This is a genomic window from Sphingobium sp. BHU LFT2, from assembly GCF_018604485.1.
GTDB lineage: Bacteria > Pseudomonadota > Alphaproteobacteria > Sphingomonadales > Sphingomonadaceae > Sphingobium > Sphingobium yanoikuyae_A.
The window spans coordinates 1-57671 of the sequence record NZ_JAFCGW010000005.1; the positions used below are offsets into that span (position 1 = coordinate 1).

44 protein-coding genes, 1 tRNA gene and 1 pseudogene (1 of these 46 running past the window's edge) are annotated in these 57671 nt (G+C 64.2%); 27 read left to right on the plus strand and 19 right to left on the minus strand.

The features are described from left to right. Positions 1-75: 75 nt before the first annotated feature. The gene (locus JQK15_RS11540) at positions 76-312 is read right to left on the minus strand and encodes a conjugal transfer protein TraD (protein ID WP_214865632.1); all 237 of its coding nucleotides are present in this window, start codon (positions 310-312) and stop codon (positions 76-78) included. Positions 313-334: 22 nt separating this feature from the next. Beyond that, a complete protein-coding gene (locus JQK15_RS11545; RefSeq protein WP_214865980.1) occupies positions 335-640 on the minus strand; it encodes a conjugal transfer protein TraD in 306 nt (101 codons plus the stop codon). 173 nt (positions 641-813) lie between these two features. On the opposite strand from JQK15_RS11545, the gene traA reads away from it, so the two are divergent. Next, the gene (traA, locus tag JQK15_RS11550; protein ID WP_214865634.1) at positions 814-3768 is read left to right on the plus strand and encodes a Ti-type conjugative transfer relaxase TraA; all 2955 of its coding nucleotides are present in this window, start codon (positions 814-816) and stop codon (positions 3766-3768) included. 18 nt (positions 3769-3786) lie between these two features. Beyond that, positions 3787-4518 carry a DUF6118 family protein gene (locus JQK15_RS11555; RefSeq protein ID WP_214865636.1) on the plus strand — a complete coding sequence of 244 codons (732 nt, stop codon included), beginning with the start codon at positions 3787-3789 and terminating at the stop codon, positions 4516-4518. A 65-nt stretch (positions 4519-4583) separates the two neighbouring features. On the opposite strand, the pseudogene JQK15_RS11560 reads toward JQK15_RS11555, so the two are convergent. Next, positions 4584-4880, minus strand: a pseudogene (locus JQK15_RS11560) (integrase core domain-containing protein); the annotation flags it as partial. A 194-nt stretch (positions 4881-5074) separates the two neighbouring features. On the opposite strand from JQK15_RS11560, the gene JQK15_RS11565 reads away from it, so the two are divergent. The 5 genes from JQK15_RS11565 (at position 5075) to JQK15_RS11585 (ending at position 12865) form a co-directional block, all read left to right on the plus strand. Continuing rightward, positions 5075-5224, plus strand: coding sequence for a hypothetical protein (locus JQK15_RS11565; protein WP_214865638.1), 150 nt, complete (start codon positions 5075-5077; stop codon positions 5222-5224). A gap of 89 nt (positions 5225-5313) precedes the next feature. After that, positions 5314-6744: an asparagine synthase-related protein gene (locus JQK15_RS11570; RefSeq protein WP_214865640.1), complete on the plus strand. Its 1431-nt coding sequence runs from the start codon at positions 5314-5316 to the stop codon at positions 6742-6744. Between the two features lie 583 nt (positions 6745-7327). Continuing rightward, on the plus strand, positions 7328-9454 hold the full coding sequence (locus JQK15_RS11575; protein WP_214865642.1) for an alpha/beta hydrolase family protein: 2127 nt from the start codon (positions 7328-7330) through the stop codon (positions 9452-9454). Between the two features lie 30 nt (positions 9455-9484). Then, complete coding sequence (locus JQK15_RS27430; RefSeq protein ID WP_214865643.1) at positions 9485-10711, plus strand: beta-barrel domain-containing protein; 1227 nt, start codon at positions 9485-9487, stop codon at positions 10709-10711. Positions 10712-10723: 12 nt separating this feature from the next. Next, positions 10724-12865 (plus strand): peptidase domain-containing ABC transporter, encoded by a 2142-nt coding sequence (locus tag JQK15_RS11585; protein ID WP_214865645.1) that lies wholly within the window; start codon positions 10724-10726, stop codon positions 12863-12865. 709 nt (positions 12866-13574) lie between these two features. Here the strand turns inward: JQK15_RS11585 and JQK15_RS11590 are convergent. Both JQK15_RS11590 and recJ read right to left on the minus strand, forming a co-directional pair. Beyond that, positions 13575-13649, minus strand: a tRNA-Glu gene (locus JQK15_RS11590). 101 nt (positions 13650-13750) lie between these two features. Continuing rightward, positions 13751-15517 (minus strand): single-stranded-DNA-specific exonuclease RecJ, encoded by a 1767-nt coding sequence (gene recJ, locus JQK15_RS11595; RefSeq protein WP_214865647.1) that lies wholly within the window; start codon positions 15515-15517, stop codon positions 13751-13753. A 150-nt stretch (positions 15518-15667) separates the two neighbouring features. Between recJ and JQK15_RS11600 the strand changes: the two genes are divergently transcribed. The 5 genes from JQK15_RS11600 (at position 15668) to JQK15_RS11620 (ending at position 25345) form a co-directional block, all read left to right on the plus strand. Next, a complete protein-coding gene (locus JQK15_RS11600; RefSeq protein ID WP_214865649.1) occupies positions 15668-17827 on the plus strand; it encodes an autotransporter assembly complex protein TamA in 2160 nt (719 codons plus the stop codon). Next, on the plus strand, positions 17827-22047 hold the full coding sequence (locus tag JQK15_RS11605; protein ID WP_214865651.1) for a translocation/assembly module TamB domain-containing protein: 4221 nt from the start codon (positions 17827-17829) through the stop codon (positions 22045-22047). The genes JQK15_RS11600 and JQK15_RS11605 overlap by 1 nt, the downstream gene beginning before the upstream one ends. A 38-nt stretch (positions 22048-22085) precedes the next feature. After that, positions 22086-22781: a hypothetical protein gene (locus JQK15_RS11610; protein ID WP_026109532.1), complete on the plus strand. Its 696-nt coding sequence runs from the start codon at positions 22086-22088 to the stop codon at positions 22779-22781. Positions 22782-22844: 63 nt separating this feature from the next. Further along, positions 22845-23651, plus strand: coding sequence for a transglutaminase-like domain-containing protein (locus JQK15_RS11615; protein ID WP_214865653.1), 807 nt, complete (start codon positions 22845-22847; stop codon positions 23649-23651). A 56-nt stretch (positions 23652-23707) separates the two neighbouring features. Continuing rightward, positions 23708-25345: an alpha-N-arabinofuranosidase gene (locus tag JQK15_RS11620; RefSeq protein WP_214865654.1), complete on the plus strand. Its 1638-nt coding sequence runs from the start codon at positions 23708-23710 to the stop codon at positions 25343-25345. A 32-nt stretch (positions 25346-25377) separates the two neighbouring features. On the opposite strand, the gene JQK15_RS11625 is transcribed toward JQK15_RS11620, so the two are convergent. Continuing rightward, the gene (locus JQK15_RS11625; protein WP_214865657.1) at positions 25378-26130 is read right to left on the minus strand and encodes an isocitrate lyase/PEP mutase family protein; all 753 of its coding nucleotides are present in this window, start codon (positions 26128-26130) and stop codon (positions 25378-25380) included. A 90-nt stretch (positions 26131-26220) separates the two neighbouring features. Between JQK15_RS11625 and JQK15_RS11630 the strand changes: the two genes are divergently transcribed. Genes JQK15_RS11630 through JQK15_RS11640 form a run of 3 tightly spaced genes read left to right on the plus strand, consistent with a single transcriptional unit; the run spans position 26221 to position 32097 of the window. After that, positions 26221-27039 carry an ImuA family protein gene (locus tag JQK15_RS11630; protein ID WP_214865659.1) on the plus strand — a complete coding sequence of 273 codons (819 nt, stop codon included), beginning with the start codon at positions 26221-26223 and terminating at the stop codon, positions 27037-27039. Further along, on the plus strand, positions 26933-28528 hold the full coding sequence (locus tag JQK15_RS11635) for a Y-family DNA polymerase (protein ID WP_251007714.1): 1596 nt from the start codon (positions 26933-26935) through the stop codon (positions 28526-28528). Before JQK15_RS11630 ends, JQK15_RS11635 begins: the two co-directional genes overlap by 107 nt. Then, positions 28525-32097, plus strand: coding sequence for an error-prone DNA polymerase (locus JQK15_RS11640; RefSeq protein WP_214865661.1), 3573 nt, complete (start codon positions 28525-28527; stop codon positions 32095-32097). Before JQK15_RS11635 ends, JQK15_RS11640 begins: the two co-directional genes overlap by 4 nt. A 244-nt stretch (positions 32098-32341) precedes the next feature. On the opposite strand, the gene JQK15_RS11645 is transcribed toward JQK15_RS11640, so the two are convergent. Next, the gene (locus JQK15_RS11645; protein ID WP_214865662.1) at positions 32342-33301 is read right to left on the minus strand and encodes a 2-hydroxyacid dehydrogenase; all 960 of its coding nucleotides are present in this window, start codon (positions 33299-33301) and stop codon (positions 32342-32344) included. 75 nt (positions 33302-33376) lie between these two features. Between JQK15_RS11645 and metX the strand changes: the two genes are divergently transcribed. Both metX and metW read left to right on the plus strand, forming a co-directional pair. Beyond that, positions 33377-34507, plus strand: coding sequence for a homoserine O-acetyltransferase MetX (gene metX / locus JQK15_RS11650; RefSeq protein WP_214865664.1), 1131 nt, complete (start codon positions 33377-33379; stop codon positions 34505-34507). Next, positions 34504-35097, plus strand: a complete 594-nt coding sequence (gene metW, locus JQK15_RS11655) for a methionine biosynthesis protein MetW (protein WP_214865667.1) — start codon at positions 34504-34506, stop codon at positions 35095-35097. The genes metX and metW overlap by 4 nt, the downstream gene beginning before the upstream one ends. 7 nt (positions 35098-35104) lie before the next feature. On the opposite strand, the gene JQK15_RS11660 is transcribed toward metW, so the two are convergent. Continuing rightward, complete coding sequence (locus tag JQK15_RS11660) at positions 35105-35716, minus strand: DJ-1/PfpI family protein (protein WP_214865669.1); 612 nt, start codon at positions 35714-35716, stop codon at positions 35105-35107. Positions 35717-35880: 164 nt separating this feature from the next. On the opposite strand from JQK15_RS11660, the gene JQK15_RS11665 reads away from it, so the two are divergent. Beyond that, entirely contained in the window at positions 35881-37491 is a 1611-nt protein-coding gene (locus JQK15_RS11665) for a GMC family oxidoreductase (protein ID WP_214865671.1), read from the plus strand. A 43-nt stretch (positions 37492-37534) separates the two neighbouring features. Here JQK15_RS11665 and JQK15_RS11670 read toward each other — a convergent pair whose 3' ends face one another. Continuing rightward, positions 37535-38356: an SDR family oxidoreductase gene (locus JQK15_RS11670; RefSeq protein WP_214865673.1), complete on the minus strand. Its 822-nt coding sequence runs from the start codon at positions 38354-38356 to the stop codon at positions 37535-37537. 60 nt (positions 38357-38416) lie between these two features. Then, complete coding sequence (gene bla, locus JQK15_RS11675) at positions 38417-39343, minus strand: subclass B3 metallo-beta-lactamase (protein WP_214865676.1); 927 nt, start codon at positions 39341-39343, stop codon at positions 38417-38419. A 107-nt stretch (positions 39344-39450) separates the two neighbouring features. Between bla and JQK15_RS11680 the strand changes: the two genes are divergently transcribed. Further along, positions 39451-40323 carry a LysR family transcriptional regulator gene (locus JQK15_RS11680; RefSeq protein ID WP_214865678.1) on the plus strand — a complete coding sequence of 291 codons (873 nt, stop codon included), beginning with the start codon at positions 39451-39453 and terminating at the stop codon, positions 40321-40323. Positions 40324-40423: 100 nt separating this feature from the next. On the opposite strand, the gene greB is transcribed toward JQK15_RS11680, so the two are convergent. Further along, positions 40424-40909 (minus strand): transcription elongation factor GreB, encoded by a 486-nt coding sequence (gene greB, locus JQK15_RS11685; RefSeq protein WP_004208672.1) that lies wholly within the window; start codon positions 40907-40909, stop codon positions 40424-40426. A gap of 45 nt (positions 40910-40954) precedes the next feature. Beyond that, the gene (locus tag JQK15_RS11690) at positions 40955-43027 is read right to left on the minus strand and encodes a lytic transglycosylase domain-containing protein (RefSeq protein ID WP_214865680.1); all 2073 of its coding nucleotides are present in this window, start codon (positions 43025-43027) and stop codon (positions 40955-40957) included. A gap of 99 nt (positions 43028-43126) precedes the next feature. Between JQK15_RS11690 and dapA the strand changes: the two genes are divergently transcribed. From dapA to recA, 6 genes are all read left to right on the plus strand, one after another. After that, a complete protein-coding gene (gene dapA / locus JQK15_RS11695) occupies positions 43127-44005 on the plus strand; it encodes a 4-hydroxy-tetrahydrodipicolinate synthase (protein ID WP_004208674.1) in 879 nt (292 codons plus the stop codon). Positions 44006-44049: 44 nt separating this feature from the next. Then, a complete protein-coding gene (smpB, locus tag JQK15_RS11700; RefSeq protein ID WP_010337314.1) occupies positions 44050-44532 on the plus strand; it encodes an SsrA-binding protein SmpB in 483 nt (160 codons plus the stop codon). Between the two features lie 3 nt (positions 44533-44535). Then, positions 44536-45129 (plus strand): DUF2062 domain-containing protein, encoded by a 594-nt coding sequence (locus JQK15_RS11705; protein WP_017499609.1) that lies wholly within the window; start codon positions 44536-44538, stop codon positions 45127-45129. A gap of 47 nt (positions 45130-45176) precedes the next feature. Further along, entirely contained in the window at positions 45177-47597 is a 2421-nt protein-coding gene (locus JQK15_RS11710) for a hybrid sensor histidine kinase/response regulator (RefSeq protein WP_416341351.1), read from the plus strand. Positions 47598-47681: 84 nt separating this feature from the next. Then, a complete protein-coding gene (locus JQK15_RS11715) occupies positions 47682-48038 on the plus strand; it encodes a response regulator (RefSeq protein ID WP_004208678.1) in 357 nt (118 codons plus the stop codon). A 112-nt stretch (positions 48039-48150) separates the two neighbouring features. Further along, positions 48151-49221 (plus strand): recombinase RecA, encoded by a 1071-nt coding sequence (gene recA, locus JQK15_RS11720; RefSeq protein WP_004208679.1) that lies wholly within the window; start codon positions 48151-48153, stop codon positions 49219-49221. 170 nt (positions 49222-49391) lie between these two features. Here recA and JQK15_RS11725 read toward each other — a convergent pair whose 3' ends face one another. From JQK15_RS11725 to aspS, 5 genes are all read right to left on the minus strand, one after another. Continuing rightward, a complete protein-coding gene (locus tag JQK15_RS11725; protein WP_004208680.1) occupies positions 49392-49577 on the minus strand; it encodes a hypothetical protein in 186 nt (61 codons plus the stop codon). Positions 49578-49665: 88 nt separating this feature from the next. Further along, positions 49666-50994 carry a methyl-accepting chemotaxis protein gene (locus tag JQK15_RS11730; protein WP_214865682.1) on the minus strand — a complete coding sequence of 443 codons (1329 nt, stop codon included), beginning with the start codon at positions 50992-50994 and terminating at the stop codon, positions 49666-49668. A gap of 81 nt (positions 50995-51075) precedes the next feature. Then, positions 51076-51861 (minus strand): polyphosphate kinase 2 family protein, encoded by a 786-nt coding sequence (locus tag JQK15_RS11735; protein ID WP_214865684.1) that lies wholly within the window; start codon positions 51859-51861, stop codon positions 51076-51078. Between the two features lie 65 nt (positions 51862-51926). Beyond that, the gene (locus JQK15_RS11740; RefSeq protein WP_214865686.1) at positions 51927-53015 is read right to left on the minus strand and encodes a DUF5694 domain-containing protein; all 1089 of its coding nucleotides are present in this window, start codon (positions 53013-53015) and stop codon (positions 51927-51929) included. 118 nt (positions 53016-53133) lie between these two features. Then, positions 53134-54918 (minus strand): aspartate--tRNA ligase, encoded by a 1785-nt coding sequence (aspS, locus tag JQK15_RS11745; RefSeq protein ID WP_214865688.1) that lies wholly within the window; start codon positions 54916-54918, stop codon positions 53134-53136. A gap of 128 nt (positions 54919-55046) precedes the next feature. Here aspS and rnd point away from each other — a divergent pair, with 128 nt between their 5' ends. Both rnd and JQK15_RS11755 read left to right on the plus strand, forming a co-directional pair. Then, positions 55047-56213 carry a ribonuclease D gene (rnd, locus tag JQK15_RS11750; RefSeq protein ID WP_010337305.1) on the plus strand — a complete coding sequence of 389 codons (1167 nt, stop codon included), beginning with the start codon at positions 55047-55049 and terminating at the stop codon, positions 56211-56213. A gap of 11 nt (positions 56214-56224) precedes the next feature. Further along, entirely contained in the window at positions 56225-56542 is a 318-nt protein-coding gene (locus JQK15_RS11755) for an I78 family peptidase inhibitor (RefSeq protein WP_017499617.1), read from the plus strand. Between the two features lie 12 nt (positions 56543-56554). Here JQK15_RS11755 and JQK15_RS11760 read toward each other — a convergent pair whose 3' ends face one another. Next, the gene (locus tag JQK15_RS11760; RefSeq protein WP_017499618.1) at positions 56555-57490 is read right to left on the minus strand and encodes a PAS domain-containing protein; all 936 of its coding nucleotides are present in this window, start codon (positions 57488-57490) and stop codon (positions 56555-56557) included. A 173-nt stretch (positions 57491-57663) separates the two neighbouring features. Beyond that, a protein-coding gene (locus tag JQK15_RS11765) for a hypothetical protein (RefSeq protein ID WP_004208689.1) crosses the window boundary here: on the minus strand, positions 57664-57671 show its final stretch. It continues 406 nt past the right edge of the window; 8 of the gene's 414 nt are visible here — the last part of the coding sequence; its start codon lies off the right edge, out of view; its stop codon occupies positions 57664-57666.

A 57671-nucleotide genomic window follows, 5' to 3' on the forward strand; every position in this document is an offset into this window, starting at 1 on the left:
CGATCCATCCGGCCGTTTTGTCATCGCCAGCGCTGACGAAGTGATACAGCCGGTAGAGCAGGCAAGCACGACAATCTATCGCTCGCGCTGATCGCGTTCAGCCTCGAACGCACGCTTGCCCTTGCGCTGCCATAGGGCCAGCGCCTGTTGCCGATCCTCGCCGCGCAGCCTGTCCGCGACGGCGAGAAAGGCGCCATAGAGGGTGGCACGATCGTCATCGACGAGATCGACCAGGCCGGCCTTGATGACGAGGCCGCCCAGTTCGATCAGATGACGAGTTCTCCCCCGGCGTTTGACGGCCCAGTCCCGCATGTCGGTGCGTGCCTTCTGTGCCTCAAGCCGATGCCGAGCCGCCGTCGAGCGGGAGAGTACCGCTCTGGAGGCGATCAGGTCCGCCCGCAGGCTGGCGCTTGTCGCCGCGAAAGAAGGCGGCGCCCGCCTTGCGCCACGCCTCCTTGGCTGTCGCATCCTTGCTGCGCGCCGCATGAATGAGCGCCCCGGCCAGCATATCGGCGTCGAGCCCATCCGCGCCGGTTGCCGCGACCAGTTCGCCCAACTGGCGTACGCGCCGTTCTTTCAACTGCTTGGCCTTGTCAGCCAGCGCCTTCAGCTCCGAATCAAAATCGCGGGGTTTGCGCATGATCAAGTCTCCGTTGAATGATGATGCACTCATAATAGAAGAAGGACCTGTGGCACGCAGTAGAGTCGCCGGGACAGTCTGACACCGCCTAGTCCCTTCCAGGAAAATTTCGAGAAGGGCGCGCTTATACGTCGTTCCGACGTGCGGCTCAGCATAGTAAATGGACGATCGTTATGGCGATCTTCCATTTTTCCGTTCAGGTCATCAGTCTCGCAGCGGGCCGCTCTTCCGTGTCGGCGGCTGCCTATAGGGCAGGCGAGCGGCTGCATGATGAGCGCCTCGATCGCGACCATGATTTTCGCGCTCGGTCTGGTGTCGAGCATAGCGAAATCATGTTGCCCGAAGGCGCGCCGGAGCAATGGCGCGACCGCGAACGGCTCTGGAACGATGTCGAGGCGTTCGAGAGCCGCAAGGACGCGCAACTCGCGCGCGAAATCGAATTCGCCATCCCGCGCGAAATGACCAGGGCGCAGGGCATCGAGCTTGCCCGCGACTTTGTTGTCCAAGAGTTTGTCGATCGCGGCATGATCGCCGATCTTAATGTCCATTGGGACATTGCCGTTGACGGCCAGGCCAATCCCCATGCCCATGTCATGCTCACCATGCGCGAGGTGACGCCCGACGGCTTTGGCCAGAAGGTGCGTGAGTGGAACGATCATGCGAATGTCGAGCGCTGGCGCGAGAACTGGAGCGCCCATGTCAACGCAAGGCTGGCTGAACTCGACATCGATGCTCGGATCGATCATCGCAGCCTTGCCGAGCAGGGCATCGATCTGGAGCCGCAAAGCAAGATCGGCGGCCCCGCGCACCGCATGGGCGCGCAAGGCCTCGAAGCCGACCGTATCGAACTCCATCGCGAGATTGCGCGTGAGAATGGCGAACGCATCATCGCAGATCCCGGCGTTGCGCTCGATGCCATTACCCGTGGCCAGGCGACCTTCACCCATCGTGACCTCGCCATGTTCATCCACCGGCACAGCGATGGGCAGCAGCAGTTCAACGAGGCGATGCGCGCGGTGCGCGGCTCGCCAGACCTGATCGCGCTCGGCAAGGATGGATGCGGCGAGGATCGCTTCACCAGTCGTGAGATGATCGAGGTCGAGCAGCGGCTGGAACGCGCGGCGGACCGGCTTGCACTGCAGCAGGAGCCTGGTCTCCCGACAGCAACGAACTACGCCATTCGTGCCGCCGAGAGTAAAGGCCTTGCTCTGGGAGCAGAGCAAGACGCCGCGTTGCGACATGTAACAGGCGGCCGGGGATTGTCACTGATCCTCGGCTATGCCGGCACGGGCAAAAGCGCCATGTTGGGTGTGGCACGCGATGTATGGGAGCATGCCGGCCTAAACGTGCGCGGCGCGGCCCTTGCGGGCATAGCTGCCGAAGGACTGGAAAATGGCTCGGGCATTGCCTCTCGCACCATCGCCAGCATGGAGCATGGCTGGGCGCAGGGCCGCGATCTTCTGACCGCGCGCGACGTGCTGGTGATCGACGAGGCCGGCATGGTCGGTACGCGCCAGATGGAACGCGTTCTCTCCCATGCCGACGAGGTTGGCGCACGGGTCGTGCTCGTAGGCGATCCGCAGCAGTTGCAATCGATCGAGGCGGGCGCCGCGTTCCGGGCACTGCATGAGCGTCATGGTGGCGTCGAGATCACCGAGGTCCGCCGTCAACATGAAGGCTGGCAGCAGGATGCGACCCGGCATCTGGCGACCGGCCGCACCGGAGAAGCGATCGGCGTCTATGCCGACCAGAACATGGCCCATGCCGCCGATAGCCGCGAGCAGGCGCGCAGTGCATTGATCGACGGCTGGGATCGGGATCGACAGGCGAAGCCGGATGCCAGCCGGATCATATTGACCCATACCAATGCGGAAGTACGCGACCTCAATGAGGCGGCGCGGGAACGCATGCGCGAGGCCGGCGAACTGGGGCCGGACATTGCCGTAAAGACCGAACGCGGGGACCGGCAGTTCGCGGCCGGCGACCGCATCATGTTCCTGCGCAATGAGCGCAGCCTTGAGGTCAAGAACGGAACGCTCGGTACCATCGACAAGATCGGCAATGGCCATATGGCCGTGCGGATCGACGATGGGCGATCAGTGGCGTTCGACACCAAGGATTATCGCGATCTCGATCATGGCTATGCCGCCACGATCCACAAGGCGCAGGGCATGACCGTTGACTGGTCACATGTGCTGGCGACGCCGGGCATGGATCGGCATGGCGCCTATGTCGCGCTGTCGCGACACCGGGATGGAGTCGCCCTTCATTATGGGCGCGATGATTTTCGCGACCAGGCACGGTTGGTTCACACACTCTCGCGTGAACGCGCCAAGGATATGGCGACGGACTATGGGAAGGCCGGCTCCGGGCACGAACTGCCAACCGAGGACAAGCGGGCCTTTGCCGAGCGGCGGGGCATCAGCTTCCGTGAGCGGGTGGTGGAAAGTGCACGCGCAGGCGCCCAGAAGGAGCGCGGACTCTTTGACAATTTCCGGCCCAAGGCAACGCCTGCGCAGCAACAGCCCGCAGTCCAGCATGATCGAGGCAGTGATCCTCAACCAGTCCGGGCCGGTGGTCTGCGCGGTGCCGTGGAGCGCTATGCAAAGGCGGCGTATGAAATTCATCAGGTGCGGGTGCAGGGGGTGGAAGCCATGCCGCATCAGCATGTGGCACTGGAGAAGGCCCGGCGGGCGCTGGATGCGATCCGCCCCGAGGGCGCATCGGATCTCGATCGCGCATTCCGGCATAGCCCTGAACTGGTCAGGGATGCCGCAGAAGGACGAGGCCAGGCGGCTGTCCGCGCAATGCAGTTGGAAGCGGAAATCCGCGTCGATCCCTATGCCCGAGCGGATCGGTTCGTAGAGGGCTGGCAGCAACTTCAGCGGCAGCATGACGAGCTTGTTCGCGACGGCAATTTCCGGGGTGCCAGAACGGCTTCGCAGCACATGACCGACATGGCCAAGAGCCTGCAGCGCGACGCCCAATTGGAGTCTGTGCTGGGGCTACGCAGCTGCGAGCTTGGCCTTGAGATTGGCCAGCACGCGCAGCGCAGCCTTTCCCACCAACTCACCGCCTCAATCCCCTTCGACCATGGGCGCGACATTGGTCGCGGTCTTGGCCGCTAACTCTCAGGAGGAATGGATATGGATCAACAAGGAAGTGCGAGCGATCCCGAGCCCGATCTCGCGGCTGAAGCCTTTGCCCGGCTGGAAATGCGGATCTCCGAGATGGATGGTCGGATCGCGCTGATGACGCGGGCGCTCGAGCATGTTGCCATCGAAAAGCAGGGCATCGAAATACCCGATTACACGCCCACGCTCACCAAGATGAATAGCTATCTGGTGGAGCTGGCGGCGCAGGCTCAAAAGATGGCCAAGGCGCCGGCGCTGCAAATGACGCCTGAGAATATGGTGGATCGCATCGATCAGGTGGCTCGGCAGGCGCGGGAGGCGGATCGGGTCAATATCGAGCAGGCGCGTATGCTCCTCAATGATGCCCGTGAAAACCAGATGCGAGCGATCGGGCACCTTCGGACCAGGCGAGAGCAAATCTGGCATATGGCCTACAGCGCGATGGGCGCGACTGTGGCCGTCATGCTGCTCTGGCTGCTCTATCCTGGCTGGGCGGCGAGTATCGGGCCGCAAAGCTGGTTTTGGCCCGAAAGAGTGGCGAGCAGGGCGATGGGCGAGCCGACCTTATGGGACGCGGGCATCCGCTTAATGCGCACTGCTGATCCAAAAGTTTGGAAGGCGATCGTGAAAGATGTCGATCTGGCACGAGCCAATCGAGCTGCCATTGACGATTGCATGCAAAAAACTTCGAAGGCGGAGAAGCCAACAAAATGTGTCATTCTTGTCGGACCCGAAACATTATGATTGATTCACTGCACCTGCTGACTTGCCCCCCCGTCAGTCCCTCGATCATAAAGAGAGTCCATCCGTCAAATACGACGCCCCCTCCGCGCCTGCACAAGCGCGTCGGGCGTAATGGTTTCGTTTTGCTCGAACGCTCGACGCGCTTGTGGACGCGTCAGATTTCCCAAAGATGAGTGGGGCCGGACATTGCTGTAATCGTCGCGCCAGATGGCCAGCGTCCGGCGGGCATCGGCCAAGCTGTCGAACAGTTCCTCGTTGAACAACTCGTCGCGCAGCGAGCCATTGGAGCTCTCGATGAAGCCGTTCTGCTAGGACTTTCCCGGATCGATGTAGTACCATTCAACCTTGCTTTTGCCCGCCCATCCCGAGGGACAGGCCAATGCGAGTAACGTCGGAAATAAATTATACGTAATTTACGAAATAAATTACAAATTTACTGTATGTCACTGTGACAATAATCGTCACTGATATATTTTTTTCATATGCGCGGAAATTTGCATTGCAAATCGGTGGCCTATAGGATTGTTTTAGCCTCCCTTGAAAAGGAGATCAAAGAATGAAAAAGGAAACTGTATTTTCGCAGAAGGTCCGTAGCTGGACTGCCGAAGACCTCCTGAAGGTCGCCGGCGGCAACGGCACCCTGAAGGGCCCGAAGCAGGATTCTGGCCAGGATAACACCGGCAAGACCGGCTTCTATCAGAGTTGATCAGCCTTCAATAATAGAACATGCATTGAATTGGGTCGACTGCAGCGGCCCATTTTTGGATAATTGATTTGCTCATAGCGCGATTCAGGTTGGAACAGAGCGACAACTCTGTCGACGTCACCGAAACAGGCATCATTCGATACGGAAATAGTCAGGTTGAGAAATTCCAATCCGATTTTCTCCGGCAGCATGTTGAATATGATGAGGAAAATGGCGTTTGCCATATCGTCATTTGGGAGCTTGGGGCATTTTCTGCGCCCAGCGCAGGAGTTGATTACGATCGCCTGATCTCGAGCGCAGAGGCGCAAGCAATCTATGTGAGATTAGATTCGGCTTCTCGGTCCAAGGTTCAGATTTCACGAAGCCAAACAATTGGGGCTCCTCTCTATGTGGGAGTGGCTGATGGCTATCTCATCGCGACCTGGAAGTTTGAGGATATAGCCGGGAGCATCAAAAACCCCGTTCCCCATCGCGATTCCTGCAAGATTTACATCGAGAATGGTCCATCTGTTATCCGGGATCAGATCATAGATGGGATCAAGATGCTATGGCCAGGCGAGGCGGTTAGTTTAGTTGATGGTGAACTTGTCTTTCAGCTTTGTTCATCGAACAACATCGTCGTTCCATCGACAATATACAACGGCGCGCGAGTTACCGACGCGCTTCAGAGACGGATTGCGGACGTCATGCGCCCCGCATTGGAAGTGGCTAAGCGTCCGCTTATCGAATTGAGTGGAGGGATGGACTCGTCCTGTGTGGCTGTTGCTGCAAAATCGGTTCGATCGGATCTCTACTCATATGCCTTGATGCACAAAGGCGCCGTGGGTCGGCAGCAGATGGAGCGAAGAATGGAGCTAGTCGGACTTCTGCAGGTACAGGATCACCTCTATCCGTCTGACCAACCCAATCAATTTCAAGCGCTCGAGTGGGATGAAGCCGGACTAACGCCATTTGATGATAATCATCGGATGCCTTGTGTCTTGGCGGTCGATGAGCATCCAGCCGGACCCATAGACTTGATCTTGACCGGAATAGGGGGCGACGAACTCTCCTCAGGCCTGAACATCGGCCGCGATCCATGGGAGCTTCCAGGTGTTCACTGCATCTCAACTCTCATGGCTGCGACCGCGAGGGCTGACATGTTTATGCGACGCGGAATCTGGACACTGAATCCCCTCGCACATGAGCATGTCGTCAATTTCTGCCGGGCTCTGCCTGACAAGTTGCGAGACAATAGAATGATTAACCTGCTCATGCTCGCTCGGGCAGGCTTAAGCGATGGCTTCCTCTTTCCTCGCTACGTGGAGGGCTATGGCCATGGAATGCAGAGAGAGGCGGCCCTGATTGACTTCGATGAGCTATTTTCTGTGTCAATCATCGCGGACTACCGTGTCTACAACTTCTCACATCTATTGAAGGCGGCCCGAGAGGCGAGCAACGGTGGCCTCTCCTATGAACTGATACTGAGGCTTTTCTGGCTAGCTAAGCTGGAATGCATCCTCAAAAAATATGTTCGGTGAGAGTGCCCGTAACGCACGATACTCAAGGGTGAAAATGATGATTTGGTGTTTGCCTGGAGGCGCGAGACAATGTTTGAAAGGTCTCATTCAAAGCGGGACTGCCCGCGCCTCCCTGAGCCTATCCATTCTTGCCATTTCTGGCCATGCGAGTGCGACAATGGTGGCTGAAACCCAACATAAAATCACAATTGATGACGTCCTTAACACAGTAAGCTTGGATACCGCCGCTTTATCACCGGATGGACGGGATCTCGCCGTCGTAATCCAGCGCCCCGCGCAGGCTGGGGAGGTTTTTGGCAGGACCGCCTATGAGGTCGATCCGTCGCGAAGTGATGTCTGGCTCATTTCTCGAAATGGAGAGAACAAGCAGAATTTGACAGATGGAAAGTCCGACGCCGCTGGTTTCTGGTGTGCCGCTTGGTCGCCAAATGGACAGAAATTGGCGATGCTGTCTACGAAGCCGGAAGGTGCAGAGCCCCATGGCGGAAACAGCGTCCGGCTATACGTCTGGGAGCGATCTACAGGAGCGACGAGACGGATAAGTGCATCACCGATGCTTACTCAGACACGTTACGGGTCCCCAATGGATGCTGTGGACATTCGTGGAGGCGCCGATCGGCTGTCGTATGCTCACAGTTGCAAAGCTTATGAAGAGAACAGCCCATTTGTCTGGTTGGATGACCACCGGATCCTGGCCGTTGCGCTGCCCAACAGCGTAACGCCTGCTCTTCTGGACCAATTTGGACGCCCTTTTACTCATGCAGCGTTGACGGCGGAGGAATTGCGCGGCGGAACTAGGCCTACCGCCTCGGTCCTCGAAAGTGGGACGGATTCCACGAATTCTATGACCGATGTGGGGCAGGCCGTTGTACGGCTGATCGATATCGAAAAGGGCACGCAACAAGATATTGCCAAATTGCCCCTTTATCCGTTTCAAGGTGCGCTGACGCTCAGCATTTCGCCCGACAGTAAAACTATATCAGTGTTGGTTCCAATCGGCGCTATCCCCCCGAATTCGGCTCAAAAGCAGCCCCATTTTGGCGATGAATGGCAAGTTCAAAAAAAATTTGGGATAGTCAGTCTACTAGCAGCTGGCTCGCTTCGATGGGTCGATATGCCGAAGGAGGCGAAATATCCTGTCGAGATGCTCGGCTGGAGCCCGGATGGAGCGAGATTGCTCTTTCGCGCTCGAGCCCAAGCTGGCGACGTCGACACGCCCTTATTCAAACTCGATACTGTCAATTTGGATGTCGCGCGGGTTGGGGATATTATGGTCGGAACCACGGGCGTCGGGCCGGGGCCTCATGATAATTCGGCCTTTTGGGTCGATGATCAATCTCTGTTGGTCAATGGGCGTCGCTCAAATGCAGACCTTCTAAGCTGGTGGCTTGTCGATGGTACATCCCCGGCAATCAATTTGACGGCCACCTTTAAGAATGTTCCAAACATGTTCCGGCGTGCAATTGATGGACGGCTATTCTCAATTGCCGATGACAAAATTGTTTTTCTAGATCCAAAGGCCAGAAGGCTCATTGCGGAAGGTCGGTACCGGCTACCGAAGGATGCTGCCATTGCTTATCCTTATGACAATGAAAGGCCAACTCGGCAAATACTGATTACTTCAGGCGCGCAGACAGGCCAGACCTATCATCTGGTGACGTTAGATGCTCCGCGAGCAATGTCTCAAGTCAAGCTGCCGCCCAAGGGCGAACCGCTGGATCTTGGAAGTGATGTACTTGTTTGGAGTGATCCTACGCCCAGCGGAAGCATACTCCGCGAAATATCCCTGAGCTCGGGCGAAGAGCGTGAGTTGTTCCGATTCAATGAGCATCTGGCTGATGTTCGATGGGGTCGAGCGACGTCGATCGACTACGTGAGCGCCGATGGTAAGCCACTAATTGGGGAGGTGATCCTTCCGCCAGATTATCACCCCGGCCTGCGCTATCCGACTCTGGTTTGGGTCTACGGCGGCTACGTCTCCAGAGGGATTGAGCAAAGCTATTGGCTCAATCCCTATATGCCGGGCTTGTACAACCTGCAGCTATATGCAGCGCACGGATATGTGGTCTTGATCCCATCCATGCCGATGAAGCGGGATGGGCCTAAGAATGATAGCTACGAAGATATTCCTAAGGGAGTGCTGCCAGCTATCGACAAATTAGTAGAGCTTGGAATTGCGGACGGCGACCGGCTGGGTGTTTTTGGCCAAAGCTATGGGGGCTACTCTGTCTATTCTTTGATCACGCAGACTCATCGTTTCAAAGCGGCTGTGGCGATGGCTGGCGTAACCGATCTTGCTCAAGCCTATCTGCAATTTGATCCGCTTGCCCGTGGCTACCAGGGGATCGAGCACATGAAGTCGGTGGAACCGTTTATCATGGAGGTGGGCAACGGGATGGGCGTGCCGCCTTACGAGGATCAGGCGCTCTATTGGCGAAATTCGCCCATAGCCTACGTCGATCGTGTTGAAACGCCGCTCATGCTGATTCATGGTGAATTGGACATGCGCGGTGCAATGGCCCAGGCTGAAACATTTTTTTATGGGCTGTACCGCCAAGGGAAAAAGGCGCGCCTGCTTCGGTACTGGGGCGAGAGCCATAGCTTGGCTCAGTCGCCGGCCAACATCCGGGATATTGTCTCGCAGACTCTTAGGTGGTTCGACCAACATCTGTTGCCAGCATCGACTGACGATAACTCTAAAAATAATTAACGTCAAATGCGGAAAAGTAATAGTCAATCTGTGCGCGATGTCGAAAGTCAGTCGCTGTTCCGGCAGGAGGTCATAGACGCCCGGAGGAATAGAATTGAAGGGGCAATAGCCCTATCCACTCCGGTGGCGTGGCACATGATTGGCGTAATCTTCTTCCTTTTCGTTTTCTTCGGTACCACTTATCTGGTTTTTGCAAAGTTTCCGCAGATTCAGATCGCTCAAGGTACGCTCGTCCCAGAGCAGGGTTTGGCCGCGATCCATCCGTCCAGACAGGGAATAGTCGCTGAGGTACGGGTGTCTGAAGGCGAAGCTATAAAGTCTGGTGATGTCCTCTTTGTGATCCGTACCGAAGATAATCTTACCCGTGGTGGCACTTTGTCATCGGAATCTATCGCGGCGATCCAAAGTCAGCGCGCTGAAGCCAATAATCGGCTCAAGGCGTCACAAGAGGCGGCTTCTGCGGAAGAAGCCAAGCTCAAGGCGCAGATCGATGGTGCCAGATTGGAAGTTCAGCAGATCGAGCTTCAGATTACGGACCAAGAACGAATCTCTCAGATAATGAATAGTGATTTCAAGCGAATTGAAGCGCTGAAGGCCAGCGGGTTCATCAGCCAGCGGGACATATCTGCAAGGGAAGCGGAAGCGATTAGGGTCCGCCTTCAGATTGTGCAGTTGCGCCAACAAAAAATTGCACGGGAGTCACTGATTGCGGAAGCCCAGAGCGCTATTGCGAAAGAAAGAGCAAATGCACGGGCAGACGCATCGATGCTTATTGCATCCCGGGAAACGCTTCGCCAACAGGCGGTCCAATTTGATGCAGGGCGTGGATATGCTGTCGTGGCGCCGATAAATGGAATAGTCACGGCCGTTACCGCCGGTGTCGGCTCTGCAGTCACCTCGGACCAGGCGATCCTTAGCATAGTTCCATCAAATGCGAAGCTTCGTGCTGAAGCCTATTTGCCTTCGGCGTCGGTCGCGAACGTCGCGCCAGGCCACGAGGTGCGGATCGCGATTGATGCATACCCGCAGGCGCGTTTCGGAACTGCTAAAGGGCATATTGTATCGGTTTCTCAAGACATTATCGCCCAACCACGCAACCCAGATTTACCGGTCGGCTATCTCGTGGTGATCGAAATTGATCGCCCGTGGTTGGATGGCAAAGGTAGTCGATTACGTCTGTTGCCCGGCATGCGCACGACGGTAAAAATTGTGACTAGCCGACGTACAATTTTTCAGTGGCTATTCGCCCGATACTAAACGCGAGGTAGAATGACCACGGCTAATGAATTCTCTGCGCGCAAAAGGGTTCGGCACATCCGACAATCGGAGGCAACCGAGTGCGGTTTGGCATGTCTTGCGATGGTGGCAAGCTATCATGGGTTCGAGGCTGGATTAGGGACATTCAGGCGCCGGTTTAAGTCTTCCTCCCGGGGAACTGCACTGGCGGATCTCGTTCGAATTGCGGATTTCCTGTCGTTGAACGCCCGTCCGATGAGGATCGAGCTGGAAGAGCTCAACGACATAGAAATGCCGGCGATCCTGCATTGGGATTTGAATCATTTCGTGGTTTTGGAAGCCGTGCGCAAGGGCAGAGCGCTCATCCATGACCCGGCCGGATCCTCTCAATGGATGTCGATGGACCAGTGTTCGTCCCATTTCACGGGTGTAATTCTGGAGATCTCTCCTGCTGCAAATTTCGAAGCCAAAATTCATAATGACCGGATGAAGCTCAGCCAGCTATGGCAGAGCTTGACTGGATTGAAGCGGGCAGTCTTTCAGTTTGCTCTTCTTAGTATCGTTTTGCAGGCCTACATTCTGACCGCGCCATATTTTTTGCAGCTCGTGGTAGATACAGCCATCCCTGCATTTGATCATAAGCTCATCTCTGTTCTGGCCCTCGGGTTCTGCCTATTCACTTTAGTGAACGCAGGCGCCGAACTTTTGAGAAGCTACGTGATGCTGTCGGCCGGCACGTCATTTGGATTTGGCGTGGCCACAAATGTCGGCCGGCGACTGATCCGATTGCCAGTGAGCTGGTTTGAACGGCGCCAGATTGGCGACGTTTTATCTCGGTTCCAATCAATCATGCCTATCCGGCAATTCATGGTTGAGGGTGCTATAACGGCCGTCTTGGACGGCTGTCTCGCTGTTCTGACCTTAGCATTGATGGCTTATTACAGTCTGGCTCTCACAGCTGTCGCGTTAGCTGGATTTGTTACTTATGTCGTGATTCGGATCGCAATCTACCATCCTCAACGTCGGGCGCAGGAGCAGCACATCGTTAAGGCGGGGCTTGAACAGTCCACCATGATTGAAACTATGCGAGGAATTAGTACCTTAAGAATTTATAATAGGGAAGCAGAACGTCTGAGTATTTGGCGAAATCGACTGATCGATTCGTTATCAATGTCCTTGAAGGTTACGAAATTTACGGAAATTCAGAATGTTTCCAGTAAGACTATTGTAGCGCTAGAAGGTATATTTTCGATCTGGGTAGGCTCCTATGCGGTTTTGTCCGGCGGTATGAGCCTCGGGATGCTTTTTGCGTTCATGGCCTACAAAACGGAATTCATCGCCAAATCCAGCTCATTTGTCGACCGTTTTGCGGAGTATCGATTACTAGGCCTGCATCTTGACCGCCTGTCCGATATCGCTTTTTCAGAACCCGATAGAAGCTTCTCAGAGCACCGTGCAGCGCTGAAACCGTTGGTGGGTAAGATCGAACTGCGAGGAGTGACCTATCAGTACAGCCCGACCGAGCCCATGATTTTGAAAGGAATCGATCTTGTAGTTGAAGCCGGAGAGCATGTTGCGATAACCGGACCATCGGGGGGAGGGAAGTCCACCTTAATGAAGGTCATCCTGGGGCTGGTCGATCCGACCGAAGGTGAAATTTTGATCGATGGGGTTCCGCTGAGGCAGTTTGGCTATCGAAACTATCACGAGCAATTGGCGGCTGTGTTGCAGGAAGATCATCTTTTTGCAGGCACCTTGGCGGACAATATAGCGCTATTTGATGACCAGCCAGATTTTGTCAATGTCGAGGCCGCAGCCAAGATCGCGGCTCTAGATTCAGATATCGAAGCTATGCCCATGGGTTATGAAACGTTGGTTGGAGATATGGGGTCATCGCTGTCAGGAGGGCAGAAACAACGCCTATTGCTCGCCAGAGCGCTGTATCGCCAGCCCAGGCTCCTGATTATGGACGAGGGGACATCTCATTTGGATCCGGCGAAGGAGCGTCAGGTCAATCGGGCGACCGCCGACCTGGGCATCACACGTGTAGTCGTAGCTCACAGATCGGAGACTATTGCGAACGCCGAACGCGTCGTGAAGCTGGAAAATGGAAAAATCGAGGAAGTGGCTACGCGCTCGATGCTTAACGCGCGTGTGAAGGGTGAAGATCTGTAATTGCAGATCTAGGCGGTGCCGATCCCTCGAGGGAGCCATAGATCTGTCGGCGCTGGTCGAGCTGAAGCTCGGCCGTGCTGTGTCGGGTCTCGCAAGGCGAACGTTGCATTGACTCGAAGCGGGCTTTTCGGTCCATCTGACCACCTTCGCAGATCGTTTATCTCTGCGCTCCCTCTCGCAACGCCGCCCTCGGAGCAGCTTTGACGCTTCACCCCTGGCAACCAGATTCCACCTTGCCTCATGCTTGGAACAAAGGACCATCGCGCATCATAACGTGCGTGATGACCGCGAACCGGCGGGCAAGGGCGCATTATGGACCCATCCCGATGCCGAAGGACGGTGGCGACGAAAAGCTACACAACGCCGTGGGGAACGATCCCGAAGTTGAACGGTAGAGGTTGGCGTACTGCGATGAGATATCTATTTCAAATGAGTTACGATAATGGTGTGCCAGCGGAGGCGGGCAGCACGTCGACGCCTGCCTTTTCTGGTATGAGGTAATATGATTCGACCGAAGGCGCGGTGACTGTCGCTTTCACTGGACGCGCGCTTGGTGTTGGATGCGGACATGGCGCGCCAATAACAGAAATGTCCCGCTGGGCATTGACCCGCTTCACGCAAACTCAGATCAAATGAGGGAGCACCTGTGGTATCGGCTGAACTAAAAAAGCGAATTATCACGCAAAATCAATACGATAAATCGCTTGACTGGTGACCCCTACGGGAATCGAACCCGTGTTTCAGCCGTGAAAGGGCCGCGTCCTAACCGCTAGACGAAGGGGCCGTTCGTTGTCGCCGCCGTGGCAGCGCTGCGAAGCGAGGGCGCAATTAGGCGGGACCGGCGAAAGGGTCAACCCCCTTTGCGCAAGAAAATTGCAATCTTTCTCAATCGGCCCAGGCAGCGTCCTCCAGATGCAGCTCTGCGGCGGGTCGGCTGCCCCAGTCGTCGATCTTCGCACGGCCCGCCACCCACAGGCGACGGTCACGCGGCGCACCCAGAATCGCCTGACCCAGTTCCGATTCGGCCTGGCGGAAGGCGATCGTCTTGATCGACCGGCCATCATCGCCCGCCATGATCGCCCGCAAATGGCCATTGCCGACCACATCGGCGCGAATCACCCGCATCGGCCCGGCGGCGATCAACGGCGCGGGCCAGCCTGCGCCATAGGGGCCGCCCGCCTCGATCGCGGCGACGAAGTCGGGATTGACCCCGGCCGGCGCCAGCACCGCGTCGATCAGCAGCGCCCGCTCGTCCCGCGCACGGGCAACGGCAGCTGACAGGCGATCGTCCAGGAAGTCGGCCAGCGCATCGACCTTATCGGCCATCACGGTAAGCCCCGCCGCCATCGCATGGCCGCCGCCCGCGACCAGCAGGCCGCTATCCTTGGCCGCCAGCACCGCCGCGCCCAGATCGACGCCGGAAATGGAGCGGCCCGACCCTTTGCCCACGCCATCCTCGTCCAGCGCGACGACGATGGCGGGACAGCCGGCCCGTTCCTTGAGCCGCCCGGCGACGATGCCGATGACGCCGGGATGCCAGCCCGGCCCGGCGACCAGCGCCACGGCCCGATTGCCCTGCGCCGCCAGCAAGGCCTCCGCCTGTTCCTGCACGATCGATTCGATCGCGCGCCGTTCCTCGTTCAACCGATCCAGTTCGGCGGCGATTCGCGCGGCCTCGGCCGGATCTTCGGTGGTCAGCAGCCGCACCCCCAGATCCGCCTTGCCGACGCGCCCGCCGGCATTGATGCGCGGCCCGAGCGCGAAGCCCAGATCATGGCAGAGCGGCGCACGATTGAGGCGACTGGCATCCATCAGCGCGGCAAGGCCGATATTGCGCCGCTTGGCCATGACCTTGAGCCCCTGCGCCACGAAGGCACGGTTGAGCCCCTTGAGCTGCGCGACGTCGGCGACCGTGCCGAGCGCGACGATGTCGAGCAACTCCATGATCGCCGGTTCCGGCCGGATCGCGAACCAGCCGCGCGCGCGCAGCGTCCGCAGCAAGGCCGCACCCAGCAGGAAGGCCATGCCGACGGCGGCGAGATGGCCATGGACGGCAGCGCCCGCATTCTCGTCCAGCCGGTTGGGATTGACCAGGGCCAGCGCCACCGGCAGCGCCGCCGCGCATTTATGATGGTCGACGACGACGACATCGACCCCGGCGGCCTTCGCCATGTCGAGCGCCTCGAACGCCTGCGCGCCGCAATCGACGGTGACGATCAGTTGCGCGCCATCCCCCGCAAGCCGCACCAGCGCCTCGCCCGAGGGACCATAGCCTTCCATCAGCCGGTCGGGGATATAGGGCCGGGCATCAAGGCCAATGTCACGCAGCAACCGGATCAGCAGCGCCGCGCTGGTCGCGCCATCGACGTCATAATCGCCGAAGATGCGCACATCCTCGCCGCGCTGGACTGCATCGGCCAGCCGTTCGGCCGCCGCATCCATGTCGCGGAACAGGCTGGGGTCGGGCATGAAATGGCGGATGGTGGGATTGCGATGCGCCTCCACCCCGTCGGGCGGACAGCCGCGCGCCAGCAGCAGCTGCGCCACCAGATCGTCGGGCTGATAGCCGGGCGAACGCGCGTCCGCCCCCAGGCCGCGCCAGCGCCAGGGCTGGCCAGTGATCGAACGGGTGATGTCGAGCGCAAATGTCATGAAGCGGCTCTAGACCGGCGGGGGCACCGATGGAAGCGCCGCGCCGCCGGGCGAAATCGTCACGCAGGCGGAACCGTTGCAAGTCATTGGGCGTATTGCCTGTTTGCCGGACATATGGGATGCCCGGTGCGAAAGGGGCATCGCAGACAGATGAAGAAGCGGCAGGCGAGATATGTTCGGCATGCGCTGGGCATGATCATGGCAGCCGCCTCTCCCCTGCCCCTGATGGCGCAGACGGTTCCGGCCAGCGCCCCCAGCACCACAGCGCCCGCCGACGAAGAACCGATCCTGCCCGACGACGAGTTCAACGCGCGCCTGCCCGGCGCCGGCAACGTCGACGACAAGGCCAGTAATAGCGGGACCGGCAGCAAGGCCCCCTTGCCCTCGATCGACGACTGGCTCGACCAGCAGATGCCGGCCCAGGGCAGCGCGCCGACCAGCGGCACGACGCCCGCGACCAGCGCCGAACTGCCCCCCGCCACCGAACCGCCGGTCGAAACCGAACTGGCCCAGCCGCTGCCCGCGCTCGACAGCGTGACCGTGCCGGAAAATGTCGCCGATGATGACAGCGATGAAAAGACGCCCGAGGTCCGCTACGCGACCCAGTTCGACGGTTTCGGCAAGACCGGCCTGGAGGATGAGTTCCGTGCCGCATCCGCCCTGGTCGACGGCAAGGGCAAGGCCGAGACCGCATCGATGGTGCAGCAGCGCGCCCAGGCCGACGAGCAACTGGCGGTGCGGCTGTTCCATTCGGAGGGCTATTATGATGCCACCGCCCTGGCCTCGCTCGACCAGCAGCAGGATGGCACGCTGAAGGCGATCCTGTCGGTGACGCCGGGCAAGCGCTACAAGATGGGCGAAATCGTCATCCATGCGCCCGAGACCATCCCGCCCGGCCTGATCCGCGACAGCCTGACGTTGAAGACCGGCGACTATATCGTCGCCACTGCGGTCGAGGCGGCGGAGGCCAATGTCGCGCTCAAGCTGCCGGAACAGGGCTATGCCTTCGCCAGGATCGGCGACCGCGACATCTTGCTCGATCCCGCGACCGTGACCGGCGACTATACGCTGCCGGTCGAGCCGGGCCCGCGCGGCACATTCCGCACCATCACCACCAGCGGCGAGAAGCAGGCGTTCGGCGCCGACCATATGGCGGTGATCGCACGCTTCGACAAAGGCGACCTCTATGACAGCCGCAAGGTCGACGATCTGCGCAAGGCGCTGGTCGCGACCGGCCTGTTCGCCAGCGTCGCGGTCGACCCGGTCCAGACCGGCGAGCCCGGCCCGGATGGCACCGAATATGTCGACCTGCATGTCGATCAGGAAGCCGGCCCGGCCCGGCGGCTGGCCGGCGAACTGGGCTATGGCACCGGACAGGGCTTCCGCGCCGAAGGCAGCTGGACCCATCGCAACCTGTTCCCGCCCGAAGGCGCCCTGATCGCCAGCGTCATCGCCGGCACCCAGGAACAGGGCGTATCGGGCACCTTCCGCCGGTCCAATGCGGGCAAGCGCGACAAGACCTTCCAGGCCGGCGCCGGCGTCAACCATCAGAAATATGACGCCTATGAAGCCTTCACCCTGGGCCTCAACGCCAGTTGGTCGCGCCAGTCGACACCGATCTTCCAGAAGCGCTGGACCTATACCTATGGCGGCGAAATCCTGCTTTCGAACGAAAATACGACAATCGACGAAAGCGGCGAAAACAAGCGGCTGACCTATTTCATCGGCGCGCTGCCGGTGCAGGTTGGCTATGACCGCTCCAACGACCTGCTCAACCCCACCAGCGGCTTTCGCGCCAATCTGCGCGTGTCGCCCGAAGCGTCGTTGCAGGGCAATGTCTCGCCCTATGTCCGCGCCAGCTTCGACCTGGCCGGCTATTATCCGATTTCCGACAGTTTCGTGCTGGCGGCGCGGACCAAGATCGGCACGATCAACGGTGTCGCCCGCGACGATGTCGCCCCTTCGCGGCGCATCTATGCCGGCGGCGGCGGATCGGCGCGTGGCTATGGCTATCAGGAACTGGGGCCAAAGGACGCGAACAATGATCCGATCGGTGGCCGATCGGTCAATGAATTTGCGGTCGAGGGCCGCTATCGTTTCGGCAATTATGGCGTCGTCGCCTTCGTCGACGCGGGTCAGGTCTATGAAAGCCAGATCCCGCAATTTTCCGACATCCGCTATGGCGTGGGCCTGGGCGGACGTTTCTACACCAATTTCGGACCCTTCCGCGCAGATATAGCCATGCCGATCAACCGCCAGCCCGGCGAATCCAAATTCGCCCTCTACATCGGTATCGGACAGGCCTTCTGATGGCGGAAGATACCCCTCTCCCCGCGCCCGAAGCGACCGAGACCGTGGTGATCCGCCAGGGCCGCCCGCTGTGGCAGAAGATCGCCATCGGCCTGGCCGGCCTGATCGTCGGGCTGGTGGTGCTGGTCGCGGGCCTGCTGCTGTTCCTCGATACCCAGCCGGGCAAGCGCTTCCTCATCAAGCAGATCGCCGCGCTCAAAATGGAATCGGGCATGGGGATCGAGGTCGGCCGGATCGAGGGATCGATCTATAGCGACATGACGATCCACGACCTGATCCTGCGCGATCCCAAGGGCGTGTTCGCGGTCAGCCCCAGGGTCCATGTCGTCTGGCGCCCGTTCCGCTACCTCCAGAACCATATTTCGGTGCAGAATCTGGAAAGCCCGCTGGTGGTGCTGGCGCGCAGCCCGCAATTCAACCAGACCCCGACTGATCCCAATGCGCCGATCCTGCCCGACCTCGACATCGACGTCGACCGGATGCGGCTCGACCGTTTCCTGCTCGCCAAGCCGGTGATCGGCCAGAAGCGCGAGATCGCGATCGACAGCATCGTTCATATTGCCGACGGCCGTGCCCAGCTGTCCGCCAATGCTGTCGTCGACAGCGGCGATCGGCTGCAGGCGAAGCTGGACGCAGTGCCGGCACAGAATCGCCTGGCGATGAGCGGCACGCTGACCGCGCCCAAGGGCGGCGTGATCGCGGCGATGAGCGGCCTGCCCGACGGCATGACCGCCTCGCTCGACGGCAAGGGCACCTGGCAGGCCTGGAACGGCAAGCTGATCGCCACCACGCCCAGGGGCGAACTGGCCAATATCGCGCTCGCCGCCCGCGACGGCAGCTTCACCGCCAAGGGGCCGCTGCGCCCCGGCCTCGTCTATGGCGACATTGCCGACCGGCTGACCCGGCCGCAGCTCGACGTCGACCTGTTCGCCGGCCTCAACGAACGGCGCGTCAACCTCAAGGGGTCGCTGCGCTCGCCCGCCATGTCGGCCGATGCGCAGGGTCTGGTGGACCTGGGCAAGAGCACATTCAGCGCGCTCAAGATCAACGCCGCGCTGCTGCAACCGGGCGCCTTCATGGACAAGGTGAAGGGCAAGGATGTCCGCGCCTCGATCATCCTCGACGGGCCGATGGCGACGCCCTTCATCGATTATGACATCAGCGCCGCATCCCTCGCCTTCGACGCCACCGGCATCGAGAATCTGAAGGCCAGCGGCCGCGCCGTGATCGACGCCGATCGCATCCGCATCCCCGTCAACGCGACCGCGAAGCGCGTCACCGGCCTCAATGCTGCCGCCGGCGGCCTAATGACCAATTTGCGGGTGAAGGGCGACTTTGCCTATGCCGGCGGCAAGCTGATCAGCGACAATCTCAAGCTCGACAGCGACAAGATCGATGCCACCGCCATCGTCCTCGCCGATCTCGACAATGCCATCTATCGCGGCGCGCTGAAGGGCCGGGTCAACGACTATCGGATTGACGGCGTCGGCATCGTCAACCTCAACACCGACGTCAAGCTGATCCCCGGTCCCAAGGGCGGCTTCGGCCTGTCGGGCATGTTCGGCGTGCGCACCGCGCGCTGGGAAAATGCCTCGGTCCGCGACTTCCTGGGCGGCAATGCGGTGATGTCCGGCCGGATCGGCATGACGCCGGAAGGCAGGTTCACCCTGGCGGGGCTCAAGGGCGCCGCACCCAATTTCCAGATCAAGTCCGGTTCGGGCAGCTACGACACCAACGGCCAGCTCGCCTTCGACACCGAAGCCTATTCGAAACAATATGGCCCGCTGTTCCTGACCGTGCGCGGCACGGCGGACCGGCCGCAGGCAGTGCTGCGCGCGCCGCGCCCCAATGTTGGCGTGCAGCTGACCGATGTCGTTGCCAAGCTGAATGGCGAACCGGCCGGCTATCGCCTCGATGCCACCGGCGGATCGCCCTATGGCCCCTTCTTCGCCAATGTCCTGATCCGCACCGCGCAAGGGCCGCTGACGATCGACGTAACCAAGGCGCGCTTCGCCGGGGTCGACATGAATGGCCGCATCCAGCAGTCCAATGCCGGCCCCTTCACCGGCCAGCTGGCGATGAACGGATCGGGCATCACCGGCGCGGTGAAGCTCAATGCCGTGGGCAAGGTGCAGGGTGTCGACGTCAACGCGGCCGCCAGCAATGCCAAGCTGCCGGGCGAGGCCGACATCGTCATCGGCCGCGCCGTCGTCACCGCCTCCATGCTGCTGAGCGACCAGCCCAAGGTGATCGCCGACGTGCAGATGGCGAACGCCGCCTATGGCGACTATGTCGTGCGCAAGGCGCGGGCGAAGCTCGATTATCAGGGCGGCCGGGGCAAGGCCCAATTGGTTGCCGATGGTTCCAGCGGCGTACCCTTCTCAGTCGCGGTCAACGCCGCACTGCGCCCCGACCTCTATGCCGTCGCGTTGCAGGGCAAGGCCAGCAATGTCGATTTCCGCCTGAACCAGCCGGCGATCATCCGCGCGGAAAAGACCGGCTATCGGCTGGAACCGGTCAGCCTGGTGCTGCCGCAGGGCAAGGTCGATCTGGCTGGCCATTTCGGCACCGACACCGCGCTGCAGGCCCGCTTCAAGGATTTCGACCTCGCCATCGCCAATGTCGCCAATCCGGGCCTGGGCATCGGCGGCAAGGCGACCGGCATGGTCGATTACAGCCAGAGCGGAACCGCCTTCCCGACCGCGACCACGCGCCTGGCGATCAGCGATTTCCGCCGGTCGAGCCTCGCCGCCGTGTCCGACGCAGTGTCGATGAATGTCGAGGGCAAGCTGTCCTCCGCCGGCGGCGACATGCGCGGCCTCATCCGCAAGGGCAACAGCACGATCGGCCGCTTCGTCGCCACCATGGCCCCGCCGGGACCGGGCGCCAACTGGTCGGAACAACTGATGGCTGCGCCGCTTGGCGGCGGCATTCGCTATGCCGGCCCGGCCGATGTGCTCTTTTCCTTCGCCGGCCTTGCCGATCAGCGGCTGAGCGGCGGCATCGCGGTCGCGGCCGATTTCGGCGGCCGGCTGACCGCGCCACAGCTCAACGGCCTGGTCCGCGCCAATGCGCTGACCTATGACAATACGAGCTTCGGCACCCGCGTCACCCAGATGAAGCTCGACGGCCGCTTCACCAACGACCGGCTCGACATTCGCGACTTTTCCGGCCGCGCAGGCAACGGCACCGTGCAGGCCAGCGGCACTGTCGGCCTGGCCGCCGACAGCGGCTTCCCGATGAACATCGCGGTCAAGATGGACCATGCCCGCCTCGCCCGCAGCGAAGCGATCACCAGCGTGGTCAGCGGCACCCTCAACATCACCAACAGCGCGGAAAATGGCGGCTTGATCAAGGGCGACCTGTCGCTGCCCGAGACCCGCTATCGCGTCGCGTGGCAGGGCGGCACCGAGATACGCGAATTGCAGGGCGTCCGCCGCAAGGGCGAGGGCCAGGATGTGCTGGCGCAGCGCATCGCCGACCGCAAGGCTGCCGCGGCATCGCCGACCAACTGGAAACTCGACATCCGCCTGCGCGCCGACAACCAGATCTATGTCACCGGCATGGGCCTCGATTCCGAATGGAAGACCGACATGCGCGTCACCGGCACCGCGACCAAGCCGCGCGTCAGCGGCAAGATCGAGGTGATCCGCGGCCGCTACAGCTTCTCGGGCCATCAGTTCGACCTGGATCAGGGCGTCATCACCTTCAACGGCGACATGATGAACCCGACGCTGGCAATCAAGGCGCTGACCGAGATTGACGATGTCAGCGCCGGCATCGCCGTCGCCGGCACCGCGCAGCAGCCCGACATCACATTCGTGTCGACGCCGACATTGCCGCAGGACGAGATTCTCTCGCGCATCCTGTTCGGTGACAATGTCGCCAATCTGTCCGCCACCCAGGCGATCCAGTTGGCGGCCGCGCTCAACGGCCTGCGCGGCGGCAGTGGCGGGCTCAACCCGATGGGCAAGCTGCAGGGCGCATCGGGCCTCGACCGGATCGGCATTGTCGGCGGTGATGAGGATACCGGGCGCGGCACGTCGCTCGCCGTCGGCCAGCATATCTCCAACAATATCTATGTGGAGGTGGTGACGGACTCGAAGGGCTTCACCGCCACCCAGCTGGAAGTCGCCCTGTCGAAGACGCTGAGCATCTTGTCGAAGACCGGCACCAATGCGGGATCTTCCGCCGCACTTCGTTATTCCAGGGACTATTGATCCGGCGCCAGGGTGGCGCCGCCACAACAGGAGAATATGTGCCCTTCGCCCCGTCGCTCTGCCGCCCGCTCATCTGTGCCGTCGCCCTCTCCGCAGCGCCGGCCGCGCTGGCGGAAACCCCGCGCGAACTGCTGACCGCGGCCGCCTTCCAGACCAGCGACAAGGCGCGGGCGCTGAGCCTCATCGGCCAGGCCATCAGCGCCGCCGACCGCATATTGATGACCGCCCCCAATGATCATGAGGCGGTGCTGCAACGCGCGGTCGCGATCGGCTATCGCGCCAAGCTGACCCGCAGCCGAGCCGATGCACGCAGCTCGCTTTCCGCGTTCGAGGCGCTGGCCGCGCGCAATCCGCGCGATGCCGAGGCACAGATGGTGATCGCCGGCTGGCATCTCGACGCGATCGACCAGCTTGGCAGCTTCATCGCCCGCACAGTGCTGGGCGCCAAGGAACAAGTGGGTGAAGCCGCCCTGGGCAAGGCGGTCGCGCTGGGCGGCAACCGCGCCTTCTATTCAGGCCTGGCCGCATTGATGCGCATCCGCGCCGATCATAATGATGTCGCCGGCGCGCTGGCGCTGGCCGAACGGGCGGCCAATGCCCCTGCCCCCGCCCCGCTCGACCAGTTGATGAAGCGCAATGCCGCCGCCATCCTGCCCGCGCTGCGCGCCGGCAATGGCAAGGCGGCCGCGGCCCAGGCGCGCAAGCTGCTGCCGTTCGGCAAGCTGCCGGAATAGCGCGACAGCGGCCTGCAGCATCGGCAGGATGACATCTTGCCGAATCTCTCCTGAAGGATGGCCATGCGCCTCGCGATCGAAGCGACCCTCGACTATGAATTTGCCGGGCCGACCGATGTATTGATGGCAGTCGAGGCCGCGGCCATGGCCGACCAGCGCATCGTCGAACAGTCGCACATCATCGACAATGCCGGGCCGCTGACCAATTTGATGGGCGGCAGCGCGATCGGCCGGCGCACCTGGACGCGCAGCGGCACCGGCCGGATGCTGAGCCGCTACAAGGCGCTGGTCGATGTCGATCGGCCCGCGCCCGATCTCTTCTCGCTGGCCCGCTCGCCGCTGCCCAGCCTGCCGCAGGATGTGCTGCCCTTCATCTGGCCCAGCCGCTATTGCGAGGCGGACAGGTTCGTCAGCTTCGTCTGCGGCCATTTCGAGGGGCTGGACGGTGGCCCGCTGGTGCAGGCACTGGTCGGCTGGGTGCATGACAATCTGCAATATGTACCCGGCAGTTCGGACATCACCACTACCGCTGCCGATACCTTCGTCGCCCAGCGTGGCGTGTGCCGCGACTTCGCGCACCTCACCGCCGCGCTGATCCGCGCGCGCGACATTCCCGCCCGGCTGGTGTCGGTCTATGCCGCCGATCTCGACCCGCCCGATTTCCACGCGGTGGTGGAAGTGTGGCTCGACGGCGCCTGGCATATGGTCGACGCGACGGGATTGGCCCCGATCGAGGGGATGGTCCGCATCGCCGTCGGCCGCGACGCCACCGACATCGCCTTCATGACCATCTTCGGCAGCGCCCAGATGAACGAACAGGCGATCCATGTGACGCGGATGGAAGAACCCAGGGACGTTACGGCCCCTTGACCCCGCCCCTGCCGCCCGCCTAGCCTATACTCAGACAAATTGAGGAAGGGGATGGCATGGGCGTGCAGCTTTCGGGACGGGCTTGGGTGCGGACGCGGCGGGCGCTGCTGGCGGCGACAGCAGGCCTGCTCGCCGGCCTTGCCGGCGCATCGGCCCCGGCGGCTGCGCCCGGCGACAGCGCCGTCCTGACCGTCGACACCGGCAAGCCCGGCGCCACCATCGATCCCAATATCTATGGCCAGTTTGTCGAGCATCTTGGCCGCGGAGTCTATGAAGGCATATGGGTCGGGCAGGACAGCCCCATCCCCAATGTGCGCGGCATCCGCAGCGATGTGGTCGCCGCGCTGCGCCAGGTGAAGGTGCCGGTGATCCGCTGGCCGGGCGGCTGCTTTGCCGATGGCTATCATTGGCGCGACGGCATCGGCCCGGCCGCGCAGCGCCCTGCCGGCATCAACGCCGCCTGGGACAAGTCGGCCGAAACCAATGCGTTCGGCACCCATGAATATATGGATTTCCTGGACCAGATTGGTTCCAAGGCCTTCGTGTCGGTCAATGTCGGATCGGGCAGCGTGCGCGAGGCGGACGACTGGATGCGCTACATGACCGCGCCGGCCGACAGCCAGCCGGGCAAGGAACGCGCCGCCAATGGCCATGCCGCGCCCTGGGCCGTGCCCTTCATTGGCGTCGGCAATGAAAGCTGGGGCTGTGGCGGCAACATGACCGCCGACACCTATGCCACCGCCTTCCGCCATTATGCCGCCTTCCTGCGCGCCTATTCGAGCGAGCGGGTGAAGCTGATCGCGGTGGGCGCGGATACCGACGATTATGAATGGACCGAAAAGGTCATGGCGCAGGCGATGAAATGGCGCCCCAATCCCACGCCGCTCGCCTACAATACCGAACGCCCGCTGATGTGGGGCCTCTCGCTCCATTTCTACAGCTTCGCCGGCAATGACTGGCGCAACAAGGGGCGCAATATCGGCTTTGGCACCGACCAATGGGCCTCCGCGCTGGCCCGCGCCCATCTGACCGACGAACTGATCCGCCGCCATGCCGCGATCATGGACCGCTATGATCCGAAAAAGCAGGTGGCGATCGCCGTCGATGAATGGGGCGCCTGGTTCGACAGCGAGAAGGACGCGCCCTCGCAACTCTATCTCGAAAGCACGCTGCGCGATGCGGTGATCGCGGGGATGAGCCTCAACATCTTCAATAATCATGCCGACCGGGTGCGCATGGCCAATGTCGCGCAGATGGTGAATGTCATCCAGTCGCTGGTGCTGACGCAGGGCGCCAAGATGGTGGTGACGCCGACCTGGCATGTGTTCGACCTCTACAAGGTCCATCAGAATGCGACGATGATCCCGGTCGATGTGCAGGCGCCCGACTATGTCGAGGGCGCGGTGCGGCTGCCGGGGCTCAGCGTGTCGGCGTCGAAGGATGCGGCGGGCGCGCTGCATCTTAGCATCGTCAATCTCGACCCCGCCGCCGCCCGGCCAGTGCGCATCGACCTGAAAGGGGGCGCATGGCGCAAGGCGAGCGCCCGGACGCTGACCGCCGCGACCATCGACACCCGCATCCGCTTCGAGGGCGCCGATCCCTTCGTGCCTGGCCCGTTGCCGGCACGGCTGGCGCAGGGCCAGCTGGCGCTGACCCTGCCATCCAAGTCGGTGACATTGGTGACGGTGGAGTAAGGGCGCCTAGCCCCTTATCCACCTCCGGAGCCTTACCCCTCGGCCGCCTTCAACCGCGCGGCCGCATCGTCGAACGCCGCCCAGCTGATCTGGGCCAGGCTGGCGCCGATGCTGCAACGGCGCACGCCCAGCGCCGCCAGCGCAGCGATCCCGGCCGCGTCATAATCATGGATGACGACATTGACCGGCTTGGGCGCGACCGCCGCGACCAGTTCGGCGACGGCGCCATGGTCCAGCAGAAAAGGCACGAACAGGCAGTCGGCGCCCGCCTCCGCATAGGCGACGGCGCGGGCGATGCTCTCGCTCGGCGCCATGCCGGGCACGCGGAAATTCTCGCTGCGCCCGACCAGCATCAGCGCCGGATCGACCCGGTCGATCGCTTCGCGCGCGGCCGCGATCCGCTCCACCGCCAGCGGCAGGTCATAGAGCGCGCTGCCCGACCAGTCCTCGATCGACAGGGCCGCAATGCCGGTCTGCGCCGCCAGCGTCACATTGGTGGCAACATCCTCGGGCGCATCGGCAAAGCCATTTTCGAAATCCGCGTTGACCGGCAGGTCGGTCGCCGCGACCAGCATCTCCAGATGCGCCAGCACCGCGTCGCGGCCCAGTTCGCCATCATCCTTGCCCGCCGCCCAGGCCGCGCCGGCACTGGTCGACGCGATCGCGCGAAAGCCCTTCTTCGCCAGCCGCACCGCGCTGCCCCCATCCCAGGCATTGGGCAGCAGGAAGAAACCATCCTGATGCAGGGCACGGAAATCGGCGCGTTTGCGGGCGGTGTCGGTCATCGGGAAATCCTTCTTTGTCCTCTGGATTGGCAAGCGGATTGACTCGGGCAGCCAATAAAGTGAAATAAGAACATATCAGGAACAAATGCAATGAGCGAGTCGATCAAAAGTCTCGCCGCGCTGAAGCGGCATATCGCGGCGCTGGACCGGACGCCAGCGCCGACGGTCGGCTGTGCCCGGCTTGCGACCGGCCATGCCGGGCTGGACGCGGCGCTCGACGGCGGCCTCCTGCGCGGGCGGGTGCATGAATTGTTCGGCGCGGCGGAGGAGGAAGGAGCGGCGGCCGGCCTGGCGCTGATCCTCGCCCGGCTGGCGGCGGATGACGCCCCCCTGCTCTGGCTGCGCACCACCACATCGGCCAGGGCGGGTGGATCGCCCTATGGCCCCGGCCTCGCGGCGCTGGGGCTGAACCCGGCCCGGCTGCTGATCGGGCTGATGGCCGATGACGCGATGCTGCTGCGCGCCGCGGTGGAGGGACTGCGTTGCCCCGCGCTTGGCGCGCTGCTGATCGAATTGCGCGGGCGGGCGCCGCTGCTCGACCTCACCGCCAGCCGGCGATTGGCGCTGGCGGCCGAACAATCGGGCGTCACCGCCTTCCTGCTGCGGGTCGGCGGCGATCCGGTGCCCAGCGCGGCGGAAACCCGCTGGCAGGTGGCGGCCGCCCCGTCCGATCCGCTGCCCGGCAATGCGCCGGGGCACAGCGCCTTCGCCCTCAGCCTGTTGCGGCGACGGGCGGGGCCGGACGGACTGGCGTGGCGGCTGATATGGGATGGCGAAAAGGGGGCTTTTGGAGACGGACGGCATGAACGCCATGAGCATGGACAGGACGGACAGCAGGACGGCGCGCCGCTATCTGGCGCTCTGGTTCCCCTTCCTGCCGATCGATCGGCTGCGGATCGCGCGGCCTGACCTCTGGGCCGCGCAGGGCGATGCGCCCGCGGTGGTGGTGGAAAATGTCCGCGGCGCGATGCGGCTCGCGACGCTGGATGCCGATGCGCTGGCGGCGGGCCTCACCCCCGGCATGACGCTGGCCGATGCGCGCGCCCGCGAGCCGGAGTTGCGCGTGTTCGAGGCCGATCCCCATGGCGACCAGGATTGGCTGGAGCGCCTGTGCGACGGTTGCGCCCGCTACACCCCCAATGCCGCGCTCGATTCCGGCCATGGCCTGATGCTCGACATCAGCGGATGCGGTCATTTGTGGGATGGCGAGGCGGAACTGGCGCAGGCCGCGACCGACCGGCTGGAACGGCATGGCATGCGCGTGCGCCACGCCATCGCCGGATCGCCCGAGGCCGCCCATGCGCTCGCCCGTTTCCCTGCCGCCCCCGCGCCGGACGAGGATGCGGCGGTGCGCCGCCTGCCGGTCGAGGCGCTGGAGCTGGAGGCGGAGAGCGCAGTGGCGCTCCGCCGGGCGGGACTGCGCACCGTCGGCGATCTTGCCGCGCGCCCGGCCGCCGCGCTCGCCGCCCGCTTCGGCGAGGAGGCTGTGGATGCGCTCCATGCACTATTGGGTCTGGGCCACCGCCCGCTGGCCCCGCGCCGCCCGCGCCCGGCAATCCGGGTCGAGCGGCGTTTTGCCGAACCGATGGGCAGCAGCGCCCACGCGATCAAGGTCGTGGCGGAGATGGCGGCGGAAGCCGGCGAACAACTGGCCGAGCGCGGCCAGGGCGGCCGCCGGTTCGAAGCAGTCTTCTTCCGTAGCGACGGCCTCGCCTTCCCGATCCGGGTCGAAACCAGCCTGCCGATCCGCGATGCGCCGGCGATCATGCGCCTGTTCCAGGAACGGATCGACAGCCTGTCCGATCCGCTCGATCCCGGTTTCGGCTTCGACATGCTGCGCCTCACCGTGCCACGCGCCGATCCGATGGCGCCGACCCAGCTCGCACTCGAAGGGGGCGAGGCGCGCAAGAGCGAGGGCGTGGAGGCGCTGGTCGATCGCCTGTCGATCCGTGCCGGGCGCGCCCGCATCCAGCGGCTGGAGCCGCGCGACAGCCATATTCCCGAACAGGCGCAGCTGGCACTGCCGGCGGTCGAGCATCGCGCGCCCGAAGGCTGGGCGCCGGTCGGCGAACCCGGCGACCCGCCGATGCGCCCGCTCCATCTGTTCGATCCGCCCCAGTCGATCGATGTCGTGGCGGAAGTGCCCGACGGCCCGCCCCACCGTTTCCGTTGGCGCCGCACCCTGCATGAAGTCACCCGGTTCGAGGGGCCGGAACGGATCGCGCCGCAATGGTGGCAGGCCAGGGACGGCGCGATCGAGGGCGAAAGCACCGGCCGCACCCGCGACTATTACCGGGTCGAGGATGCGCGCGGCCGCCGCTACTGGATCTTCCGCCACGGCCTTTATGGCGCGGAGACAGTCCATCCCGGCTGGTATATCCACGGCCTGTTCGCATGAGCGGCCGGCGCCCGCCGCCCGATCCCGCCAAACCCCGATCGATCGACCGGCGCGAATTGAACGCGATCGAGGCAGCCCGAGAAAAAACCAAACCCGCCCCGCCGCGCCCGACACCGGCCGAGCCGCCCTTCGCCGAGTTGGTCGCCGCCACCAATTTCTCCTTCCTGCGCGGCGCCTCCCACGCCAGCGACATGGTGGAACGCGCCATGGCATTGGGCCTCACCGGCATCGGCATTGCCGACCGCAACAGCGTCGCCGGCGTGGTCCGCGCCCATGTCGCCCTCAAAAAGGCCCCGGACAAGGCGCGCGCCGCCCTGATGAAGGCCAGGGAAGCGGCCGGCCTGCCGCTCATGCTCAGCCCGGAAGAGGAACAGGGCTGCGAGAGCGACCTACGCCTGGTGGTCGGCGCCCGGCTGGTGTTCGTCGACGGCACCCCCGACATCATCGCCTATCCGCGCACCCGCCGCGGCTGGGGCGAACTCACCAAATTGCTGACGGTCGGCAATCTCCGCTCGATCAAGGGCGACTGCATCCTGCGCTATGAGGATCTGACCGGTCATCTCGACGAATTGCAGCTGATCGTTCTGCCCTATGCCAGCGCGACCGAGCAGCAGGCGCATCGCCACCCGGTCGATTATGATTTTGCCGATCGGCCGCCCGGCGAGGCGATCCGCCAGAAGCATCTGAGCCTGGTGCCGCCACCGCGCCCGACCGAACTGGAAGCCCTGCTCCTGCGCCTCCATCGCCTGGCCCCTGGTCGCATCTGGCTGGGCGCCGCGCTGCGCCGCGACGGGCGCGATGCGCGGCGGCTGGCCGGCTTCAGCGATCTGGCGGCGCGGACCGGGGTGCCGCTGCTGGCGACGATGGACGCCCTTTATGCCAGCCCCGAACAGCGGCCGCTGCAGGATGTGCTGAGCTGCATTCGCGAGGGCACGACCATCGCCAGGGCAGGCAAGAAACTGGAGGCCAATGCCGAGCGCCATATCCATGCCCCGGCCGAGATCGCCCATCTGTTCCGCACCTGTCCGCAGGCGGTGGCCGAAACGATCCGCTTCCTCTCCACCATCCGCTTCACCCTGGACCAGCTGCGCTACGAATATCCGCACGAGCCGGTGCCGGAGGGCTGGAGCGCGCAGCAATGGCTGGAGGAACTGACCGTCAGCGCCGCCCATGCCCGCTATGGCCCGGTCATCCCCCACAAGGTGCGCGCGCTGATGGCCGAGGAGTTCAAGCTGATCGGCGAGCGCAACTATGCCTATTATTTCCTGACCGTACACGACATCGTCGCCTTCGCGCGTAGCAAGGGCATATTGTGCCAGGGGCGCGGATCGGCGGCCAATTCGATGGTCTGCTTCCTGCTGGGCGTGACCTCGGTCGACCCGCAACAGCATGACCTGCTCTTTTCCCGCTTCGTGTCGGAGGAGCGGGACGAGCCACCCGACATCGACGTCGATTTCGAACATGAGCGGCGCGAGGAGGTGATGCAATATATCTATGAGCGCTATGGCCGCCATCGCGCGGGCATCGCCGCGACCGTGATCCATTATCGTTCGCGCAGCGCCGTGCGCGAGGTCGCCAAGGTGCTGGGCCTCAGCGAAGATGTCGCGACCCGCCTCTCCAGCACGGTCTGGGGCAGCTATTCGGGCGATGTCGGCGACCAGCGCATCGTCGAGGCCGGCTTCGCGCTCGACAATCCCCAGATCATGCAGCTGCGCGCGCTGATCGGCCAGTTGCTGGACGCCCCCTTTCCCCGTCACCTATCCCAGCATGTCGGCGGCTTCGTGCTGACCCAGAATCGGCTCGACGAGACGGTGCCGCTCCATCATGCGGCGATGGCGGACCGCAGCTTCATCGAATGGGACAAGGATGATATCGACGCGCTCGGCCTGATGAAGGTCGACATATTGGCGCTCGGCATGCTGACCTGCATCCGCAAGGCGTTCGACCTGATGCGCGATCAGGGGCTGGGCGATCATCGTCTGACGGTCGACCTCAATTCCAGCGATCCGGCCGTCTATGACATGCTCTGCAAGGGCGAGAGCATCGGCGTGTTCCAGGTCGAAAGCCGGGCGCAGATCAACATGCTGCCGCGCCTCAGGCCGCGCACCCTCTATGACCTGACCGTGCAGGTGGCGATCGTGCGGCCCGGCCCGATCGAGGGCGACATGGTCCATCCCTATCTACGCCGCCGCTGCGGCGAGGAAAAAGTGACCTACCCCTCGCCCGGTCCCCAACATGGCCCGGCAGATGAACTCAAGACCCTGCTTGGCAAGACCTATGGCGTCCCCCTGTTCCAGGAACAGGCGATGAAGCTCGCCATCACGGCCGCCGAATTTTCCAATGTGGAAGCCAACCAGTTGCGCCGCGCCATGGCGACCTTCCGCAATGTCGGGACCATTCATCATTTCCGCGAGAAGATGATCAACGGCATGACCGCGCGCGGTTATGAGGCGGAGTTTGCCGCGCGCTGCTTCAAGCAGATCGAAGGGTTCGGCAGCTATGGCTTTCCCGAAAGCCATGCGCTGTCCTTCGCCCGGCTGGTCTATGTCTCGGCCTGGATCAAATGCCACCAGCCCGCCATCTTCGCCTGCGCCCTGCTCAATTCCCAGCCGATGGGCTTCTATGCCCCGGCCCAGCTGGTCCGCGACGCGCGCGAGCATGGCGTCGCCATCCATGATGTCGACGTCAATATGAGCGACTGGGACAATGGCCTGGAACCGCTGTTGCGCAGCCGCCGCGCGGACAAGGGCGAAGGCACCGGTCGGGCGCTGGCGCTGCGCCTTGGCCTGCGCCAGGTCGACGGTTTCCGCGAACAATGGGCAGCGCAGATGATGGACGCGCGGGCGCAGGGCGGCCTCTTCACCAGTATCGAGGATATGGCCCGGCGCGCCGGCCTGCCCGCGCGGGCGCTGCGGCTGCTGGCCGATGCCGATGCCTGCCGCTCGCTGGGACAGGACCGGCGCACCGCTTTATGGGAGGCGCGGCGCACCCCGTCGGACGAACTGCCGCTGTTCGCCGCCGCCCGCCGGCACGACCGCGCCGCCCGCGAACTGGGGGAGGAGGCCGATGCGATGCTGCCCGCCATGCCGCTCGCCGAACAGGTGATGGACGATTATGCGGTGACCCGCCTCTCGCTCAAGGGCCATCCGATGCAGTTCCTGCGTCCGGTGTTCACGGCCGAAGGCGTGCTGAGCTGCGCCCAGACCAGTGCGGCGAAGAATGGCGCGCGCGTCCGCACCGCCGGCGTGGTGCTGGTGCGCCAGCGGCCGGGCAAGGGCAATGCCGTCTTCATCACCATCGAGGATGAGACCGGCATCACCAATATCCTGCTCTGGGCGCGTCTGTTCGAGCTGCAGCGCCGCCCGGTCATGGCCAGCCGTCTGATGCTGGTCGAGGGCGAGGTGCAGCGCAGCAAGGAAGGCGTCGTCCATCTGATGGCCAGCCGCATCCATGACCGCACCGCTGACCTCAACAGATTGTCGCAATCCGAACCGCCGAAACAGGCCGCCCCCGCCGCCCGTCACCCCCGCGACGTGCGCATTCTACCCAAATCGCGCGATTTCCATTGAGATTGCGAGGACGGCTAGCGGCCATTCAATGTCGTCGGCTTGTTCGATCGTCGGTCAGAAAAGCGGACCTCGCCGGTTCCGTCATCCCGGACTTGATCCGGGATCCATTCAGCGCTCCCCATCCGCCATAGCGCAGAATGGATCCTGACTTTCGTCAGGATGACGCCGGCTAGAACTTGCAAGAAACGACCAAGTGCGGACATTCCTCCCCGTACCGGGGAGGAATGTCCGCTCCCCACCCATCCTACACCACCGGCGTCAGCAGCGCCTCCCCAGCAAACCAGGCGTCCAGATTGGCGACCACCAGGTCGGCCATCGCCTTGCGGGTGTGGACGGTGGCGCTGCCCTGATGGGGTTGCAGCACGACATGGTCCATCGCGAACAGCGCTTCGGGCACATGCGGTTCGTGCGCGAACACATCCAGCCCCGCGCCGGCGATGCGCTTATCGGCCAGCCGCTCGACCATCGCCGCCTCGTCGATCACGCCGCCCCGGCTGATATTGACGATCACGCCGTCCGGCCCGAGCGCGTCCAGCATCGCGCCGTCGACCAGCTTGGCCGCTTCCGGCCCGCCCGACGTGGCGACGATGATGACCTCGCTCTGGCGCGCAAAGTCGATCGCGTCGGCGACGTAGCGATAGGCCGTATCAGCCGCCGGCTTGCGGTTATGATAGAGAATCTCGCCCGCCACCGGCTCCAGCCGCTTTGCGATCGCCCGGCCGATCCGGCCCAGCCCCAATATGCCGATGGTCGCGCCGGTCACCCGGCCCGCCAGCGCCGGCTTCTCGCCCCGCGCCCAGCCGCCCGACCGCACCAGCCGGTCATTGGCGGCGATGTTGCGCACCGTCGCATAGAGAAGGCCAACGGCCAGGTCCGCGACATCGTCGGTCAGCACATCGGGCGTGTTGGTGACGCGGATGCCTTTCGATCGCGCATGATCGACATCGACCTTGTCATAGCCGACCGAGAATAGCCCGATCATCTCCAGCTTCGGCAGCGCGTCCATGATGGCGGCGGGCGCCCCGACCGATCCGAAGCTGACCAGCGCGCGCGCCTCCAGCACCTCCGCCGGCAGCGCGGACAGATCCGCATCCGCTGCCACATTATGGACGGTGAAGCGCTGCTCCAGCTGGTCGGTCAGATAGGGATAGAGCGGGCCATAGGCGACGATGGTCGGGCGGGTCTGATCGGTCATGCCCTCCATCTAGGCACGGCGCAGGCCGATCGCCACCCCGCCCCGCCAATTGACAGCCTCTTTCCCTCGTCTTAGCCCGATGTCATGGCCAGCGTTTCCCCTGACACACGGTTCGGCCTGCGCCGCCAGGCCCGCCTTCCCGGCCCGCTGCCGCTATCGAGCGGCGCCAGCCTGTCCCCGGTCGACATCGCCTATGAGACCTATGGGCAGATGAATGCGGACAAATCCAACGTCATCCTGATCTGCCACGCGCTGACCGGCGACCAATATGTCGCATCGGACCATCCCGTCACCGGCAAGCCCGGCTGGTGGTGGCGGATGGTGGGCGAGGGCAAGCCGGTCGACCCGGCGCGCCATTTCATCATCTGCTCCAACGTCATCGGCAGCTGCATGGGATCGTCCGGCCCCGCCAGCATCGACCCGGCGCTGGGCGATCCTTACGCCATGCGCTTCCCGGTGCTGACCATCGCCGACATGGTTCGGGCGCAGGCGATGCTGCTCGACCATCTGGGCGTCGATCGGCTGGCGGCGGTGATCGGCGGGTCGATGGGGGGCATGCAGGCGCTGACCTGGCCCACCTTGTTCCCCGACCGGGTCGAACGCTGCGTCGTGATCGCCTCGACCGCGCGGCACAGCGCGCAGAATATCGCCTTTCACGAAGTCGGGCGCCAGGCGATCATGGCCGATCCGCTCTGGCGCGGCGGCGACTATTATGCCGATGGCAAGGTGCCGAGCGCCGGCCTCGCCGTCGCCCGCATGGCGGCGCATATCACCTATCTTTCCGAAGCGGGCCTGACCGAGAAATTCGGCCGGCGCCTGCAGGGGCGTGACGCCAAGACCTTCGGCTTCGATGCCGACTTCCAGGTAGAGTCCTATCTGCGCCATCAGGGCTTGAGCTTCGTCGAGCGGTTCGACGCCAACTCCTATCTCTACATCACCCGCGCCATGGACTATTATGACATAGCCGAGGATCATGGCGGATCGCTGGCGCGGGCGTTCACCGCGACGCGGGCGCGCTTCTGCCTGGTCAGCTTCGATACCGACTGGCTCTATCCCACCGCCGAATCCCGCGCGATCGTCCATGCGCTCAACGCCTCGGGCGCGCAGGCCAGCTTCGTCGAACTGTCCAGCCCCTTCGGCCATGACGCCTTCCTGCTCGAAAGCCCGGAATTGAATCGTGTGGTCGACGGCTTCCTGCGCGGTGGCCGGGCATGAGCGATCTCCTCCGCCCCGATCTCGCGCTGATCGCCCGCACCGTGCGGCCGGGCACGCGGGTGCTGGATGTCGGCTGTGGCGACGGCGCGCTGATGGCGGCATTGCGCGACACCAGCCAGGTCGATGCCCGCGGGCTGGAGATTGACGGCTCCAATGTCGCCGCCGCGGTCGGCCGCGGCCTATCGGTGGTGCAGGGCGACGCCGATACCGACCTTGCCTATTATCCCGACGCCAGTTTCGACTATGCCATCCTCAGCCAGACGCTGCAGACGACCCGGCGCCCCGACCTGGTGGTGGATGAATTGCTGCGCATCGGCCGCCAGGCCTTCGTCTCCTTCCCCAATTTCGCCCATTGGCGCGGGCGCCTGTCGCTGCTGTGGGGCGGGCGCATGCCGGTGACGCGGCTATTGCCCGACACCTGGTATGACACGCTCAACATCCATCATGTGACGGTGGATGATTTCCGCGCGCTGGTGAAGGATCGCGGCTGGACCATCGACGGCCAGTGGTTCCTGAAAGGGGACAGGGAAACCACCCATGCGAACGCCAATCTGTTCGCCGAACATGCGGTGTTCCTGCTGCGCAGATAGCCGATCGTCAGGCCGGCACCGCTTCCACGAAGGGCGCGATCACCGCCCGCGCCCGTGCGACATAGTCGGCCTTCTCGCCCACCGGCGCGACATAATGGAGCGCCGCTTCTGCATCCGCCATAGATCCGCCCCGCGCGATCATCCAGGCGGCGAGATAGGGCGCCGACAGGCATCCGCCGGCCGTCGCGACATTGCCATGGGCGATGAAGGGCGCATCGATCACCCGCACCCCCGCCTCCACCACCCAGGGCTTGGTGGTCAGGTCGGTGCAGGCCGGCAGGTCGCCGACCAGGCCCAGCTTCGCCAGCAGCAGCGTGCCCGAACATTGCGCCCCGATCAGCTGGCGCGTCGGGTCGAGCGCGATCCGCCTCAGCATTGCGGCATCGGCCGCAATCTCGCGCGTGCGGATGCCGCTGCCGATCAGCACCGCGTCCGCTTGCGCCGCAAAGTCCAGCGGCCGCTGCCGCTGCACCGTCACCCCGTTCATCGACGTCACCGTCTCGTCGGGCGCGGTGATATAGGCGGCCCAGCCCTGCGGCTTCATCCGGTTGAGGATGGCGGCGGCGATGAAACTGTCCAGTTCGTTGAACCCCTCGAACGTCAGTATCGCAATCTGCATGGCCATCCTCCTGCGCCGTCACCCGCCTGCCATAGCCCCTTGCCCGGCCACGCCCATGGCCAGTTTGCAGGCCATGGCCCGGCCAGATATCGCCACCGCGCCCGCCCCGCCCCTTTACGCCGCCGCCCCCGCCGGGCCATGGTCCACGCACTAGAGGAGAGGCGATGGACGGGGATTATGGCCGCTGGGATTATATCATCCTGGGCGCGGGCAGCGCGGGATGCGTGCTGGCCAACCGGCTGAGCGCCGATCCGCGCAATCGCGTGCTGCTGCTGGAGGCCGGCGGCAAGGACGACTGGCTGTGGATAAAAATCCCGGTCGGCTATCTCTATTGCATGGGCAATCCGCGCACCGACTGGTGCCTGAAGACCGAGGCGGAGGCTGGCCTTGGCGCCCGCGCCATCGCCTATCCGCGCGGCCGGGTGATCGGCGGCAGCAGTTCGATCAACGGCATGATCTACATGCGCGGCCAGGCGGCCGATTATGATGGCTGGCGCCAGGCCGGCAATATCGGCTGGGGCTGGGACGATGTCCTGCCCTATTTCGTGCGGGCGGAGGATCATCAGGACGGGGCCAGCGCCACCCATGGCGCAGGCGGCGAGATACGGGTCGAGCGGCAAAGGCTGCGCTGGGATCTGCTCGACCGTTTCCGCCAGGCCGCCAGCCAATATGGCGTGCCCGAAACCGCCGACTTCAACGGCGGCGACAATCTGGGCTCGGGCTATTTTCAGGTGACGCAGCGGCGCGGCCGGCGCTGGAGCGCGGCCGACGCCTTCCTGCGCCCGGCGATGAACCGCCCCAATCTGCGCATCGTCACCGGCGCGACGATCGACCGGGTGACGATCGCGCAGGGCCGCGCCACCGGCGTGCGCTTCCTGCTGGACGGCGACGCCTGCACCGCGCAGGCCGATGGCGAAGTCATCCTGTCGGCCGGCTCGATCGGCAGCCCCGCCATCCTCCAGCGATCGGGCATCGGCGACGGCGCCCGGCTGGCCGCACTCGGCATCGACGTGCTGGCCGACCGGCCGGGCGTCGGCGAAAATCTGCAGGATCATCTCCAGATACGCTGCGCCTATCGGGTGAACGGCATCGCCACCCTCAACGGCCGGGCCGGATCATGGCTGGGCAAGGCATGGATGGGCCTGCACTATCTCGCCAGCCGCTCCGGGCCACTGTCGATGGCGCCCAGCCAGCTTGGCATGTTCGTCAAATCCGACCCGCGTCATGCCACCGCCAATCTCGAATATCATGTCCAGCCCTTGAGCCTGGCCGCGTTCGGCGGTGCGCTAGACGCCTTTCCCGCTTTCACCGCCAGCGTCTGCAACCTGCGCCCGCACAGCCGGGGCGATGTGTGGATAAGGTCTGCCGATCCGCTCGCCCCGCCCGCCATCCGCCCCAATTATCTGTCGGCGGCGGAAGACCGCCAGGTCGCGATCGAAGCAGTGCGCGTCACCCGCGCGATCGTCGGCCAGCCGGCCCTCGCCCCCTATGCGCCGCAGGAATTTCGCCCAGGGCCGGAGCGGCAGGATGACGCCGCCCTGCTTGAAGGGATCGGCGCGATCGCCAGCAGCATCTTCCATCCGGTCGGCACCGCCGCCATGGGCAGCGGCCCGCGCGCGGTGGTCGACCCGCAATTGCGCGTCCATGGCATTGCCGGGCTGCGCGTCATCGATGCCTCGGTGATGCCGACGATCACGTCCGGCAACACCAATGCGCCGACTATGATGATCGCGGAAAAGGGGGCGGAAATGATCCTCGCCGCCGCCCGTTCCTGAACTATCGGGCCTGAGCTTTCTGGCCTGAGCCTTCGCACCTCAGTCAGCGCCCGGTCGCCGATGCCCCCGTGCGATAGCCCGGCTGGGCCGGTTCGCCGAACGCCGCCAGGATCGTGTCGAACCGGCGGGCCAGATCGTCGCGATATTCGGGATGGGTGATGATGTAGGGCTGATCCTGCTCGACCGCGCGCACCACCGCCCGGCCCAGCCAGATCGGCTCCATCATGTTGGCGCGAATCTGCGCCAGCCGCGCCGGGTCCATCGCGCCCGGCCCGACCGTGTCGGATTCCGACATGCGGCTGCGGGTCAGGCCGGGAAACAAAGTGGAGACGCCGACGCCATGGGGCGCCAGTTCCTGCCGCAGCGAATCCGACAGGCCCAGCACGCCGAACTTGCTCGCCGAATAGGCTGCGAACAGGCCGAAGGGGTTGAGCCCGTTCATCGACGATGTGTTGACGATATGCCCCACGCCCCGATCGACCATCGCCCGCGCGAAACAGGCGATGCCATTATAGACGCCGGTCAGGTTGACCGCGACCAGCCGGTCGAAATCGGCCGGGTCCATGTCGATCAGCGGCGCAAAGCCCGACGCGATCCCGGCATTGTTGCAGAGAATATCCACAGGCCCGAAGCGCGCTTCCGCCGTCGCTTTCGCCCGCGCCCAGCTGTCGCGGCTGGTGACGTCGATCGGCAGCGCCATCGCGTCCGTCCCCGCCGGCAGCTTCGCCGCCTCCGCCTCGGCAAAACCCGCGTCGATATCGGCCAGGATGATGCGCCCGCCCTGCTCGGCAAAGGCCTGCGCCATCCCCCCGCCGATACCGCCGCCGCCCCCGGTGATGAATATCGTTCTGCCTGCGATCTGCATCCTGCCCTCCTTTATATTTACAACAATAGTGTTGCAAATTAAGACCAGCAGGAAAAGGGGCTATTGGCCCCGGCTGTAACTGCGCGTTTCCCCTTCCGCCGCCAGCTTCTTGTCCAGCATTCCAGTGGCGCGGTCGGCATAGCGGCGGCAGGCGGTCGGATCGATGAAGGCATTGGGCACGCGCTTCGCCCGCAGGCGCGCCAGCTTCGCCGGGTCGGCCGGATCGGGATGGGCGGTGATCAACAGGTCGCAATCCATTGCGCCCACCTTGGCAAAGGTCGCACGAAAGGCCTCGACCACCGGCCGGTGCGCCGGATCGGAAAACGCATAGCCATCGGCCGCGATCGGATTGAGGCTGGAGCCGAAGACCATCGTCGCGCATTGCCGCCCCTCGCAGCTTTTCCAGCGCCAGCTCATGCTGCCCATCGTATGGCCCGGCGTCGCGACAGCAGTGATGACCGTGTCGCCCAGCCGGATCTCCTCCCCATCCTTGACCGCGCGCAGCCGGCGCACGGCGGGGAAACGCTCCAGCCAGGCCGCCTGCGGATCGGCCGGATCGATGCCGCCGGTGCGCAGCACGGCCACCGCCGGCGCGCTCGCCACCACCGTCGCGCCACTGTCGCGCGCCAGCGCGGCCAGCCCGCCAGCATGGTCGAAATGCGGTTCGGTGCTCAGGATCAGCTTCACGTCGCGGATCGAAAAGCCCAGCGCCTTGATGTTCGCCTCCACGTCGCGCACTGCCTGCGGCACGGCACCGTCGATCAAGATCAGCCCGGCACTCGTCCTGATGAGCGCGACATTGAGGCCGCCAAACCCGACCAGATAGGTCTGGCCATGCAGCCGGGTCGGCGCCTGCGGCGCCAGCCAGCGTTTGGAAGAGGCAAGCGCGATCGGTCGCAGCAACGGATCGTCCGCCGCCTTCGTCCAGGCCGGGCCGCCCAGAAACATCGCAGCCATGCTGATACCTACGCCCATCCAGTTGCGCATCGCCCTACCCCTATATGCTTGGTGATGGGCAGAGATTGCGGGAGATATCGGCTTGCGACAAAGCATCAATTCTCGACACAGACATTAGCTGATCTTATGCACAGACCATGGATCGCGCCCAACTGCCGCTCAATGCCCTGCGCGCCTTCGAGGCGGCCGCCCGGCATCTCAGCTTCACCCGTGCCGGCCTCGAACTCTGCGTCAGCCAGGGCGCGGTCAGCCAGCAGGTCGCGCAGCTTGAGGCGCGGATCGGCGCGCCACTGTTCCGCCGCCTGCCGCGCGGCCTCGCTCTGACCGATGAGGGGCTGGCGCTGCTCCCGGTGCTGGCCGATGCGTTCGACCGGGTCGGCGGCACGCTGGAGCGGATCGAGGGTGGGCGGCTGCATGAAGTGCTGACGCTGGGCGTGGTCGGCACCTTTGCCGGCGGCTGGCTGTTGCCGCGCCTTGCCGATTTCGCCCGTGCCTGCCCCCATGTCGATCTGCGGCTGATGACCAACAATAACCGGGTCGACCTGGCCGGCGAAGGGCTGGACCTGGCGATCCGCTTTGGCGAGGGTGCCTGGCACGGCACCCATGCCCAGCCGATCCTGCGCGCGCCGCTCGCCCCGCTCTGCACGCCCGCCCTCGCCGCCCGCCTGGCCGATCCCGCCGCGCTCGCGCGCGAGCCGCTGCTGCGCTCCTATCGTGCCGACGAATGGCCGCGCTGGTTCGCCGCCGCCGGTGCGCCCTGCCCGCCGTTGCGCGGGCCGATGTTCGACACCTCGCTGCTGATGGTGGAGGCGGCGCGCGCCGGCCTTGGCATCGCGCTCGCCCCGGTCGCGATGTTCGCCGCCGATCTGCAGGCCGGACGGCTGGTCCAGCCTTTTCATGAGAGCGTCGATGTCGGCGGCTATTGGCTCACCCGCCTGCTGTCCCGACCCGACAGCCCCGCCATGGCCGCCTTCCGCGCCTGGCTGGCGGATGCTGTCCTACAGGGCTGATCGCCCCTATAATGGGGATGGTCCGCGCAAGGATATTATAGGGGTTGGAAATTATATATCGAAATGTGCGGGAAATATGGGAAGTTAAGCGATCGAAATCCTATTGCGGATAGCTGATCGCCATCACCTCATATTCCTTCTCGCCGGCGGGCAGATGCACCCGGCGCAGGTCGCCGATGGCCGCCCCGCGCAGGGCACGGGCGATCGGCGATCCCCAGCCGATCCGGCCGGCGTCCACATCGGTCTCGTCATTGCCGACGATCGTCACGGTGCGATGATGATCATCCTCGTCGGCGATGGTGACGGTCGCGCCGAAATAGACCCGGCCCTTGTCGGGCTGCTGGCGCGGGTCGACGACCTTGGCATCCTTCATCTTCTTCGACAGGCGCTTCAATTGCCCGTCAATCTCGCGCATCCGCTTGCGGCCATAGAGATAGTCGCCATTCTCGCTGCGATCGCCATTGCCCGCCGCCCAACTCACCACCTCGACGATGCGCGGCCGCTCGACACCGAGCAGATGGTCATATTCGGCGCGCAGCTTCGCAAACCCCTCGGGGCTGATATAATTGGGATAGGGACCGCTCATGCCGCCCCTTATCCACAGCCTTGGCCGACGCGCAAACCGGAAAGATCAGCCCGGCGTCTGCTTGCCCAGATAGCGGCTGAGCACCGCATTGCTGCCCTTGAACTTGGCCCGCTCCGGGTTCATCGCCTCATAGACGACGGCATTTTCCAGCACCCGCTGCACATAGTTGCGCGTCTCGAAGATCGGAATCTGCTCGATCCAGCGCAGCATGTCGGCGCCCGGCAGGCGCGGGTCGCCATTGGCCTTGACCCAGCGATTCACATTGCCCGGCCCGGCATTATAGGCGGCCACGGCCAGCGGATAGCTGCCGCCATAATAATCCAGCATGCGCTGGAAATAGCCCGACCCCAGCATGATGTTGTAGCTGGGATCATTGAGCGAGCCTGCGTCATAGCTCAGGCCCAGCTTGCCCGCCTGCTCCCGCGCCGTGCCCGGCATCAGCTGCATCAGGCCGCGCGCGCCGGCATGGCTGACGATCTGCTTGTCGAACTGGCTTTCCTGCCGCGCGATCGCATGGACCATGGTCCAGTTATATTGCGCCGTCGGCGGCACCGGCACACGCGGGAAAGCGCTCGCGCCATAGCCCGTCAGGCCGTTGGACACGGCGCGACGTCCGACCATCACGCCCATGTCGGGACGGCCCAGATTCTGCGCCAGCTCGGCGGCCAGGAAATGATCGCCATCGCTGTCGGCACCATTGGCAATGGCGCGCACGAACTTGCTCTGGTCTTCCCAATAGCCCATCTGGCCCAGCGCCCTGGCGGCGCGCACCACTGACCGGTTGTTGAATTCGCTGCGTTCTGCGGCCGAGATCGACACCGCCCGTTCGGGCGGCGGCGGCACTGGCCGGCCCAGCCGCTCCAGCGCCAGCTGGCCATAATATTGGTCGGGGAATTGCGCCGACTGGTTGAAATAGCTGTTGGCGCTGGCGGCATCGCCCGCCTGCAGCGCCGCGCGCCCGGCCCAATAATAGCCCTTGGCCTGGACCTGGGGCGACTTGCCGCCGGTCGCATAGCGGCGGAACATCGCCACCGCATCGGTCGGACGGTTGAGATTGTAGAAGGCGGTCGTGCCCGCCAGCCAGGCAAGGCTGGTATAATCGTCGCGCTCGCCGATCGGCCGGGTCGACACGTCCGTGCCCGGCGCATAGGCGTCGTCCAGCTTGCTGGCGATGCCATAGGCAAAGCTCCACTGGCTGTCGTTCGCCGACGACCGCGCCTGGGTCAGCAACGTCTCATACCATTTTTCGGCATTGCCGGGGCGGAAGGTCAGCGGCTGGCGATTGGCCAGATATTGCCGCCCGGCGATCCAGTTGCCGCTGTTGAGCAGCCAGGTCGCCTTGTCGGCGATGAAGCCCGCATCGCTCGCCCCGCCGGCCGGCTCGGCCGTCTGCATCTTGATCGCGGCGTCCGGCGACTTCTGGCGAAAGGCGATGCGCGCATCATAGATCGCCCGACGCGCCGGGCTGACATAGGCCAGCATCCGCATCGCGCCGATCGTGTCATTGGACCACAGCAGCACGTCTGCCCGCTGGTCATGATCGGCCACGGTAAAGCCTGATCCAAACAGCGACAAAAGCCGCGCCTCGTCAGTCGGGCTCAGCGTGCCGGTGATCCAGGCGGTGCGCGCGGCCACCCGCGCCTCGTCCATCCGCCCGGCCTGCATCAGCGCCACGGCATTGCGCGCATGGCCGGTCGCGGTGCGCGCCGGGAAGCGGGCGAAGAAGGCGATCACCTGGCGCGGATCAAAGCTGTCGGGATTGATCCCGGTCTCGGCCAGCCGCCGCATCCGGTCCTCGCCCGGCCAGCCGGGATTGGCCATGATGAAGCTGGCATAGGTGGAAAAGCCCAGGCCATCGCTCTGCTGCAAGGCGCGCCACTGGCTGATCGTGCCGGCGATCGAAGGATCGGACGGCATGCCGACGCGGCTGGCCGCCTGGTTCCAGGCGCTGGGCTGAGTCGAGCCCGGCTGGCCCGGCAAAGGCTGCACCATCGCCTGGGCATAGACGGTGGGGGTTTCGGTCTGGGCGCCGGCACCGGCGGTTGCGAGCAATAAAGCAATGACAGGCATGCGGATCAGGTAACTTTCGACAGTTCCGGGCTTCGGCATGCTGGACATAATCGCTATTGCATCCTTATCAGGCCCTGAATGACGCGCTATAGCGCGCCGCTTGCCCGATCATGCCCCGGTCGCCCGGAGAATTGAAGGAGTTTAATGATGTTTTCCGGGTCGATTCCAGCCCTGGTGACCACTTTCCGCGACGGAGCGGTGGACGAGGCCGCCTTCCGCGCCCTGGTCGACTGGCAGATCGAGGAAGGGTCGAGCGCGCTGGTCCCCTGCGGCACCACCGGCGAAAGCGCGACCATGACGGTCGAGGAGCATAATCGCGTCATCGCCATCTGCGTCGACCAGGCGGCCGGCCGCGTGCCGGTGATCGCCGGTTGCGGATCGAACGACACCCGCATCGCGCTGGAGCATATGTATGCGGCGCAGGCCGCCGGCGCCGACGCGGCGCTGGTCGTCGCGCCCTATTACAACAAGCCGAATCAGGACGGCGTCTATCAGCATTTCGCCTATCTGGCGCAGCGCTGCGACCTGCCGATCGTCCTCTACAACGTCCCCACCCGCACCATCACCGACATCGGCGTGCCGGTGATGCACCGGCTGAGCCAGGAATATCAGTCGATCGTCGGGGTGAAGGACGCCACCGGGAATCTGGGGCGGGTCACCGCGCAGCGCCTCGCCTGCGGCCCGGACTTCTGCCAGCTTTCGGGGAATGACGAAACCGCACTCGGCTTCAACGCGATGGGTGGCCGGGGCTGTATTTCGGTCACCGCCAATGTCGCCCCGCGCCTGGTCGCCGATTTCCAGGCAGCCTGCGCCGCGCAGGATTGGGATGGTGCCCTGGCGCTGCAGGATCGTCTTTATCCCCTGCATGATGCCCTGTTCAGCGATTCTTCACCCGGCCCTGTCAAATATGCCCTTACCCGCGTGCGGCCCGACATGCCCGGCGAGCTTCGGCTGCCGATTACCTGGCCGTCGGAATCGAGCCGCGCCGCGGTCGATCGCGCGCTGGAGATCGCCGGTCTGGTTTGACGCGCCGGCGTCCCTATATGATGAATTGAGTTAAGTAGCAGACTATGGCCCGCCCCCGCCCCGCAACCTTCGACAAGAAGAAGATCGTCGCCGAGAACCGGCGCGCCCGTTTCGATTATTTCATCGAGGACGTGTTCGAGGCCGGCATCGCGCTGCAGGGCACCGAGGTGAAGGCCCTGCGCGGCGGCGAGGGCAATATCGCCGAAAGCTATGCCGAGGTGAAGGGCAACCAGGTCTTCCTGGTGAACAGCAACATCCCCGAATATAGCCATGGCAACCGCGAAAATCACGAGCCCAAGCGGGTGCGCAAGCTGCTGCTGCACGAGCGTGAGATCGAGAAGATGCACAGCGCGGTGTCGCGCAAGGGCATGACGCTGGTGCCGCTGATGGTCTATTTCAACAGCCAGGGCCGGGCCAAGGTCGAACTGGCGCTGGCCAAAGGCAAGCAGAATCACGACAAGCGCGACACGATCAAGGAACGCGACTGGAAGCGCGATCAGCAACGCATCATGAAGGCGCATAGCTGATCCATGGACAATCGCTTCTCCCGCTGGTGGCACGCCAACGCGCCGACCCGTGAATCGCTGGAGAAGAGCCGCGTCCTTGCCCCCGTCGCCCATCGCGTGCTGGAACCCTCGCTGTGGCGCTTCACCCGCCGGTCGGTGCCGCGCGGCGTCGCGCTCGGCCTGTTCGTCGGCATCTTCCTGCTGATCCCCGGCGTCCAGATCGCTGGCGCTGCTATCTTCGCCCTGCCCTTCCGCGCCAATATCCCGGTCGCGGCGGCGATGACCTTCCTGTCCAACCCGGCCACCACGCCGCTGATCCTGATGGCGTCGGTGTGGCTCGGCAACTGGATGCTCGGCCGCAGCGCCGACGCCTCGGGCTTCATGGCGCTGGTCGATGGCCATGCTTCGATCGGCCAATGGTGCGCCTGGCTCTTTTCCGAAGCCGCCCCGGCCATGCTGCTCGGCCTCTTCCTCATCTCGCTCGCCAGCGCGGTGCTCGGCTATGTCGGCGCCGACTGGTTCTGGCGTCGTCGCATGGGGCGCAAGTGGCAGGCGCGCAAATTGAGGATTGGCAAGCGCACCGAAAGCAGCGCATTGGAAGAGATCGCCCGGGTCTGATCCGTGGCGTCATGGTTCCATTGTAAGGGCTTAAGGGGACGGCGCCGATGGTCGCGCGGGTAAACAGGGATGATGAGGCGTGGATGGGGCAGGCCCCGTCGCGCAGCTTCGTGCCCCTGCTCGCGCTCGCCGCGGCCGCCTCCGCCGCGATCGTCCTCTATGCCATCGGCGACTGGGCGCTGGCCGCCGGCTTTGCCGCCACGGTCATCACCATCGCCGCGCTGCTCGCCTGGTATCGCCGCCTCTATCCCCCACCACTGTCCGCCAGTGATGCCGTGCCCGACTGGACCGTGGCGCGTGCCGCCGCCGACGCCTCCAGCATGGCGATCGCCGTCACCGACCGCGCCGGCCGGCTGGTCTGCGCCAGCGACCTGTTCGGCGAATGGTTCCCCGGCTATCCCTCGCCCCCGGCCGTCAATGCCGATGCCTCGCTGATCGAGAGCCTGACCGCCGCCGCCCGCGCCGCCTGGCGCGATGGCGAGGCCAAGGTGGAGGCGATCGCCCATGCGACCCTGCGCCTCGACGTCGACATCACCCGCACCGGCCGGTCGGAAGATTATCTGCTCTGGCGCTTCACCCCGATGCGCCAGCCCAGCGCGCTCGACGATGTCCACCGCGTCCTGACGGGCGAGGCCGGGCGGCAACTGGGCGAAGCCGGCATCATGGCGGTGATGATCGGCGGCGAGGGGCGCATCCGCGCCGCCAACGGCGCCTTCCTGCTGCGCGCCGCCGGCCGGATCGACGCCAACATCACCGGCCGCGATTTCGCCGCCCATATGCGGGTCGATGACAAGGGCCGGCTGTTCCTGGCGCGCGAGGAAAGCGGTGGCCTGCCGCTGCGCCTGCTGCAGGTGCCGTTGCGCCGCGCCACCCAGCCGGGCGGCATCCAGAATGGGGCGCAGGACGGCCCGATGCTGCTGCTGCTGATCGACGAGCCGGTCGGCGGTGGCGGCACCTCTGCCCTTTCCTATATCGAAACCCTGCTCTCGCTGCTGCCCTTCGGCCTCGCCATGGCCGACCGCGACGGCCGGGTGCTGTTCGTCAACAAGGCGTTCGCCCGCGCCGCCGGCATCAAGGATGCCGAAACGCCCAGCTATCCCGGCGACCTGGTCGTGCGCGAGGATCAGGCGGCGGTGGCCGACGCGGTGCGCCGCTTTGCCGTCGGCCCGCAAATGTCGGGCGACATCGCCGTGCGCATGCGCGAACAGCCCGAAGAACCGATCGCGCTCAGCCTCGCCGGCGTGCGCGGCCTGGGCGAGGCCGCCGTGCTGCTCAGCCTCAAGGACAATAGCGAGGAATCGAAGCTCAAGCGCCAGGTCGCGCAGGCGACCAAGATGCAGGCGATCGGCCAGCTGGCGGGCGGCGTCGCCCATGACTTCAACAATATCCTGACCGCCATCATCGGCCATTGCGACCTGATGCTGATGCGCCATACGCCGGGCGACAGCGACTATGACGACATCACCCAGATCAAGTCGAACAGCAATCGCGCCGCCGGCCTCACCCGCCAGCTCCTCGCCTTCTCGCGCCAGCAGACGCTGCGCCCGCAGATATTGCAGCTGCCCGACATCGTCGCCGACGTTTCCAACCTGCTGAAGCGCCTGCTCGGCGAGAATGTGAAGCTCGACGTCAGCCATGGCCGCAACCTCGGCGCGGTGCGCGCCGACCCCGGCCAGCTGGAACAGGTCATCATCAACCTGGCGGTCAATGCCCGCGACGCCATGCCCGAGGGCGGCACGCTCAATATCCAGACCTATGGCGTGCCGGCGAACCGCGTGCGCGAGATGCGGCAGCAAATTCTGCCGATCAGCGACTATACCGCGCTGCGCGTGTCCGACACGGGCCTGGGCATCCCGCCCGACATCTTGTCCAAGATCTTCGAACCCTTCTTCACCACCAAGGAACTGGGCAAGGGCACCGGTCTTGGCCTCTCCACCGTCTACGGCATCGTCAAGCAGTCGGGCGGCTATATCTTCGCCGAATCCGAACTGGGCCGGGGCGCCAGCTTCGTCATCTATCTGCCGGTCTATGCCGGCGGCGACATTGAACAGGCCAAGCCCAAGACGCCGATCAAGCGCAGCGAAACCTGGGGCACCGGCACGGTTCTGCTGGTCGAGGATGAGGATATGGTCCGCGCCGTGGCCGAACGTGCCCTCACCCGTCAGGGCTACAAGGTGCTGACCGCCAGCGACGGCGAACAGGGGCTGGAAGTGCTGGGCGGCGGCGAGAAGATCGACCTGCTGATCTCCGACGTGGTGATGCCCAATATGGACGGCCCGGCGATGGTGGCGCAGGCGCGGCGGAGCTTCCCGGACCTGCCGGTGCTGTTCATGTCCGGCTATGCGGAGGAGCAACTGCGCAAGTCGATCGACATCGCCAATGTTGCCTTCCTGCCCAAGCCCTTTTCCGTCAACCAGTTGGCCGAAGCGGCGCGCGACGCACTGGCGATGCGACCGGCGGCGGAATGAACTTGGCCGCCGGCAAACGATTATGCTGGGCATCGCCTGCCCCTTTGGCTAGCGATGGGAAGCAAGAACAAGGGACAAGGGCGCATGGCTGACGGCAAGTCCATCCTCATCGTCGAGGATGAAGCAATGATCGGCATGATGCTGGAAGATTATCTCGACGCGCTTGGTTATCGCCTCCACGCGACCGCAGCGTCGGTGGACGAGGCGTGCGCCCTGGCGCGCGAGGGCGGGTTCGACGCCGCCCTGCTCGACTGCAATCTCCAGGGTGAAAAAAGCTGGCCGGTCGCCGACATATTGGCCCAGCAGTCGATCCCCTTCCTGTTCGCCACCGGCGGCATGGCCGACGATCTGCCGCAGGGTCATGCCGATCGGCCGACGCTCGCCAAGCCCTTCACCATCGGCGCCGTGGAACGCGCGCTGGAGAAGATTCTCGCCGACTGAATAGGCAGGATAGGAAATTTCCGTTCCCCTCTTGTTCCACAGGAACAAACAGGATACATCATTGGCAGGCGCCGAGTGACTCGACGCGATCCGCTTGACAGGGGATAGGCCGATGACCGCTATGCTCTCACTCATCGATTCCAAGAAGACAGGCACAATGGACAGACAGAAAGCATTGGAGGCGGCGCTCGCCCAGATTGATCGCGCCTTCGGCAAGGGCAGCGCGATGAAGCTCGGCAGCCGTGAGAAGATCGAGATTGAATCGATCTCGACCGGCTCGCTCGGCCTCGACATCGCGCTCGGCATCGGCGGCCTGCCCAAGGGCCGCATCATCGAGATTTACGGGCCGGAAAGCTCGGGCAAGACCACGCTGACGCTGCATGCGATCGCCGAGGCGCAGAAGGCCGGCGGCACCGCCGCATTCGTCGACGCGGAACATGCGCTCGACCCCATTTATGCCAAGAAGCTGGGCGTCGATATCGACGAACTGATCGTGTCGCAGCCCGACACCGGCGAACAGGCGCTGGAAATCGTCGACACGCTGGTCCGTTCCAACGCCATCGACATCCTCGTCGTCGACTCGGTCGCCGCGCTGGTGCCGCGTGCCGAGATCGAGGGCGAGATGGGCGACAGCCATGTCGGCCTGCAGGCGCGCCTCATGAGCCAGGCGCTGCGCAAGCTGACCGGGTCGATCGCCCGCTCCAAGTGCATGGTGATCTTCATCAACCAGGTGCGCATGAAGATCGGCGTGATGTACGGCAATCCGGAAACCACCACCGGCGGCAACGCGCTCAAATTCTACGCCTCGGTCCGTCTCGACATTCGTCGCACCGGCCAGATCAAGGATCGCGACGATATCGTCGGCAACGCGACCCGCGTGAAGGTGGTGAAGAACAAGGTCGCCCCGCCCTTCAAGCAGGTCGAATTCGACATCATGTATGGCGAGGGCATTTCCAAGATCGGCGAGATGCTCGACATCGGCGTCAAGGCCGGGCTGGTCGAGAAGTCGGGCTCCTGGTTCTCCTATGACTCGGTCCGCATCGGCCAGGGTCGCGAAAACGCCAAGACCTTCCTCAAGGAAAATCCCGAAATGGCAGACCGCCTGGAAAAGGCGATCCGCGGCAAGACCGAGGAAGTCGCCGAAGGGATGATGGCCGGACCCGAAGCGGGGGATGACGACTAAGCAGGACGACCGCGCCCGACCGGATCAACCGGGCGCCTGATCCTGCCTTTCGTCCACCTCTGGCTTCACGCTCTGAAAAGGCCCGTTGCGCGATGGCGCGGCGGGCCTTTTACCTGCCGGGCGCAAGACAGGGCTGTCGCCATGCAGGCGCAACGGAGGGGAAAAGACCGCTATTCGTGCGGCCGCAGGGCGCGATTGAGCGAATCCAGCACCTCGGCGATCGGTTCGGTCACGGTGACGCTGCGGCCTTCGCCAAAGCGGATGCGGGTGCCGTCGGTCACGGATGAGACGAAGGTCACCTGGGTAGGGTTGACCGCGGTTTCGGTGCGATCGACGCCGACGAACATGACAAGCATGATCTTCTCTCCCATTTTCGGCCCGTGCCGGACCCATTGGGTGCAAGACTAGCTGCTTTTTGCGCCGTTACCAGAGGCTTTGTGCGGTTCAGCCTGCCTCGATCGCCTGCAGGAACCGGCTCGCCCGATCGTCCAGCCGGTGCGCGACCGTCGCCAGCTGCCCCGCCGCAACGCCGATGTCATGGGCGCCTGCCGCCGCCGCGCTCGCATTGTCGCTGATCTGGCGCGCACTCTGGCGGATATGGTCGCTCGACGATCCGGCTTCCGACAGGCTCGCGGCGATCGACCGGCTGAAGGCGCCATGGCGCGCCACCGCTGAAAAGACCGATGCCGACACCTCGTTCGCGGTCGCCATCGCCGCGTCCATGTGCATATGTCCCTGCGCCACCGTCTCGACCGCCAGCCGGACATGGCCGATGCGCTGGCCGATCTCGGCCGCCGCCTCGCGCGTCTGGCTCGCCAGCAGCTTCACCTCGCGCGCCACCACGGCAAAGCCCTGCCCCGCCTCGCCGGCCCGTGCCGCCTCGATGCTGGCATTGAGCGCCAGCATGCTGGTCGCCCGCGCAATATCGTCGATCAGGGTGATGACCGCGCCGATCCCGTCCGCCTCGACCCGCAGCGCCGCCGTCTGCTCGGCCCCGACCTGCGTCTGCGCCACCGCCGCGCGGATCGCCTCGCCCGCCGCGCGCACCTGGCTTTCCATCGCCTGGAACAGCCCGCCCAGTTCCTGCCCGCCGCTGGCGATGCCGTGCAGGCTGTCAGCCGTCTGCTCCGCCGCGACCGCCATGCCGGCCGCCGCCTCGCCATTGCCCGACGCCCGCTCCACCGCCTGTTCAGCGCGCGCCGACAGCATGTCGGCCATGCCGACCAGATCCGCGATCAGCGCCTCGACATCCGCGCGAAATGCGCCGCTCTCGCGCGTCACATGTTCCAGCCGCCGGGTGCGGGCCAGCGCATCGCGCGTATCCCGCTCCGCCGCCAGCCGCAGCAGCAGCGGGCCGCCGACCACGCCGGCATAATGGCCGCCCTGCGTCACGATCAGCCCCTCGCAATCACTCCCCTGCGCGGCATAAAGGTCGATCAGCCGTTCGACGCTGGCACTCTGCTCCACCATCGCACACGGCCGCACATGCTCATCCAGCCGCCCGCCGAAACTGGGATTGCGCAGCAGCGCATGACCGAAGGGGTTGAAAAGGATGCGCCGCATGTCGCGCTCATAAATGGCCCCCACCGGCCGATCGGCGGCGTCCACCACCGGCAGCAGCCGCAGCGCCGCATCATCCTGGAAGCGGTCGACGGCCTGGCTGAGCGGCTGGCCCAGCCGGACCGCAGCGCAGCCCTGCGCAAAGGGCAAGGCGGTGCCGGCGGCAACATGCGGCTCCGGGTCGGGCCGATCGAGCATCTGGGGCGCGTACATGGCGCCCGGCCTAGAAGAAAAGGGTAAATGACCGCTTAGTATTTGATGACGCTTTTGTTACAGATCGTTGTTTTTACGGAATTATTTGGCCGGTTTATAACCAAATGCCTCGCGCGCCAGCTTGATCACCTCGGGATCGGGCGCCGGGAAATCCATCGGCACCAGTTTCTCCAGCCGCTCCGCCACATAGGTTAGCGCCGCGATTCGTCCGGCCTTGCGATTATTATTGTCGATCACCTTCCAGGGCGCCTGCTTGGTGTCGGTCTTCTCGAACATGTCGTGCATCGCATCCCAATATTCGGCCCGCCTGGCCCGGTTGCGATAATCGTCGGTGCCGGTCTTCCACCGCTTCCACGGCGTATCCAGCCGCTGCGCCAGTTGCTCGTCCTGCGTCTCCTGGGTGATGTGGACGAACAGCTTGATGATGTTGGTGCCGGTCTCGACCTGCTGCGCCTCGAACGCGTTGATATCCTTGTATCCGCGCTTCCATTCCGCCTTGGTGGCATATTTCTCCACCCGCTCGACCAACACCCGGCCATACCAGCTGCGGTCGAACAGGCCGATATTCTGGCTGGCGGGTAACCGGGTCCAGAAGCGCCAGAGGAAATGATGGTCCAGTTCCTCGCGTGTCGGCGCGGCAATCGGATGGACCTGATAGTAACGCGGGTCCCAGTCCGCGGTCATCCGCTTGATGATCCCGCCCTTGCCCGCGCCATCCCAGCCTTCCAGCATGATGACGGTCCGGCGGCGATGCAGGATATGGGCGACCTGGATCTTCGACAGGCGATGCTGCAGCGCCAGCAGCGCCGCATCATAATCGCCCTTGAACTTCGCCCCGGTCTCATAGTCCGACAGATTGATCGTCATGCGCCGCTCTCCTGCAAGGGGACGGCCGATTAGATCGAACCCCGACGTCAAGAGCAAGCGCGGCCTCAGTGCAGCACGGCATCGGTATCGACCAGCCGCACATCGTGCATCATGTCGAGATAGGCCTGGAGATAGAATTTGTGCGAGGCTCCGACGATCACCAGCATGCGCTGGCCCGGCGCGGCGGCGAAGACGTCGCGAATATTGGCCGCCATGCGCAAATTGCGCACCTCCCAATAGCCGGCATAGCCGCGCCCGAAACGCTCGGGCGAAGGCTCCTTGAGCGCCGCGCCGAAATCACTGTCATAGATGGTCTGCGCCTGATCCGGCGCATTATAGGCGCGATAGAGTGCCAGCACGCCGGCCCCCGTCCGGATGCCGGGCTGCAGCGCCGCATCGGCCGCCTTGCGCCGCGCCGTCGCTTCATTGTCCCACGCCTTCATGATCGCCGCGCCCGCCGCCTTCTCCTCCTCGGCATTGCGATAAGGCCGGTCGGCGCTGTGGTCGTCCATCGGTTCCAGCCGCTCCAGCCCCAGTCTGGCAGCCAGCGGCGCGGCAATCAGGAACTCCTCGTTGCGACGCTGGCGCAGCGTTTCCAGCCGCGCCACCAATATGGCGTCCAGCCCATCCCCCGCATGCCGGTCCGCGCCGTCCAGCCGCAGCCATTGCACCAGCGCCGATCCCTGATCCGCCGCCGCCAGGAACAAGGCCGCCAGATGGCGCCGATCCGATGCCGTCGGTCGCTCCGGCCAGGCGGCCAGACGCCGCTCGACCTCGGTCGTGGCAGCCGGTACGTCCAGCCCGGTCGCCTGGCGCGCCGGCGTCGCGTCCCAGCAATAGGTTTCCACCGTCTCCGCATAGCGGAACGGCGCGCGGCGCAAGGCGTCGCATTGCAGGCCAGACAGGGACTCGACCGCGATTGATTGCGGCTTCCACGCCCCCAGCCGGTCGATCAGCGGCCCCAGCGCCTTTGCATCGAAATCCTTTGGCCAGCCCGACAGATGGGGCGTGCCCAGCACCATCACCTCATTGGGCGGCCCCGCCACCGCCTTCAAAGCGCGCGGATCGAAACCGGGACCAGCCGCCTGCACCGACACCGCCGCAAGCCCCGCTGCCAGTCCCGCCACCAGCGTCGCCATGATCGTCCGCATCATCCGCCCTGCTCCCTTGCCGCGACGTGTGTTATCATAACAATACAGCAAGGCAAGACGGCAAAGAAAAAGGCCCCCGCCAGATGGTGGGAGCCCTGTTCTTTCCAGCCGATGGAAAGGGTTATGCCTTCGCCTGCGGCTCCACCACGCGGACATGCAGTTCGCGCAGTTGCTTGAACTCGGCGGCGCTCGGCGCCCCCATCAGCAGGTCTTCGGCGCGCTGGTTCATCGGGAACAGCGTGATCTCGCGCAGATTCTGCGCGCCGCACAGCAGCATCACGATACGGTCGACACCGGCGGCCATGCCACCATGGGGCGGCGCGCCATATTGGAACGCGCGATAGAGACCACCGAACCGCTCTTCCACGTCTGCCTGGCTGAGGCCGACCAGCTCGAACGCCTTGACCATCGCCTCGGGCGACTGGTTACGGATCGAGCCCGACGCGATCTCATAGCCGTTGCAGACCATGTCATACTGATAGGCCTTGAGGCTCAGCGGATCCTGATTGTTGAGCGCGTCCAGCCCGCCCTGCGGCATCGAGAAGGGATTGTGGGCGAAGTCGACCTTCTTCTCGTCCTCGTCATATTCATAGAAGGGGAAGTCGACGATCCAGCACAGGTCGAACCGGTCCTTGTCGATCAGGTCGAGCGTCTCGCCGACGCGGATACGCGCCAGACCCGCCAGCTTCGCTGCCTGCGATTCCTTGCCGGCGGCGAAGAACACGCCGTCGTTCGGGCCAAGGCCCAGCGCCGCGATCAGCTTGGCTGTCGCTTCCTCGCCATGATTCTTGGCGATCGGGCCGCCGGGCACGCCATCCTTGATGTTGATATAGCCAAGGCCCGAATAGCCTTCGCCGCGCGCCCAATTATTCATGTCGTCGAAGAATTTGCGGCTGCCCGCGCCTGCGCCCGGCGCCGGGATCGCGCGGATGACATTGCCGCTCTCGACCAGGCTGGCGAAGATGCCGAAGCCCGAGCCATGGAAATGCTCGGTCACGTCCTGGATGATGATCGGGTTGCGCAGGTCCGGCTTGTCGCTGCCATATTTCAGCATGGCTTCGGCATGCGGAATGCGCGGGAAGCTGCCGGCCGGGGTGACCGGCTTGCCCTGGGCAAATTCCTCGAACACCGACGCGATGACCGGCTCCATCGTGTTCCAGACATCCTCCTGGGTGACGAAGCTCATTTCCAGGTCAAGCTGGTAGAATTCGCCCGGCAGGCGATCGGCGCGCGGATCTTCGTCGCGGAAGCAGGGGGCGATCTGGAAATAGCGGTCGAAACCGGCAACCATCAGCAGCTGCTTATATTGCTGCGGCGCCTGCGGCAGGGCGTAGAACTTGCCCGCATGGATGCGGCTGGGCACCAGGAAGTCGCGCGCGCCTTCCGGGCTGGACGCGGTCAGGATCGGCGTCGAATATTCGGTGAAGCCGGCATCTTCCATGCGGCGACGCATGTCGCGGATGATCTTGGTGCGGGTGACGATATTGGCGTGCAGCGTTTCGCGGCGCAGGTCCAGGAAGCGATAGCGCAGGCGGATATCCTCGGGATATTCCTGCTCGCCCGCCACCGGCAGCGGCAGTTCGGCCGCGGTCGACAGCACGGTCACCTTGTCGGCCACGACCTCGATCGTGCCGGTCGCCATCTTCGGGTTGGTCGCTTCCGGGCCGCGCGCGACCACGGTGCCGTCGATCGTCACGACCGATTCCGCACGCAGGCCGTCCAGGATGCACAGCGGCTCGCTGTCCGCCTTGGCGACGATCTGGGTCAGGCCATAATGGTCGCGCAGGTCGATGAAGAGAACGCCGCCATGATCGCGCTTGCGATGCACCCAGCCGGACAGGCGCACATTCGCGCCGACATCGGCTTCACGAAGGGCGCCGCAATTGTGGGTGCGATAGGCGTGCATGGCGTTTCGATCTTTCAAATTCGTTTTACGGAAATGACAAATTGTTGCGGCCCGGCTATGGGCTTGCCTTGTCGACTATCGACCAGCCCGCAGGACGCGGGCCAGCCCATAATAAGATCGAAGACCATATGCAAATTCATCCGCTGATTACCGACAGCAAGACGCTTTCCGATTTCTGCGCCCGCATGGCCAAATCCCCCTATGTCGCGGTGGATACCGAGTTCATGCGCGAGAATAGCTACTGGCCCGAACTCTGCCTGGTCCAGGTCGCCGACTCCAGCGAGGCCGCGGCGATCGATCCCAAGGCGCCGGGCATCGACCTTACGCCCCTGCTCGACCTGCTGGTCAATAATGAGGACGTGCTCAAGGTCTTCCATGCCGGCGGCCAGGACATCGAGATCGTCCATAATCTGACCGGCAAGACGCCGCATCCGATGTTCGACACCCAGATCGCCGCCATGGCACTCGGCCTTGGCGAACAGATTGGCTATGGCAATCTGGTCGACGCCTGGCTCGGCGTGCAGCTCGACAAGGGCGCACGGTTCACCGACTGGGCGCGCCGCCCGCTCGACAAGCGCCAGATCGACTATGCGATCGGCGATGTCACCTATCTGATCGAAATCTTCCCCAAGATGCTGGAAGAACTGCGCAAGACCGGGCGCGGCGACTGGCTCGACCAGGAAATGGAGCGGATCAGTGATCCCTCCAATTACGAGAATGATCCGTCCGAAGCCTGGAAGCGCGTCCGCATCGCCAGCCGCAAGGCCGATGTCCTGGGTCGCCTCAAGGCGCTGGCCGCCTGGCGCGAGAAGGAAGCCCAGGACAAGAATCTGCCGCGCGGCCGCATCGTCAAGGACGAGACGCTGGCCGACATCGCCAGCCACCCGCCGCGCGCGCAGGAGGATCTGGGCAAGGTGCGCGGCCTGTCCGCCACCTGGAAGAGCAACGACATTGGCGGCCGGCTGATGGCCGCGCTCGGCGCACACAAGCCGCTCGGCAAGGACGAGATGCCCGAGCGCGATCCCAAGCGTCCGGGCCTGGGCAAGGATGGCGCACTGGTCGCCGACCTGTTGAAGCTGTTGCTCAAGATCCGCTCGCGCGACATCAATGTCGCCCCGCGCCTGCTCGCCCGCACCGACGATATCGAAGCGCTGGCTGCCGGCGTGCGCGACGATCTCGCGATCCTGGAAGGCTGGCGCTATGACCAGTTCGGCCGGGACGCGGTGGACCTGGTCGAAGGACGCCTTGCCTTTGCGGTCAAGAATGGCCGGCTCAAGATGACGCGGACTGAATAAGGAGACGGACGATGCGGATGCCGGTGCCCATGCCGATGATGGCGATGATACTCCTGCCCCTGGCCGCCTGTGCCGGAACCGGCAGCGAAGGCCCCGGCTCCGCATCACCGCCTGCCATGGCGCAGGGGCCGTGCAGCCATGACGGGCTCGACCGCTTCACCGGCCAGAAGGCGACGGCCGATCTGGGCGCGGAACTGCTCAAGGCATCGGGCGCCAAGACGCTGCGCTGGGGCGGCCCCAATATGGCCATGACCATGGACTTCCGTCCCGACCGACTGACCGTCAGCTATGACGATCAGATGGTCGTCACCAGCGCCCGCTGCGGCTGACCCGCGCCCGCCTCATTCGGCGGCGCGCGGTAACTCCACCACTGTGCTCCCATCGAGCGCGGTGATCAGCACCACCGCCCCCTCGGCGCCATAGGCGCCGTGCAGGGCGACGATAGAGGCCTTCACCGCCACCGCCTCGCCGCGATTGCTCAGCAGCATGGTCTGCACGCATTGCGCGCCCTGCCCCTGCATCGCTCGCTCCAGCGCCTGGCGGAATGCCGCGCGGCCATGGGTGAGGACCAGGTCGGTCAGTTGCACGCCCATCACCCGTTCGCGCGGCAGGCTCAGCATGTCGGTGAAGGGCACATCGACCGCGTCGATCGTGCCGCGCACCGACAGGCGGACATAGCCGACATCGCCATGGGCGGTCATCGCCTCGATGATCGCGGCCTTGGCATCGGCCAGCCGATGGCGGCGCACATCCTCGGTAATGTCGCGGAACATGATGACGGTTGACCTTCCAAGGGGAAAACTCTGCAGCCGCAGCCAGGCGCCGTCGGCAAAGGGGGAGGGAATATCGGCTGCGCTCGGCTCGCCGCCGCTCACGGTGCGGCGCACATGCACTTCCATCAGACTGCCGCTGATGGAAGGCAGGACGACGTCCAACTTCGGACCGACCATCTGCCCCACCGGCTTGCGACAGATGGCGCTGGCGACCCGGTTGACGAAGTCGACGCGCATATCCTGGTCGCAGATGATCACCGCCTGATCGACCCAGTCGGCCAGCGCGAACAATTTCTCCTCGGCGCTCTCCTGACCGGCGTTGCCCGACTGGGCTTTGAGCGCCCGGAACTCGTTGACGCCCAGCAGCACATGGGTCGCCCGGCCATGATGGGTGATGTAGAGCGGCGTGCGTGTCGCCATGTCGCGACATTCGGAAAAGCCGCGGACCAGGTCGGCCGCGGTGACGACCGGACTTTCGGCCGGATAACCACCCTCTCCCTCCATTCCATCACTCCCTACTGGGTTCAGATGGCGCGTAGCGCGCTGGGTCATGTCCCTTGATGCCATAATTATCGGCCCTCCATCAATCGGACAAAAACAGAAACAACATGCCTTTCACCGGCCGGCGCAGCCTCAAGAAGGAATGACGGGCATTTCCACATCCAAGTTTCCCTTGCTCAGGCCG

What these genes read in the sequence shown, in the direction of transcription:
- JQK15_RS11540 (WP_214865632.1), bottom strand. Translation starts at nt 312, where the DNA reads ATGCGGGACTGGGCCGTCAAACGCCGGGGGAGAACTCGTCATCTGATC.
- JQK15_RS11545 (WP_214865980.1), bottom strand. Translation starts at nt 640, where the DNA reads ATGCGCAAACCCCGCGATTTTGATTCGGAGCTGAAGGCGCTGGCTGAC.
- traA (WP_214865634.1), top strand. Translation starts at nt 814, where the DNA reads ATGGCGATCTTCCATTTTTCCGTTCAGGTCATCAGTCTCGCAGCGGGC.
- JQK15_RS11555 (WP_214865636.1), top strand. Translation starts at nt 3,787, where the DNA reads ATGGATCAACAAGGAAGTGCGAGCGATCCCGAGCCCGATCTCGCGGCT.
- JQK15_RS11565 (WP_214865638.1), top strand. Translation starts at nt 5,075, where the DNA reads ATGAAAAAGGAAACTGTATTTTCGCAGAAGGTCCGTAGCTGGACTGCC.
- JQK15_RS11575 (WP_214865642.1), top strand. Translation starts at nt 7,328, where the DNA reads ATGGATGCTGTGGACATTCGTGGAGGCGCCGATCGGCTGTCGTATGCT.
- JQK15_RS11585 (WP_214865645.1), top strand. Translation starts at nt 10,724, where the DNA reads ATGACCACGGCTAATGAATTCTCTGCGCGCAAAAGGGTTCGGCACATC.
- recJ (WP_214865647.1), bottom strand. Translation starts at nt 15,517, where the DNA reads ATGACATTTGCGCTCGACATCACCCGTTCGATCACTGGCCAGCCCTGG.
- JQK15_RS11600 (WP_214865649.1), top strand. Translation starts at nt 15,668, where the DNA reads ATGAAGAAGCGGCAGGCGAGATATGTTCGGCATGCGCTGGGCATGATC.
- JQK15_RS11605 (WP_214865651.1), top strand. Translation starts at nt 17,827, where the DNA reads ATGGCGGAAGATACCCCTCTCCCCGCGCCCGAAGCGACCGAGACCGTG.
- JQK15_RS11615 (WP_214865653.1), top strand. Translation starts at nt 22,845, where the DNA reads ATGCGCCTCGCGATCGAAGCGACCCTCGACTATGAATTTGCCGGGCCG.
- JQK15_RS11620 (WP_214865654.1), top strand. Translation starts at nt 23,708, where the DNA reads ATGGGCGTGCAGCTTTCGGGACGGGCTTGGGTGCGGACGCGGCGGGCG.
- JQK15_RS11625 (WP_214865657.1), bottom strand. Translation starts at nt 26,130, where the DNA reads ATGACCGACACCGCCCGCAAACGCGCCGATTTCCGTGCCCTGCATCAG.
- JQK15_RS11630 (WP_214865659.1), top strand. Translation starts at nt 26,221, where the DNA reads ATGAGCGAGTCGATCAAAAGTCTCGCCGCGCTGAAGCGGCATATCGCG.
- JQK15_RS11635 (WP_251007714.1), top strand. Translation starts at nt 26,933, where the DNA reads ATGAACGCCATGAGCATGGACAGGACGGACAGCAGGACGGCGCGCCGC.
- JQK15_RS11640 (WP_214865661.1), top strand. Translation starts at nt 28,525, where the DNA reads ATGAGCGGCCGGCGCCCGCCGCCCGATCCCGCCAAACCCCGATCGATC.
- JQK15_RS11645 (WP_214865662.1), bottom strand. Translation starts at nt 33,301, where the DNA reads ATGGAGGGCATGACCGATCAGACCCGCCCGACCATCGTCGCCTATGGC.
- metX (WP_214865664.1), top strand. Translation starts at nt 33,377, where the DNA reads ATGGCCAGCGTTTCCCCTGACACACGGTTCGGCCTGCGCCGCCAGGCC.
- metW (WP_214865667.1), top strand. Translation starts at nt 34,504, where the DNA reads ATGAGCGATCTCCTCCGCCCCGATCTCGCGCTGATCGCCCGCACCGTG.
- JQK15_RS11660 (WP_214865669.1), bottom strand. Translation starts at nt 35,716, where the DNA reads ATGCAGATTGCGATACTGACGTTCGAGGGGTTCAACGAACTGGACAGT.
- JQK15_RS11665 (WP_214865671.1), top strand. Translation starts at nt 35,881, where the DNA reads ATGGACGGGGATTATGGCCGCTGGGATTATATCATCCTGGGCGCGGGC.
- JQK15_RS11670 (WP_214865673.1), bottom strand. Translation starts at nt 38,356, where the DNA reads ATGCAGATCGCAGGCAGAACGATATTCATCACCGGGGGCGGCGGCGGT.
- bla (WP_214865676.1), bottom strand. Translation starts at nt 39,343, where the DNA reads ATGCGCAACTGGATGGGCGTAGGTATCAGCATGGCTGCGATGTTTCTG.
- JQK15_RS11680 (WP_214865678.1), top strand. Translation starts at nt 39,451, where the DNA reads ATGGATCGCGCCCAACTGCCGCTCAATGCCCTGCGCGCCTTCGAGGCG.
- greB (WP_004208672.1), bottom strand. Translation starts at nt 40,909, where the DNA reads ATGAGCGGTCCCTATCCCAATTATATCAGCCCCGAGGGGTTTGCGAAG.
- JQK15_RS11690 (WP_214865680.1), bottom strand. Translation starts at nt 43,027, where the DNA reads ATGTCCAGCATGCCGAAGCCCGGAACTGTCGAAAGTTACCTGATCCGC.
- dapA (WP_004208674.1), top strand. Translation starts at nt 43,127, where the DNA reads ATGTTTTCCGGGTCGATTCCAGCCCTGGTGACCACTTTCCGCGACGGA.
- smpB (WP_010337314.1), top strand. Translation starts at nt 44,050, where the DNA reads ATGGCCCGCCCCCGCCCCGCAACCTTCGACAAGAAGAAGATCGTCGCC.
- JQK15_RS11705 (WP_017499609.1), top strand. Translation starts at nt 44,536, where the DNA reads ATGGACAATCGCTTCTCCCGCTGGTGGCACGCCAACGCGCCGACCCGT.
- JQK15_RS11710 (WP_416341351.1), top strand. Translation starts at nt 45,177, where the DNA reads ATGGTCGCGCGGGTAAACAGGGATGATGAGGCGTGGATGGGGCAGGCC.
- JQK15_RS11715 (WP_004208678.1), top strand. Translation starts at nt 47,682, where the DNA reads ATGGCTGACGGCAAGTCCATCCTCATCGTCGAGGATGAAGCAATGATC.
- recA (WP_004208679.1), top strand. Translation starts at nt 48,151, where the DNA reads ATGACCGCTATGCTCTCACTCATCGATTCCAAGAAGACAGGCACAATG.
- JQK15_RS11725 (WP_004208680.1), bottom strand. Translation starts at nt 49,577, where the DNA reads ATGCTTGTCATGTTCGTCGGCGTCGATCGCACCGAAACCGCGGTCAAC.
- JQK15_RS11730 (WP_214865682.1), bottom strand. Translation starts at nt 50,994, where the DNA reads ATGTACGCGCCCCAGATGCTCGATCGGCCCGACCCGGAGCCGCATGTT.
- JQK15_RS11735 (WP_214865684.1), bottom strand. Translation starts at nt 51,861, where the DNA reads ATGACGATCAATCTGTCGGACTATGAGACCGGGGCGAAGTTCAAGGGC.
- JQK15_RS11740 (WP_214865686.1), bottom strand. Translation starts at nt 53,015, where the DNA reads ATGATGCGGACGATCATGGCGACGCTGGTGGCGGGACTGGCAGCGGGG.
- aspS (WP_214865688.1), bottom strand. Translation starts at nt 54,918, where the DNA reads ATGCACGCCTATCGCACCCACAATTGCGGCGCCCTTCGTGAAGCCGAT.
- rnd (WP_010337305.1), top strand. Translation starts at nt 55,047, where the DNA reads ATGCAAATTCATCCGCTGATTACCGACAGCAAGACGCTTTCCGATTTC.
- JQK15_RS11755 (WP_017499617.1), top strand. Translation starts at nt 56,225, where the DNA reads ATGCGGATGCCGGTGCCCATGCCGATGATGGCGATGATACTCCTGCCC.
- JQK15_RS11760 (WP_017499618.1), bottom strand. Translation starts at nt 57,490, where the DNA reads ATGGAGGGAGAGGGTGGTTATCCGGCCGAAAGTCCGGTCGTCACCGCG.